We start from the raw sequence: 57,671 nt of genomic DNA, 5'->3' as shown, positions 1-57,671 counted from the left end.
GGTCTTAGGGACAGTATCATCATCAAGAACTGCTTTCAGTTGAAAGTCAAATGGATTCTTCCGAACACAATCATCTTGTATAGCAATATAGAATGAAGCCTTTAAAGAACGTTTGTAGTTATTGATGGTTTGATAAGCATAACCATTTTCACTCATTCTAATAGCCCATTCTTTAGCGTCTGATGGCTTAATACTGTCAATACTTCTTACACCTAACTTGTCTTTCTTCAAAATATCCATAAGATATTTGCGTCCAGTTTCAGTGTTTTTTCTAACCTTTGGTCTTTGAGCGTTCTGTTTTGCGTAAAGCTGGCAGAGTGTCATTTTCTTTCCTACAACATCAATACCATCATGAATGTCTTTCTGTAACTCTGCGATTTTCTCTCTAAGTGAGATACAATCACGCTTTCCTGCTGGTACTCGGTCTGTAGCCACAAGTTTCCACGAGTAAACAAATTGCGGTTCTCCAAATGAATCTATATATTTGTATAAGTATCTTCCGTCTTTTCGTTGGCTCTCTCCAGTCTTTAAGATTCGACCTTTATTGTCACGTCTTTTTTCTGACATGGCATTTGCTCCTTTCCTTTATGGAAAGAGCCTTGATACGACTTAATACTATTTTATCATATACAAGACCCTTTGGCGACGCTAGATTGCGTCCAATGTATCTATAATTTTTTCAAATTGTTTTCGTTTAATCTGAATACGATTGCCATTCATAATCAGCCAATTTGCATTTTTATTTTCCTCTGCCAAGCGTCGTAGCTTGTTTTCGCCAATACGAAAATATTTTGACGCTTCTTCAATGGTTAGGGTATAACGTTCCCAAATAGGAATGTCAGTCTGCTTCATAAAATCCTCCTTTCCAAATCACTTATTTGGATTTCATAAAAGTTGTTTTACCAGCAATCGAACAGCTTTAGCAAAGCTCACGGGAGTTCCACCCCTGCATGGTTCTCATGTAGCCATACTCATTGCCTGCGACGGTTTTATCACGCTCGGACTATTGACTGTATGGGAGTATCATTATCACGATAAGAATGTCGTTGCAGGCAATCCTGCTAAAGATTGCTTCTCGGATCACTAACATGAATCGCTCGCTATCTTTATAAGATAGGTCATGGCGGTTAGTTCCGTTGGCTCTTTTCTTATCGAAACGTATTCGATTACTTTTATTCAGTTTTCAAAGAACAATGGCTCGTTAGCCTATCAAAACACATTGAAAGCTCAATATGCTTTGGTGGAATAACAAACCTCCCTGTTCGGGAAGCGTGGAATGGTTTAGCACGCTTCCACGAAAGGAGAGAGGATATTACTTAATTTCAAATGACAAAATCTTTGTAATCAGTCTGGTTTCCATTCTTCCACGTAAGACTTCATCAACGACCATACTTTGATTGCCATATTCATCTTTCATAAGTCGTAGGGAACGCTTCGTTATGTACCCTCTGTAATGATGTAGAATCTGGTTAATCGCTTCGGTATCGCCATCTGTTGCCTTTACAATGAGAGGAAAGGGAATCATAGGATATTGTGTTTTCATTCTTCAAATTCCTCCATAAACTTTTTAATTAAGGCTAGTCCACTGGTTCTATGCCGATAGACAGTAGAACGGTTCAATTTCAACAGGTCTGCAATTTCTGAATCGCTCATGTCCATAAAGTAAAACAGCAGTAGAATTTCACGTTTCTTGTCTGGCAACTCACGTAATGCTTCACTCAACAAATCATTTTCAACGCCTACTGATAACCCATTGAGTGTAAAAATCTGAAAGTCAGTTGAATAGTTATCTGTTGTCGCAAACTGGCTAACAAGATAATCGCCAACATCCGAAAAGGACACCTCACGCTTTGCAATCCTTGAAAGATAAAGCATATAATTCTTTCGCTCGTCTTCCATAGCACGTTTACAGATATAGTCAAACTGATTTTCTATTGTGGTCTGAAAAGAAGATGGTTTCATGTTTCTCACCCCCTTTCTGTCTAGGAAAGGAAGTGAGCCTTGCTCGTTTATCTCCTTTCACTCTTAGTCCCAATGTGAAAGGGGGATTTGTTGCATTACTGATAAATAAACTTTGTAAAAAAGTTCTGAATAGCCAAAAAAGCATATAAACAGATTTATTTCTCTGTTTACATGCTTCTGTTATTCTATCTATATGATTTATAAAACCACATTGGTGGACGTACTTATCTATTGCAGATAGACGACTTTTTTTGACAAGAACCCAATGTAAGGAAATTTATTGTATATGATGTACTTCATGGCGACGTTGACCTCCAACAAACCGCCATTTGGAAGTAATATACAATATTTTAACAGCGTAAATAGCACTACCATATAACGGTTTTTTTTATTGGCGTTTAGTAGTGCTTTTTATTAAATATAAACCTATAAACCATATAACACGTTTTTCTATACCTGTTTTTAATTCAGTAGGAACAATAAAATGTATAGAGGTGGTCTACTATGCGTAAAAAAGAAGATAAATATGATTTTAGAGCCTTTGGTTTAGCCATTAAAGAAGCTCGATTGAAACGAGGTTTAACTCGTGAACAAGTGGGAGCATTGATTGAAATTGACCCACGGTACTTAACTAATATTGAAAATAAAGGGCAACACCCCAGCATACAAGTTCTTTATGACCTTGTATCGTTACTTCATGTTTCCGTTGATGAATTTTTCTTACCTGCTAATAACTTGGTAAAAAGCACCCGACGATTACAGATAGAGAAATACATGGATAGCTTTACAGACAAAGAACTATCCTTAATGGAATCTTTAGCCAGCGGTATCAACGAAGCAAGAAACATCGAAGACTAATTAAAAGAATCCATACATAACGGAAAGAGCCGATAAAATGAGATTGTATTAATCTCATTTTATCGGCTCTGCGTCTTTGCGTCTGGCTCTGTAATCACAGTTACTTTGAACTGCTTTATTTCAATTAAATTTTCTTGTCTGCATTTCGGACAATAGAGGGGGAATTTTTTTAATTCAGTATCTTCCCTTATCTTTAATCGTGTTTTATTTCCACATACAGGACACAATATCCACTTGTAGTTTATAATAACTATCTCCTCCTTTACACTTTAATTCAAATCTTTATTAAAAAATATTTCATCTTATTTAACAAGAAACCATATTTATATAACAACATAAAATACACTAAGTTATTTTATTGAACATATATCGTACTTTATCTATCCGACTATTTGGACGACGGGGCTGGCAAACAGGTTCACCGGTAGTAACATGGTACCCTTTTAACTCTGTTAAACAAACACTACGTCCATTTGTAAAGAAAGTTAAATCACTACGATATTCTTGAATACACCGAGCAGGGATTTCTCCACTAAGAATGACCTCATTATTTTTCAATTGAGTGTCTACGATGTTCGCACAATATTTAGGAGCATCGTTGTATGCTCGTGAAAGATATTCCTGTGGCGCATAAATTTTAAAACTAAGATATGGCTCTAACAATTCTGTTCCAGCTTTTTTTAAGACTTGTTCCAATACAATAGGAGCAAGCATCCGAAAATCTGCTGGAGTACTAACAGGGCTATAGTATAAACCGTACTTAAAACAGATTTTACAATCCGTCACATTCCAACCATATAATCCTTGTTCGCAACCATAGCGTATCCCTTCCATAACTGCATTTTGAAATGATTGATTTAAGTATCCAAGAGAAACCGAGCTCTCATACTGCATTCCACTTCCCAACGGAAGCGGTGATACAGATAAACCAATGGAAGCCCAGAAAGGATTTGGCGGCACTTCGATGTGAATGGTATATTCTGCATTTTTTAACGGTCTCTCCATATAAATGACTGTAGGCTCTTTTAGTTCTATCTCCACATGATACTTTTCTTGCAACAGTGCACTAATCACTTCCATTTGTACTTTCCCTAAGAAAGAAAGTATAATTTCATGTGTCGTAGAATCCACGTAATATCGTAGAAGCGGATCACTATCTGAGATTTCCAAAAGGGCATCAAGCAACATTTCTCTCTGTTCAGGTTTACTCGGTTCAACAGTTGTTTGTAGTAGAGGGTGCGGATTTTCAATCTTTTTTCTCTGTGGCAATAGTTTTGTATCTCCAAGAACACTATTTAACTTCAAAAACTCATTTTGCAAAATAACAATTTCTCCAGAATAAGCTCTATCAATCTTACATAATTCACCATTTATTGAAGTATACATTTCTGTAACTTTTATTTTTTCTTTTTCTGATACTCTAACCGAATCTCGTAAATGTAGTACTCCACTATAAAGGCGTATATATGCAAGACGTTGTCTTTTTTTTGTATATTCAATTTTGAAAACATTTCCGCAAAGTTCAGACGGACCTCGATGTGTTGATGAATAAAATTTATTAGTAATAACTTCTATAAGGTTATCAATCCCTATATTACTTTTTGCACTTCCATGATAAAGAGGGAACAGAGAACAATTCTGAAATCTTATGCTTTCCTCTTGTTCGAGTTCCAATGCTTCTAATGATTTACCGGACATATATTTCTCTAAAAGGTCATCGTTTCCCTCTATTACCGTATCCCATTGTTCAGATTCGGTAAAGTTCGTCACACACATATTAGGATACAGTTCTACCTTCTGTTTGATTACAATTTCGGCAGAAAGTTTCTCTTTAATATCCTGATAAACCGTTGATAAATCAATTCCATTTTGGTCAATCTTATTGATAAAAAAGATTGTGGGAATCCCCATTTTCCTAAGTGCATGAAATAATATACGAGTTTGTGCTTGTACGCCATCTTTTGCAGAAATCAGTAGAATTGCCCCATCTAAAACTGATAATGAACGATATACTTCTGCTAAGAAATCCATATGTCCTGGCGTGTCTATGATGTTCACCTTCGTATTTTCCCACTGAAAAGAGGTTATTCCTGTCTGAATTGTAATTCCTCTCTGACGTTCTAAAAGCGTATTATCCGTCCTCGTTGTACCTTTGTCCACGCTTCCTAATTCTGTAATCGCTCCACTGTTATATAATAAGCTTTCTGTTAAGGTAGTTTTTCCTGCATCAACATGAGCTAAAACTCCAATATTAATAATTTTCATGTGATTTTCCTCCATTCAAAAACCCAAAAGGGCATAAAAATCCCAGTGATAAATACTTTTATCACTGGGATTTTTATGCATAACCATAGGTATACAAAGCATACAGATATTCTCTGGATACTTTAGAATCACATGATAAAGGTATTCTTAAACTGGGTACAAAAAACTAAGCCCTCCTAAAAAAGGACATCTAATTATTTGTTCCCGCTATCAAATTGACAGTTTATTTAAGAATACCTTGCCGCATATTTATTAACTCCTTTTAAATAGTCACTTAAATAATAGCACGTAAGAGCATATTTGTAAAGGAATCTCCAATTTTTTATCAAAGAGAGTACGTGATTACAAAATAGCTGTAATAATGTACCAATATTTGTTATTCTATAATCTTCCAATTACTCCCGTTCTTTTCAAGTACCAAATCAAATTGAGATACCTGCGTTGCTTTGGTCTGCTGGTCGATATACTCCACTGTCAGCGATACCGTGACTTGATTATCCTTACGATTGTGAATAGGATTTACCAGTTCTTGAAAGATGTACTCTTTTCCGATTGGTTTTAATATCCCGTCATTCACATAGTAGGAAAGTTCACTGGCTGTCGCTGTAGGATAGAGCTTGAAGAACGTCGTTAAAAACTCATTGATTTCATTGGTTGTAATGGAATCAACCGTCCCCTCACTTTCAATGGCTTTTGGTTTATAACTTGATTTCTTAGGTATGTTGGTAATGGTCGGATTCTTAACCAGTACCATATTTCCAGAACCATCTACATAGACACTCACTATATAAGCAGAGTGGACGGTCTTTGTATTTTCTCCCTCTGTAATGAGCTGGTCTACACTGTAGGTTACATTAAACTCATTGTCGCCAGTTGGCTCTACCGTCCATATCTGAAATCCTCTTACAGAAGACGATACAGGAATATCTTTGCGTACTGTATCAACATTGAGAGCTTGAAGTTCATCTGTCAGATAGCCTTTTAGACTTTCCATTCGATTATCAATGGACTTATCGGATTGCTCCCATGAATAGTAGACTTTCGCAAAGTTCTCTACAAAATTTTCTACATGATGAGTATCAACGTATTCCTTTTCTATGATAGTTGTTTCGTGAATAGTATGAGTATCTATAGCTGTAAAGTGCTTGAATATCGCAAAGCTGAAACTAAGCCCTAAAAGTACCCACAAGGCAATCACAACCTTTTTATGAGGATTGACCTTATAGTAGACACGAGGTTTCTTTTCCTTTGGTATCTGTTTTTCTTTATTCTGATTTTTTCTAAATTTCATCATTAAATCTTCCTTTCTCATTGTTTGATTCGTCCTGCTCCCACTAAATGCTGTTGCCAGTAGGGGCTTGTTAAGTCGGCATAACCGATTGGGTCGCCTGCATGAAACATACGGTTATTGCCAAGGTATATCCCAACATGAGTAATATAAGAGCCAGCGTTATAGGTAGAATGAAAGAAAACCAAATCGCCAGCTTGTGCTTCCGATAGTGGGATATGCTGGGTCACATCATATTGCTGTTGTGCGGTTCGTGGTAAGTTAATTCCAACTTTTCCATACGTCCATTGTGTCAGTCCGCTACAATCAAAAGAAGTAGTCGGGGAAGCTCCACCGTAAACGTATCGCCAGCCCTCATATTTCAGTGCTTCGTCCATGATGGCTTGTACCGTATCATCATCAAACTCTGTTGTGACAAGATACTGCGTTACCAGTTGCACATAAAACATATTGCCATAGTTGTATCGCCAGCCCCCATTGATAGGTATGGCTATGGGATTGGGGTAAGACACTTTTTCGCCACCTGAATACTCTTTTGAGAAACTTTGAGCCAGTTCAAAGGTATATTTATTTCCACGATTAGCCACATACCCTAAGAAACCACCACCATAATTGTAGGACTGGATAACCGATTCTAAATCTACACTGAGCCTTTCGCTACTGGCTAATAATTCACTGAAATACTTCACACCTTGCTTAATGGATTCTTCTGTACTCAATGAATTAGGTGGAAGACCGAGGGATTCCGAGGACTGCATAACATCTTCCGCAGTACCGCCCGATTCCACCTGTATAATCGCAAGAAGTATGTTGACATATTCTTCAACGCCATATTCTTTGGCATATTTTTCTACCATAGGCTTATGAGCCAGCACTTCTGCGGAAACATTCACACCTCCATAATGAATATTGGAAATTCCGCTGTCCTGTTCATCTGAAAATAAAATGGCAACAAACAGAAGCAGTGAGAAGACCATCAAGAATAATCCAGAACCACCAATCACTAAAGTTTTCAACTTCATGGTTTCTTACCGACTTTCTTAATGGTGGCGGTTTTGATTGGTGGTCTACTTCTTGTATTTTGTAGTGGTACTCTTTGAACAGTAGACGGACGTTCTTTTGTGATTGGACGTTGTGAAGTTCTATCTGCTGTAGTGGTTGAAGTTGCTGGCTTTTGAACGGTTTTTTCTTGAACGGTATTGCCTTGGCGTTCCACTTTTGGACTTGAAAAATCGGACTTAACTGCTGGACGCTCTTGTTTGGCTTGTTGAGATCCCTTATATGAAGTCTGAATATTAGACTGTTTTGAGGTCTGTTCATCATGATATTGTTCTTGTCTTGTAGTCGGTCTTTCATGAACAGAAGAAGCAGGCTGTTTTTTCTGTTTGACCTGTTCCATTTCAGAGCGACGCTTCGCAATGGTTTTTCGCCTTTGTTCCTGCTGTTCCTTGCGTCCACTGGCTCTGTCCGCTTTGGTTTGAGAAATACTACTGGTTAAATCACGGACATTCTCTTTTACTTTGGATTTTCCTTGATATACTGCATATCTTGCATTGGTCGGCAAATCTTTAACCTGTTCTTTCAAACCACTAGCAGTGTCTACCATTCTGTCTTTGGTATCAGCTACTGTACCGATGGTTTGACCGATACGTTTTCCAAGTGTTGATTTTTCCTTTCCGTCTGGTCGGGAGTGATCTGCTTGTGTCCTTGCAGAACTCCCCGAACCCGACTGTCCTTTTTTACCTGTAACAATGGCAGACCCAGCCCCTAGAGTAGTCATGGAACGTCCAAGTTTCCGCTGTAGACGGTGCATGTGAGCGTGCATAAGCATACGAGGTTTTCTCATCACACGACTTCCCACACTTTGAGAATCGTTACTCTGTAGAGAAAACATACTCATTAAATCGCCCAGCTTGAAGTAGATTCCTGCAAAGGTCACAATCTGTAGAAAAGCAATCAAAAAGAACGGATAACCAGCCGATAAGGTATAGAGCATGGTTGAAATACTAAATGCTGTCGTAATAATCAATGTGATTCCAGCTCGTGTCAAAATGGTATTAAAGAGCTTTGTTATGGCTCGTTTTGACATACCATCAAATGATGGAATCATGCTTAAAATAAAGCTCACAGGCAGAAACATAGCATAGATGATAAAAAGTACCTGCGAGAAAATCATGATTCCTGTTAATAGGAATACAAATATGGAAATCCCAATATTGAAGACAAATAGGAAGAAGACTGTACCTAAACGGTTAATGGTCTTTGTAATGGTTAGATTGGTATTGCTTCTGTCTTCAATTTCTTCCGCAACAATTTTTTCTCTGTCTTCGCCATTGTTGGAATCTGGGCTGGTGGAGAGCAGGCTTTCCACACGGTCAATACCGATACTTTCAATGTCTGAACTGTTGTATTGAAGCAGTAGCCACGGTTGCTGAACCTGTATGGAAAACAGGCTATCTCTGATTAAGTCCACGCTGTCCTTGCCTTGACTATCGGAATGGGGCATGACAATCTTCGTGCCAAGTGATAAACTGGCATTACTGATGTCTGATGAAAAGTCATTGATTTTTTTAATGTAGTCGGGAGCGTAGGCAATAAAGGAAGCCGATAGGATAAACACCAGCACAAAATTCATAATGGCATGAATTGCCTTTGTGGTTTCTCTCTTTATCAGTCCCGTATAGGCAACATAAACCCCAAGAACCAAAATCAAGAGTAAGAGGAATCCAACATAGAAACCCTCTGTTGAAAATCCGTTTGCACTCACACCAGCTAAGGTCTGCATATTCTTACCAATGGAATCTGCTGTAGCGGAAATGAAGTCTAAGGAATAGGCTTCCTGTACTAAGTAACCTGTCGCATTGGAAACATACAAACTGATTGTCCAAATAAAATTGGTAATGGCATATAGTCCATACATGACCTGTTTTCCAATCCCGTCCGACCAGTTCCACGGAAGCCAGCCCCAGCTATTATCCACATAAAAATCCAGTTGATAGTTTTCAAGTGGGTATCGGCTGTATTCATTTGCCACATTGACCGTATCATCTACCAAGCCCGCAGCTTGAACCACCGTTCCCAGCATGGCTAAAAGAAAAATGGCAATCACAAGTGTGAAAGCCACTGTCATTGCCACTTTACCTAGACGTTTCAGCGTCCAGTTTGATTTTATTCTGTTTACTATTGATGGTTTCACATTTACACCTCTTTTCGCACAGGTGGTCTGGTATCAAAGGCATGGAGCAGTTCTTCAAATACAGGGTGGAACTGTATCACACCGACACGACCATATAAATCACTGATAAGGCATTGCCCGTTTTCCAAATCACGCAATCGCTTCTGATTGTTTTCGTCCTCTGGGTCTACACCAAAAAAGGCTAAGGTCTTTTTAATCTCGTTAAGGTCAGTGGAACGAAATGCAAATTTTAAGCCGAGGTTATTTTTCAGTTTTTCATCTAAGAGGTCGTCTGTATTTTGGGTCACGAAATATACCCCAGCGTTCATAGCACGACCAGCCCGAACCAGCTTCATAGATAGTGTTTTTCCTTGTGCTACCTGTAAAAAGCTCCATGCTTCGTCTAAATCTACAATCTTGAAAATGCTTCGGTCTGTATGGATAAAGTCTAAAGCAAAGGTACTAATGACAATCAGCATAGCAACGGATAAAAGCTCCATAGTGGTATATTCCTCAAAGGAAGTTTCCTTGTCGGGAAGTACCAAGTCCGCAACCTGTATAATGTTCAGTTGTTTTTCTAAGCTGATAGACTGCTCCACATAACCATTACTGAATAATAAATGTGCAAAGTCATAGTCTGTAAAACTTTCGATATGGTCGGCTATACTGGTACTTAGTGGCGTATTCTCAACCCGTAATTCCTCAATCACTTTCATCAACCCTCGTACTTCACTATTGGTTACTGCACGAATGGCTTTTCTAAGGATTGGGAAGCGTTCCCCATCACGAGAGGAAATCCCCGTAAGGAATGTCAGAATATCAATAGCCAGTGATTCAGAATCTTTGGGATTTTTCATAATCACATAAGGGTCAAGTAAGCCTTTGTTTTTCTCATCAGAAGTCAGAGTGACGATATTGATTTCATGGGAAATCTCTGGCAAGGTTTCTTTCCATCTGCCACGTTCTGCTTTTGGGTCTACAATCACTGCTTGTGCCCCATAAAGCACCGCATAATAGACGATAAGGTTATTCGCAAAGGATTTACCACCACCCAGCGAACCAACAAAAGCCGACGCTAACGCATTGGTTACTGAACCCTTAACCCCTTGACTGGCAAGAGCAGGTTTCAGATAGACATTGCGTCCAGTATCTAAGCTGTAGCCAACATAAATCCCCTCATTTTCCCCCAGCATTTGAGTAGCACCAAAACCTAAACCAGCGAGGAAATCAGAGGTCACGTATTGAATATAATCATTCATATAACGCTTGCTGGCAGGTAAAAATTCTTCATGTAAGCCGAGCATATCCCCAAATGGTCGTACCAGTTTTACGCTTAAATCGTCATAAAAATCTTTCACTTCATTACAACGACGTTTGAGTTCGTCAAGATCATTTGCTGATACCCTTACCACATAAGACAGCTTGTACATAGATTCCTTGCTTTGGTCTAAATTGGTTTCCAGCTCATTCACACTTTCCAGAGCTTCCGCCACATTGGAGCTGGTTTCATTATCACTTTGCCAAGCGTGGTTATCCAAGTCTTTCAGTTCTTTCTTTTTATTGCGGACAGTAGATAGGGCTTTACGATTCGCTACAATTTCCACATTCATTGACGTATCAATCGGGAATGTAAATTGCTGTTGCTGGTAGTAGAAGATTTCAGAGGACGGGAAGTCCAGTTCTCCGACAATGCTGTTAATGGTAAAGTAAGCTACATAGACGGTTTCATCTTCCTGCTGGATTTTCAAATATCGCTGTTTTTCTTCCACCAAACAGCGAGTAGGCTTAATCAAGTCATAGTATTTAATCAGCGTTTCATTATCCAGCTTTTTCTTTGATAGATGGTACTCATACTCTTCATAGGCAGTGCCTGTCTGTCCGTAAAGGTGTTCAATCAGATAGCCGAAGTCGTCCTTATCTAACCTGCGGATTTTGAAACGACGAGAGATTTTATTTTCTAAGAGCTTTTCCATCTTCTGAAAACGCAGGATTTCATCATTACTCATACTAACAAAATCGCCCATCAGCTTATGGTTCACATCATAGACAAAATCAGACAAAGCATTTTTTGCTTCAACGGTAAGACTTTTCATAGAAAACTCCTGATCGTTGAGAAGCAACTTAAAGCCGATAAAGAAACGGTAGTTCACTTGATTTTCGCCAATCATGGATATTAAAGCGTCTGTCTGTTGGTCGATTTTGTCATAGGCAACCGCTTTGAGCTTGCCAGTGACTTCATTTTTGGAACGCTCTTGTGCAGAACGTATGCTGGATTCTGTACTGATTTGTAAAGCATGAATTTTGCCATCACGATTTTGTGCGATAAGCTGTCTGAAAGAATCATGCACTTGTATTTTCTGTTCTGGACTTAGAAATGAGTAATTGTAAGGAACAAGCTCATAGTAAGCATAACATTCCCCGTCTTTATTCCAGACGAGATTGTTTTCAATGTATTTAATTGGATATGCCATAAAATTCACTCCTAACTGCTGTAATGGCTTCTTGTGGCTGGTTTCTACCAAGCGTTACTTTTTTTCCTGCATAGGTCAGCTTTGGTCGCAGTGCATAAGCAATGACAGACTTCAAAAATCCATAAGGCTTTTTACCATCAAAAGTTTTTGTAGACATAAACCATGTGAAAGCCACAGGAATCCCAAAGTATTTGAGAAATGCTCCCTCTATCATGGAAAGAGGGGGCAAGTTGCCAAGTATCATCACTGCAAAGAGTGACACGACAAACCATGTCATTTGCGTAAAGGTTATGGGAAACGGAAGTCTAAAATCATTGATAGAATACAGTACCTTTTCCACAGACCAGATACTGGTATAGCTTCGTATTTTCTTCATGTAATCAATCCTTTCATAAAAAATAGGGGTAGCTGATTGAGCCACCCCGTAAAATAGAAAATCTGCCAGTAGTAATGTACCGACAGATTTAATAGACGATTTCAAAAATCCCATGATTGGTTGAGATAAACGTTCCTGAAAGGTCTAAATCCCGACCATAGGCTTGATAATCAATATAGTTTTGAAGACTAGCTGGTACTTCGCCTAAAGCACCCGTTTCTTCAATGTAGTAGCGTGCCACGTCATACATATCATCACAATCGGAATGAATGATAATATCCTCTTGATGTTCGCTTAGTTCTTCAATGCTTGAAAAATGAGTGAGCAGAGCAGATAGCTCCGATTGTAATTCTTCGGGTAATTCCGATACCATTTCCCATAGTCGATTGAGTTCGCCAATGGAAGTGTATTCGTCAACCGTAAAGGGTAACTCGTAGTCATGAATGGCGTATTCCTCATATTCATCATTCAAGCCGATTTTCTCTTTGACTTCCTCAAAGTCAATGGGAAAGGTAAACCACGCACCGACCAATTCGCCCTCATTGTATTTGCCTAAATTCGCAATATAGACTTGCATATCGTCCATATATTCACGTCCTTTCTTTGTAGAGATTCAAAAATCCCTACCGCACTTCGTTTGGTGTACCATTCCTTTGCGGAACATAAGAAAACCACTTATATTCCACAAAAGAACGGTTTTATTTAAGCACCAATAATGCGATTGAATAGCTCTAGTAAAATGTCTTTTACTCCAGCAGCGTTGAAGACTAAGCCAACCGCAATAATCGCAATAATTAAAAAGCCAATCAGTTTGCTAAACTCACGCTTGAAGCCAAGATACAAGCCAATCACAACGATTGCTAAAAGCACCAGTGATTGAGCGTTTGATAGAAACCAGTTATAAAGGTTTTGTCCAAAATTCATAAAAATGTTCTCCTCTCTATATTCAATGAATTTGTATTTGAGTTATTTTTTTGTTGTTATCACGTCCTGTTCTTTTACTGACTGTTGCTTCAAAATCTGCTTGTGTCGGTCTGTCAGTTTCGCATGGTCGAGAATGTCTTTTACAACCTGCGTCTGGTTGATTTCATCAAGTTTAATCGCAACCTTTAAGGTCGGGGCAACTTGATGAGATAGCCAGTTCAGCGTCCTTTGGAAGGAGTAAGGCTCTGGTTTTGTGGTTAGTTTTAATCGTTCACGATTGTTCCCAATAAACCAAGCCCATTCTTCATTCAGTTTCCAATCAGAACGAGGTTTGGAATCGTCTTTATCTACAAAACGGATATACCGATTGATAATTTTAAAGGCGGTATGCTCTGGATTGTCATAGACGAGTAAATCACGGACTGCATAATAGGCACGCTCATTTTTCAATCGAATCTCAAAACGGTTTTTTACTTCTGCGTCTTCAATGGGAATATCATTTTTCTTGTACTGCTCGTAGTCCTTTTCATAGATACAGAAATAAACTTCACTTTGTAATGAACCGATATAGAGGGTGTTTCCCATACATTCCTTTTCCTCTTTGCGTACCAGTTCGCCACTGCGATAGCTTTTAAAACTGCGGAAGACGGAGATACATTCTTCCTGTTGGCACTTTTCAGTGAGTACAGGGATATTCAAAATCCCTGTCTTATCGTTAATGGCAAGGTCAAGGCGTTTCATCACACCGCCAGCCACCAAAACGTCCATAAAGAACTCATACCAGCTTCTTTGTTGTGCCAGAAGATAGCTTTCAAATTGTCTGCACCCACGACCTTTCAATTCCACCAGAACTCCTTTGTCCAGTTCATGGGAGCAAAGGACGAATATGTCGCCTAAAGCATAATGCTCTGAATAAGAATAGAAACCATAGTCCTCATGAAGAAAATAGGACAGTTTCAGTTGTAAGATGTTTTCGACCACCTGCTGTACGTCTGTTGTCGGAAAGCGAATCCTTACATAATCAAACAGCATTTCAAGGGGAGCGTCGGGATTGAAGCGTTCCAGAGCTTCCCAAAGGGACTGCTGTAAATCCTCTGATGGCTTGACTTTTCCTGTTTCAATATCGCTTAGATACTGCCTTGTAATACCAGTCGCAACAGCTAAACGGTTTTGAGATAGTCCATAAGCCAAGCGTTTTTCTTTTAAATGCTGTAACCAAGTTTGTTCATTCAGTAAAAATCCCTCCAATCAAAAAGGCGTATGTCAACTTTTAAAGCCCATTTGACATACGCTGAAATTTTGTAAATCCCTTGTAACCAAAGGATTTTCTAATGTTTTTTTGACTGTTTCCTGTCGATTTGTACCCCCCTGTTAGATACGGGGGGTTAAGTGCTGGCGTGGCTATTGCCACACCAGCCAGCAAGATCAGTCCACACCTGCGACTTCCGCTTCGCACGTCGCCTGCGTGGACTGTCTGCTGTTGGATAACTTTTTAATTTCCTCCAAGAAATCATATCCTTTTGGTACAAGGGGAGTATAAAACTCTGATATGACACTTGTTCCTACATCAACATAGCCACGACCTTTGATTCGCTTTAAGAAGAAATCCTTTTGTACGTCACTGCCAAACATCATGCCATAGCCCATTTCAGACATACGACCTAAAGCCACTCTGAAATTAAACTGATCACGGATTCCGTCGCCTAAATATTTTGCGTCTGGACGTTGACAAGCCAGTATTAGAAAGAAGCCAGCTTGACGACCTAACATGACAATCTGTTTCAGCTTATTCATAACTGCGGTGTTTTCTTTTGTTCCCAGCATTTCCATGAAAGCGACGTATTCATCAAAGATTAAGAAGTGTGCCGGGAGACCTAAGTAAGCATAATTTTTGCCAGTCTTATAGTTCTTCATCTGCTTCATTTCCTCACTACGTTTCATCATTTCTTCATAGAATGTTTCAATGCAAGAAAGCAAGTCTTCTTTTCTATAGTAGACATTTGCCATCACAGAACCTAAGTCCGCAAGGTCAGCATTTTTCGGGTCAAGAATATACAGTTTTGAATCTGTATGAAGCAAGGCTTCAATCAGTGTCAGTATAAAGTAAGTTTTACCGCCACCTGTACCACCAGCAATCAACATATGAGGGAGCTTATCATATTCCCACCATACGTTTTTCATTAAGCGAAGTTTACCATCTTTAGCTTCTACTTCATCAATAGAAATACGACTGGCTATGGTGTCATAGAGCAAAGTATATTCCACATAGGAATCCTTTAACTCTTTATCCGTCAGCTCACAGTACAAGCCACTCTCTAATTTCTTTTCCAAGTGTAAGAGTTGGTCTTGATATTTTCCCAGCGTGATTTCCACCCGTATCTGTATCAAGCCATTTTTAAGTCGATAATACATTTTAGGGAAGTAGGTTATCTTTTCCTTTGTACGACCAGCACTATCTTTAAAGAAACCCTCTGTTTTGACCTGTTCAGATTCATACCACTTGTTTTCAAGTATCATCTTTGCCAGTTTTTGACGGTGGTAAAGTTGTTTAACCGTATCATAGCGAACCCGTTTGAATACAAACGCTACCAGCAAGCAGATAAGAATTGCGACACTGAAACTGATAATTAAATAGGGAATGTCAATCTTATCTGCTTGTGATAGGTTAAAATCCTGCCAGTTGATCTGCTGGATTGTCTTCACATGAAACAGTCCGACAACCAGCAGGAAAACAGGCAGGAGTGACGCTATCGTAAAATGAAAGACTAAATCTTTACCAGATGGGCGAATCCTTTTACCACGCTGTTTCATGCGAAAAAGTCTCCTTTCTACCTAGCGACTATTTGTCTTGTGTCGGTTCTTTCTTTGCTTGTGGTTGAGCTTTGAATGAACTAGAATCCTTTGTCAGCACAATATCGTCTGCCTTGATATACCAGTCAACATCTGCTCCTTGATAGGTGGCAGTAGCAACGGTGTCCGCAATGGGATTGATAAGTTCCACCCGTGCGTTATAATCAAACTCTTTCAAAGGCACGCTGGCAGGAATACTTACTTGAATCATGCGTCCTTGTCCTTTGGATTTTAAGTCATAGGTACGTTCCTTGATTTCATCTGAAACCGACCCGTCTTCATTTTGGATTCTCACTTCACGACGTAGAGCAGAGAATTTCAATTCTCCAAAAGTCGTGTCTTTATCTAATACAATGCCATTTGCTAATCTCATCATTTTTCCTCTCTTTCTTTATTCTTTTATCATGTCGTCAGCATGTAAAAGGTAATTTGTAAAACCACGAGTGCCGATTTTGTAGCCCTCTGCGGTAATACGTGGATTGACTAACTTCACACGTTCCTCAAAGCCGAAATGTTTTTCGCCAGCTTCAGCAGGAAGCACCACCACAATATCATCTGCTCTTTGAACATCAGAATAGAGATTATAGCTTCTTGATAAGACAGTTAGCCGTCCGTTGATTCTTCGCTGAACGACTTTATCCTCGCCAGCAAATTCTAAATTGCCGAATGTTTTTTCCATGTTGGGAATCACAAATTTAAGTTCCATATTTTTACCTATCCTTTCTTTTTTATTGGCTGAATGAATGTTTGATGGTCTTAAAGAGTGGGGAACGACCTTTTGATTCTTGATTTTTTGTTTTCATAAGTTCACTTCCTTTCAAAATCGGGTAAAAAAATAGACACCTCATTTTTTGAAGTGTCTACCTATTAAATATTCAAATTTTATTGGAAGTATCTTTATATCTTCACTTTTCAAGGATAAATCGTCGTATCAAAGCTCATTCATAAGTAGTAAATTAGTAGTAAATTGAGTGGTTTTGACCTTGATAAAGTGTGATAAGTCCAGTTTTTATGCGGATAACTAGATTTTTATGCTATTTTTAAAAGAAAATTTATTGCTTTAGTTATTCTTTCAATTTTTTCTTTAGTGCAGAGGTTTTTATCAATAAAATCAAATGCCTCCGTTTGATACCTAAATGTTAAAGGCATAAACTCTGAATGACTTGAAATAAACACAATTGTAGCTAAGGGATCAATTTCTTTTATTTTTTTGCAGTTAGTAGCCCCAACTTTTCATTTTGTCCTAATTCAATATCTAGAAAAAATAATTGATGACTTCCTCTTTCTTTAATATTGTCCAATAATTCTTCTGATTGATCAAAAGTTTGTATGTTATCGTTTTCCCGATTTTTTTGTGAAAGTATTTGTTTTATTAATTTTTCAAGATAAAATTGCTGACTTAAATTATCTTCCAAAATATATATTTTCACCTTACTCTCCAATATTTCTATTATTTTCAATGATAGCAGATGACAATTATGAGTTATTTTTAAAATTATTACTATATATTATACATCTTGCCTTAATTATTATCAATTGCTTGCCGTTTGCTTTTAATTGATTAGAATATCACTATTTATTCTATTTGGGGGAGCTAATCAAATGCTGCTCTCTCACTTAATATTAAATCGGACATAAAAAACACAACCTACTGGCACTGCACCCAATAAATGAGACACAAGAAAAACACTCCTGTAGAATTCTAGTAAAATAGAATCAGGAGTGTTTTATTATGGTCAAAAAAGCTTACTCGTTAGAAACTAAATTAGCCTGTATTGAAATGAAGAAATCAGGTAAAACAGAAAAAGTTATTATGGATACACTTGGTATTAAAAATAAAAGCCAGATTTATACCTGGTGGCGTTGGTACCAAAAAGGTGAGAGTTATCGCTTTTATCAACCTGTAGGTAAGCAATATACTTACGGTCAAGGCATGGAACAATTATCTGAAGTTGAACAATTAAAACTTCAAGTTGAACTCCTAAAAAAGTATCAAAGCTTGATGAGAAAATCGACAAAGTAACACTCATCAAGCTGGTTGATTACTACAAACATCAGTATCCAATAGGTTGTATTCTGGACTGCTTTAAAATCCCACGCTCAACCTATTATCGCTGGAAATCTAATATCAAGTCTCCTACTCATGATAGTCTTATTGAAAAAGTTGAAAAGCTCTGCTTAAAATATAAGTTTATCTATGGGTATAGAACCATTACAAGTCTTCTAAAGAAAGAGTTTGGGGTTATTGCAAATGTAAAGAAAGTCTATCGGATTATGAAGAGCAGAGGATGGCTATGCCGCACTAGAATAAAGAAGTCCCCTAAATTAGGCAAGCCATACTACGTCACAAAAAATAAGTTAGACCGTGACTTTAAGGCAAGCAGACCATTACAAAAACTTGTTACAGATATTACTTATCTTAACTTTGGAAAATCTACCTTATACTTATCATCTATTATGGACCTCTATAATCGTGAAATTGTGGCCTATACTATTTCAGATACACAGGATAATAATCTTGTACTTGATACCCTTAATCAACTGGATGTAGAACCTGGAGTCCTATTACACAGTGATCAAGGATCTGTCTACACCTCTTATGCTTACTATCTTGTTTGTAAAGAAAAAGGCATTACCCGCTCAATGTCTCGAAAAGGGACACCTGCAGATAACGCCTGTATTGAATGGTTTCACTCCGCTCTAAAGACTGAAACTTTTTATCTCCAAAATAGGAGAAAATACAACAAAGATAGTATAACAAATATTGTTAAAAATTACATTACATTTTATAATGAAACTAGAATTCAACGTCATTTTAAAAACCAATCTCCTGTTCAATTCAGGAAATTGGTTTCATAAGAGTGTTTTTCTTCTGTCCCACTTTTGGGGTGCAGTGCCACTAGCCGTGTTTTTTATTTCTTCCTACCATCCTAATTTAAAGCTGTTGTCAAAATATTCCTTTAACACGAGTCTGTGTTTATTAGATAGTTTATCTAAAACATGGATATTGTCTTTTGAAAAGAAATTTAATGTTAGAGTCTCTTCGTTGCTGAAATCGGTAATAGCTATGCTTGAACTTGCCCTAACTGCATAGTTCGTTTTCTAAAATGCCACCTGCAAAGAGCCTAATTACTTTGTCATGACCAACTTTCGACCGGAGATAAGAGATCTAATCTTCTTTTTTTGCTCCTTAACATAAAAATACCTCCAACACTACAGTTTAGAGGTATCTCAGCATCTTTTTAATTTTTAAGTCAACTCTAGCGAAACCTTTTTGGTGCTCACTTGCCACAAAGTACCGAGCCCCTTTTTTATGATGAGTATATACAATTTTGAAGGGCTCGTTCACCAGGGCCTGCGTTAGCTAAGGTATTGTACAACTGACTAGCTTTCCCTGCCTTTCTTGGCTTGCCAATGAGGTGCTAAGCAAACAAAAAGTAGTTAGACTTGATTCATAAATCGGGTGCTAATACTCTTTCTGATTATAGCCAAAGTCGGCTAAATCTAATTTTTTATCTCGCCAGTTCTTTTTGACTTTGACCCAGGTTTCGAGGTAAACCTTATCTCCTAGCATGATTTCGATGTCACGTCTGGCCATCTTGCCGATTTTTTTCAGCATGGCGCCTTGTTTTCCGATGATAATGCCTTTTTGGCTATCACGTTCAACCATGATTGTAGCGCGGATGTGGATTTTATCCGTCTCTTCATCGCGTTTCATTGATTCAATAACCACAGCAACCGAGTGGGGAACCTCTTGTTGGGTCAGATGAAGTACCTTTTCACGGATCATTTCAGAGACTAAGAAACGTTCTGGATGGTCTGTAATTTGGTCTTCAGGGAAGTATTGAAAGCCCTCTTCTAGATTATCGGTTAGAATCTTAATCAATGTTTGCACGTTATTGCCTTGTAGGGCAGAAATAGGTACTACTTCTTTAAACGCCATTTGACTGCGGAAATCATCAATCTGCTCTAAAAGCTTGTCAGGATGGACTTTATCGATTTTATTAATGACCAAGACAACCGGGATTTTGGCAGCCTTTAGGCGTTCAATGATCATATCGTCGCCCTTGCCACGTTTTTCATCTGCTGGCACCATAAAAAGCACAGTCTCCACTTCACGCAAGGTACTGTAGGCCGACTCAACCATAAAATCGCCAAGGGCGGTCTTTGGCTTATGAATCCCTGGCGTATCAATAAAGACAATCTGTTCTGTCTTGGTGGTGTAAATGCCCATAATTTTATTGCGCGTGGTTTGGGCTTTATCACTCATGATGGCAATTTTTTGGCCCATAACATGGTTGAGGAAGGTTGATTTTCCAACATTTGGACGACCCAAAATCGCCACAAAACCTGATTTGAATGTCATTTTGTCTCCGTTAATTCTTTAAAATAATATGGTCTGGCCAGAATAAGCCTCCTAGGCAGCGTAAGCTTGGTTGGGACTCACTTGTCTAATGCTTTAACTTTCTTGTCACTAGTCAGCCAAGCTAAACGCTCTGCTATTTTCCAAAAATCAAAAGCCAAATCTTGGGTAAAAAGATAATTAGACCAGTAATCACTGCATAGCCTGAAATCACTAAGACGGCACCCGCGGCCATATCCTTGGCCTTTTTGGCGAGCATGGAAAAGTGATAGTCGCTGGCCAAATCAACTACATTTTCGATGGCAGAATTGACGATCTCCATGGTAATGACCAAAAAAATGGCCAAGAACAAAAATAACCACTCAATCGCTGATAATTTAAAGATAAGTCCAGCTATTATCACTAATAGAGCTGATACGAGGTGACTTTTTAAATTACGTTCTTCATCAATGGCAGTTAAAATGCCCGTAAAGGCAAATTCTAAACTAGAAGCAACTGTTCGGTTCTTCCACTTTCGTGGTGAATTATTGTCGTGTGAGGCCATAGGCAGTCAAAATCTCTTCCTGTAATGTGAACATTTCTTTCTCCTCTTCAGGCGTATAATGGTCATAGCCATTGATATGTAAAAAGCCATGGACTGCTAAAAAGCCCATTTCACGTTCAAAAGAATGCCCGTACTCAGCAGCTTGTTCCTTAGCTTTATCAATAGAAATGAACAGCTCACCAATATAGGCGTCAAACTCAGATAACATTTCCTGAAGTTCTGGATCGTTAGCTAGCTCTTTTGGATCAAATACAAGTGGTGTTTCTGGCTTGTATTCTAACGAAATAACATCCGTTGGCCGATCAGTCTGACGAAATTCCAAATTTAAGGCATGGCTGCGCTCGTTGGTGACAAAGGTTACAGCCATTTCTTTATCTTCTTTACCCGTTTTTTGAGCGGCAAAATTGAGCAAATCAAGCGTTTGCTCCATAATCGCTTGAGAAACTTGTCCTGTTTCATCAATCATCTCTATGTGCATAGTCATCTTCTTTCCAGTACTTTTATCTTTTTATTATACCATAAGAGCGGCCAAATGGAAAAAAGAGGACGTTTTCATCTAAGTCTGCAAAAGAGCAGCAACTCTTTTTTGCAAGTCTGGCACAACACCTGCTTCAAACCAGGGATTTTTAACATGCCAGCGAAAATTGCGAGGCGATGGATGAACGAGCGGGAAATAGGTGGGTAGATACTCCTGATAGTGGCTCACTGTTTCGGTTAAGGTTTTATAGGCTCTATCTTTAAGGTAAAAAGCTTGCGCATAACTACCAACGAGAATCGTTAAGCTTACCTGGGACATAGTCGCTGTTATGAGAGGATGCCAGCGCTGGGCAAAGCCCTTACGAGGCGGGAGGTCACCTGAGTTTCCTTTACCAGGATAGTAAAAATCCATTGGCAAAACCCCAAATAACCCCGACTGATAAAACAGCTCTCTATCAACACCTAACCACGCCCGCAAGCGGTCGCCACTGCGGTCATTCCAATATATCTGGCTTTCTTGGGCGATGATGCCTGGCGCCTGTCCCACAATAATGATACGTGCAGTTGAAGGATTAGCATAGAGCGGCTCAATACCTCTTTGGGTATAGGTCTGATTTTGCGCATCCTTCATGATTTGTTCTTTAATAGTATCCATACTCTTATCCCTTGCTTGAAACGTTTGCTCACCTTCTGATCACAAATCACTTTGCTACTCTGAGTATTTGGCTAATGAACTCCAAGTGCCCGGCTTACTGATAATGTTTTTATAGCTCATTTGATCTTGTTTAGCCACATCCACAGGTGAAAACCTTGTTTTCGCCATTGGCTATGGCCCGTCTACCAGGACAGTTCAAAACACTCGCTTAAGACAACTAAAGCATAATGGAAACCGCCAATAAAACAAAGAAGAGAGAAAAACTGATTAGAGACACTCTCATACGTTTTCTCTCTTGTATCTGCTTAGCTATTTTCCCCAATCACAGGATAGTGGTTAAAATCGGGTGCCGTGGTTGGCGTTGGAGGATTTTCAGCTTGGACATCTTGTGGGCTTTCATAAGCCTTAATAATATCTGCCACAACTGGATGACGTACGACATCACTAGCTTTAAAATAGACAAAGTCAATGGCCTTAATTGTTTTAAGCTTTTGGCTGGCGTCAATTAAGCCTGACTTGACATGATGTGGTAGATCTATTTGGCTATGATCACCATTGACAATCATCTTTGAGTTAAAGCCAAGCCTGGTTAGAAACATTTTCATTTGCATCTTGGTTGTATTTTGGGCTTCATCGAGGATGACAAAGGCATCATCTAAGGTGCGCCCACGCATATAAGCTAGTGGCGCAATCTCAATAATATCACGCTCCATCATCCGGCTTGTCTGCTCTTTTCCAAGAATTTGGTACAAGGCATCATAGACGGGACGAAGATAAGGATCTACCTTTTCTTTCAAATCACCTGGTAAAAAGCCTAGGCTTTCGCCCGCCTCAACGGCCGGACGGGTCAAGATAATTCTTTTGACTTGGCCTTTTTTAAGAGCTGAGACAGCTAAGGTCACTGCTAAAAAGGTCTTTCCTGTCCCTGCCGGGCCAATGCCAAAGACCACATCGTGGTGTTTAATGCTCTCAGCATAGACTTTTTGGCCAAGTGTCTTCACCCGAATGGGCTTACCACTGTTATCCTTGATGATTTCTTCTTCATATAGGGCGACAAATTTGTCAATTGTTCCATTATTAACCATTGACAAGGCCGTGACAACATCAGAAGTATTAATCATCATCCCACGTTCTACCAGAACCAAAAGAGCTTGGATGGTTAAGCGAGCTGCTTCGATTGCCTCGGCAGTTTGACCAATAACCTGGACACGTTCTGTTCTAGCATGAATGATGACTCCCAAATGGTCTTCAATCAATTTTAAATGCCGTTCATTGCTACCAAATAGGGCAAGGAGATCGTCAGGGTGGTGGAGAATGATATCAATAGAATACTCTTGCAAATGGAATGTCCTTTTCTATATTTTCTAGCTTCATTATAACAAAAAACCGATGACTTTTACCAGTAAATTCCTTGAACCAGCCAAATTCTAAAACGTATTTTCCAATCCTTAACAGCAAAAAACCGCATGCAAACCATGCTTAAGCGCATCACATGCATCCGGTTTAAAACACTAACTGTCATAGACAATTTTAGGGAACCAATAATCGCTCAGCTTGGTGCTAAATAGCTTAAATCAAGTGAGCTTCTTTAAGCAGCTCTTCAACATAGGTGCCTTTAATCTTGTTCATGCCGACTTTACGCATGAGAGCTGGGATAGGAATATCCATATCTTCAATTGGTTTTTTATCGTTAAGGTAATAAAGGGCTTTAAGCAATTCACGAATATCATAAACCGAATTAAAGACTTCAGGTACCCCACGTTCAACCTCTAAGAACATGTAAACGGCTTCCATTGCTGTACGGATAGAGTATTCTGTCGTAAAGACAGTATCACGTGAAGGGGACTCAGCAAAATTGCCGATAAAGGCAAGATTGATTGAACCTTGCGGAATCACATCAGGACGATCTCCTTTAACCCGAGGCATAAAGTAGCTCGTAATATATGGCATGTAAACAGGAACAGTATTAACATAATCTTGACCTGCTAAGGTTTTTATTTTAGCTTCGGGTACACCTAAATGATACAGCCATTCTTCAGTAATCTCGCGACCTGTACATGCTTCAATCGGTTTTTTCACAAAATTGCCGTCAACATTAGAATACAAACCATAAATCCAGACAACCGTTTCATTTTCTGCTTGTTCTTTAAAGTGTGGTTGGCGATGAATCGCAAAGCTCATCATCCAGTTAGAGTCAGTGACTGTAACAATCCCTCCGGTATTGACTTTTCCATCGTGCAAATCACGATGGGTAAGCCGTTCAATATAAGGCTCAATCGCAGGATCTTTAATGGTAGCTGTGGCAGAGACAAACCAAGATTCTTTTGGTAAATCTTTATAGAAAACTTTCGGTTGACCAAAATCATCTGATTGGGCAGCAAGATTTTCCCAAAGATTCCAAGAACCGCCTAGTTGTGTATTAGGTTTAGCAATGGTATCATGACTGCCATAAGTGGTACTTTCTGTAATGGAACCATTCGTCACAAAAACCAAATCATTTTCAGTTAAAGGAATTGTTTCAGCTTGTCCACCGGTCGTTAAATGAATAGCCTTTGCTACTTTTTTAGTTTGGCTGACAGCCACATCAATATTTGTCACCTTTGCATCAAATTGAAACTGCACATGATGGGATTCCAAATAGCTTATAATAGGCTTGACCATTGAATCATACTGATTATATTTATTGAATTTGAGAGCAGTGAAGTCAGGCAGTCCACCAATGTGATGGATAAAACGCATTGCATAGCGACGCATTTCTACTGCTGAATGCCATTTTTCAAAAGCAAACATCGTTGCCCAATACGTCCAGAAATTACTGTCAAAGAACGCTTTTGAAAAGACATCCTCAATCGTTTTATCCCCTAATGACTCCTCAGTTGCCAAAATGAGTTTAATCAATTCTTTAGAATGGCTTTCTAATGTAAAATCGCCATCACTATCCAAGCGATTCCCTTGTTGATGAATTAAGCGGCAGTTAGAAGAGTTAGGATCGTCTTTATCTAGCCAATAAAACTCATCCAAATAAGATGCCCCTGGTACTTCAAGCGATGGAATCGAACGATACATGTCCCACATACATTCAAAATGATTTTCCATTTCACGGCCACCCCGTGTGACAAAACCAATTCCTGGTTTATTTATCCCATCAAGGGAACCTCCTGATAAGGGTAATTCTTCAAAAATATGAATGCGTTCACCATCCATATGGCCATCACGAATGAGAAAAACGGCAGCTGCCAAGCCAGCAAGACCTGATCCCACAATATAGGCTGATTTGTCATCAACACCTTTGGGTTTACGGGTTGAAACAAAGGCTTCATAATTTCCGCTAGTGTAACGCATAATAAGACCTCCTCCTTTGAGAACGTATTCTTCTCTTGTTGCTTACATTTTACCGCTTCTAATAGGCAAAGGCTACTAAAAAACTTACAGGAGAAGCGTTTTTAGACAGTTCAAAAAAGGGTGTCTAAAAAGGATAAGCTGATATGTACCCCTTTCACTGAATTAGTCCAGTAAAAGAGATACATATCAAGCCCGTTCTTGTTAGCATGCTTTTAATTGGGGCTTCTTAAGGGTCCTTTCTTTCCAACCAACACCAACGTCTCAATCCTCTTTGGCCTTTTTTTCTTAGGTCATTACCTGTAAAAGCAAAAAGCACCCGCGGGCGCTTAGAACGTAGACAAATTCCTATAGCATGTCATCATTTGACTTAGCCTAGGTGAAATGATAAATTGTTAAGCTCTTCGAAAGCTTAATATGTCAATGTTTCTGAGCGTTTTTAATTAGCATCACAGAAAAAAATTGAAGAAAATTATCCAAAAGGGATTTTTTCTTCAATCTGAGCACCCTCACGGGCGTTCCTTAGATGGAGTGACTCTTTTTTGTAACAGTGCTTGCTCTTAGCACCAGAAAGAAGAAAAGACTCCAATGGATTTTCTCTTAATCACAGTTTTTGCTTGGTTTAAACCACTTGGGCATGCTTATTTTTTTATTCTACCAGCCAGTAAAGACCTGTCATCATTGCTAGGGAACTAAGGCAATATCACGGACTGGGTTGTAGGAACAACTGGCCTGAGCTCTTAATGAACTCACTTTTTGTTAGCACAACTCAATGGGCCAAATAATCTTCCCAAATTTGGTCAAACTGACCTAGATTAAAGGAGAAAGAGGCCTGATCCTCTAAATATCGGCTAATGTCATCAAAGTTATTGGTATGCTTTGGAAATGTACTATCTGCAAAAACTAAGTCGGCCAAAATAGCAACTGGGGCATCCGATTTTGGGTTACGTTGGGTCATCAGCCACGTATAAAAAGACTTTCTCACTGCCAATGCTCCTTCAAAAAATCATGGCGAATTTTGCTACTCATCGCATAGCGGACTGGATTTGTCCGATAAAAGGCCTGATGGTAGTCTTCTGCGGGATAAAAGGTCTGAGCCGGTTCGATAGTGGTCACAATCGGTTGAGAAAAACGGCCCGACGCCTGAAGAGCCGCCTTAGAGGCCTCAGCAATCTGCCGTTGCTGCTCACTTGTGTAGTAGATAACCGGGCGATAATTCTCCCCGCGATCTTGAAATTGACCAAAGGCATCCGTTGGATCAGTCTGAGCCCAGTAAAGTTCAACCAAATCAGCATAAGAAATCTTTTGCGGGTCAAAAATAATCTCAACAGCTTCTGTATGTCCAGTTGTGTTACTGCAAACTTGCTCATAGGTTGGGTTTGCTACATGTCCACCCGTATAGCCTGACAAGACTGATTCAATTCCTTCTTGTTCTTCAAAAGGTTGCACCATACACCAGAAGCAACCACCAGCAAAAATTGCACGTTCCATATTTTTGTCCTCACTCTTTTTTTAATGACATCATTGTAGCAAAAAACTAATGACTTGTCTGTTTTTATACCTTGCATCTGCCGCTTCCTTTTCTGCTATTTTGCATCAGCCGTCTTGAGTAAGGTGGTGCCAAATTGATCTTGTTTGATTTTCTTAGCTTTCATTAAACCACCCAGAGCTTTTTTGAATTGTCCTTTAGAAATACCAAAGGTGGCTTTGATTTCAGCAGGGGAAGACTTATCATTTAAGGTCATAAAGCCGCCGTTTGTTTCCAAATAAGTCACAATCATCTGGGCATCATTTTCCAGCATTTCAAATGCGCGTGGTTTGATGGACAGATTCAAGGAGCGATCAACTGCACGAAAACCAATGACCCGAGCCTTCAAGACTTGGCCTAAGCGTGGCTCTTGATAACGCTCACTAGGATGAATAAAACCAAGCATATTATTTTCAGGCAAGTAAACAAAAGTCCCTGATAATTTCAAACGATAGACAATCGCTGGCCACTCCTGATTTTGCATATTATCGTAGGCTGGCCCCGCCATTTTTTGAAAAACGTCTGGTGTCGCCGGGATGCCCCAGATGCGATCTTTGTGGTCCACCTCCAGCCGAATGTACAATCGATCACCCTTTTTAGGCCACAATTCTTTCAATTCTGGTAAAATATCCAGCGAAACCACTATCTGCTTCTGCGGAATACCCGTGTCAACAAAGACCCCTAAATCCTTACGCACATCAGTAACCGTGCCCCACCCATAACTATCTTGCCTTGACTGGATTGGCTTAGTGGTCATCCGTAATTTTTGCTTCATGTCCGTGTAAACAAAGCCTTGGACCATCTCACCCAAGGCATGCTCTCCTTCGACTTTATCTAAAGTAAAGGTTAAACCTTCTTTTTGGACAAAATAATCTTTTGTGTTTTCATCGGTAACCATTGCCGTAATGGTGGTTGCAAGTATACTATTCATATCTCTTATATTTATATTAGCGGGTAGCTCTCGCCAGTATAAACCCTTTCTTTCATTATTTTTTAGATTTGTTCTCTTCACTTTTTATATAGAATGTCTCCTTTTACAAAAACAAGGTAAACAACCTTGCAAACACAGCTAGTTTGGCTTGTTGTCTACCTTTTTGTGTCATTAATGAGTGCTGCATGTGATCCTAATATAGGTGTTCGAATCAAACCTCAGCAAACGCCGCCTAATGACTGCTACACTTCTAGCAATTCGTTTTCTTTGTTTGCAGTCATTGTATCAATGTGCTTAATAGCCTCATCTGTTGCAGCTTGAATATCCTTTTCCAATGCTTTTAACTCATCTTCAGTAATTTCTTTATCTTTTTCTTGCTTTTTAGCTTCGTCCATCGCATCACGGCGAATATTACGAATAGCAATTTTAGCATTTTCACCAACTTTTTTGACATCTTTAGCCAGTTCTTTGCGGGTTTCTTCTGTTAAGGCTGGAATAACCAAGCGAACAACGGTACCATCATTGGCCGGGGTAATGCCAAGGTCCGATTCGTAGATTGCCCGCTCAATATCCTTAATCGATGACTTATCAAAGGGAGAAATCATCAGTACACGCGCTTCTGGCACTGTAATGGAGGCCAACTGGTTTAAAGGAGTTGGTGCGCCATAGTAGTCGACTTGAATCCGATCTAACAAGCTGGCATTGGCCCGACCGGCACGAATACTAGCATATTCTCGTGATAAAGCTTGATGTGATTGTTCGAAGCGTTCCTTTGCTTTAGTGATAATTGCATTAGTCATTATAAAATATCTCTCTTTCTTATTCTACTGGTCTTGGTCAAGTTTGTTAGATACCGTTGTTCCGATATGTTCACCAAAAACAACACGTTTAATATTGCCAGCTTCGTTCATGTTAAACACAACCAAGTCAATATCATTGTCCATCGAAAGGGTTGAAGCTGTTGCATCCATAATCTTCAAACCACGTTTAATCACCTCACCGTGTGTTAACTCGTCAAACTTAACTGCATTAGCATCTTTGCGCGGATCAGTATTATAGACACCATCCACCCCATTTTTAGCCATTAAAATCGCATCTGCTTCAATTTCCGCAGCACGCAAAGCAGCGGTTGTGTCAGTGGAGAAGTAGGGGGAGCCAATTCCCGCACCAAAAATAACAATACGGCCTTTTTCAAGATGACGAAGAGCCCGGCCACGGATATATGGTTCTGCAACATTTTGCATTGGAATAGCTGTTTGTACGCGTGTATCCACCCCATAATGTTGCAAGCTATCAGCCATAACCAAAGCATTCATAACAGTGCCTAACATCCCGGTATAGTCAGCTTGTACCCGATCCATGCCAGCTTCTGCTGCGGGTTCGCCACGCCAAAGGTTACCACCACCGATAACTAAAGCAATTTCAACACCCGAGGCCTGGACTTCAGCGATTTCTTTAGCTATTGCTTGAACAGTTGAAATATCAATCCCAACACCCTTAGAACCTGCCAAAGCCTCACCTGATAATTTGATTAAAATACGATTATATTTGGGTTCCACTACGAAATTCTCCTTGTTTTATCCCTACTATCATACCATAAAACAGTCATTTTTGATAGACGAATCGTACCCCAAAGGCAAGAAAACTTTTTACTTATAAGTAAAGGTCAGCCACTGTCAGCCAGCAGCAAGTCTATAACAGCTGAGCTTGCTTTTTTTGTAAACAAAAAAACTAGAAAAAGGCATGCAATAGCATTCTTTCTCCAGTCTTTTAGTCAAGCTAGCTAACTCTTAAGTTAGCTTAAAATGAATTGGCATCCACTTTGATACCCACACCTTGGGTTGAAGTAAGTGAGATGTTTGTCATGTAAGTACCTTTTGCTGTTGATGGTTTAGCTTTTACCATCACATCATGGAAAGCCTTAAAGTTTTCAACTAGCTTATCAGTATCAAAGGATACTTTACCAATGATAGCTTGTACGTTACCAGCCTTGTCAGCACGGTAAGTGATTTTGCCGCCTTTAGACTCTTCAACTGCTTTAGCAACATCCATTGTTACTGTGCCAGTTTTAGGGTTTGGCATCAAGTTACGAGGGCCAAGGACACGTCCAAGACGACCGACAATCGCCATCATATCTGGTGTTGCGATAACAACATCAAAATCAAGCCATCCGCCATTGATCTTTGCAACAAGGTCATCTTCACCAACAAAGTCTGCACCAGCAGCTTTGGCTTCTTCAGCTTTGGCACCACGTGCAAAAACAAGTACACGTTGGGTTTTACCAGTTCCGTTTGGCAAGACCATTGCGCCACGGATTTGTTGGTCTGCTTTACGAACGTCAATGTTTAATTTGTAAGCAACTTCTACAGATGCATCAAATTTTGCAAAGTTAGTTTCTTTAATTAATGCTACAGCCTCTTCGACACTGTACGCTTTTGTGCTATCAACTTTTTCAAGTGCTGCACGCATTTGTTTGCTTTTTTTAGCCATTTTAAAATTCTCCTTGTAATGTGGTCATATCGATTTGCTTTAAAATCTCCCACGTCACTCATCAAATCACGATGAAGTCTTGCGGGTTATCTGGGCGTTGCTGATTAATCAGTAACAGTGAATCCCATAGAACGAGCAGTACCTTCAATCATACGCATTGCAGACTCAAGGTTTGCAGCGTTTAAATCTGGCATTTTAGTTTCAGCAATTTCTTGTACTTGTGCACGAGTAACTGTTGCTACTTTAGTTTTGTTAGGTGTTCCTGAGCCCTTTTCAACACCGGCAGCTTTTTTCAAAAGAACAGCAGCTGGTGGTGTTTTAGTGATGAAATCAAATGATTTGTCTTCATATACTGAGATAACAACTGGGATGATCATTCCAGCTTGATCCGCTGTACGAGCGTTAAACTCTTTAGTGAATCCCATAATGTTGATACCTGCTTGACCAAGAGCTGGTCCAACTGGTGGAGCTGGTGTCGCTTTACCAGCAGGGATTTGAAGTTTTACAAGTTTTTCGACTTTTTTAGCCATTTTAAAAATCCTCCTGTTGTGGTTTTGGCGGTAATTAAGATTTTTACCTCCCACAGATATGCCTAACAGCATACTTTATCATTCTATCTTATTTTAGAAAAGATAGCAAGTGCTTTTCCAAAAAAGGAAATAATTGCTTTTTTTTGCGCAGCTGTACTTACCTTTAGCATCAGCTTATAGCCATTTGCAGATAAAAAGCAGCTAACTAATGGCAAGCTTCTAAGTTCTTAGCTATAATAAGCTGTCTTTACTTATTTTTGATGCTAGCAGTTACCTTTGTAAGAAGCGTTTTTTCTTTGCGCTTGCTATGCTATTTAACACCTGGCAGCATTAGTCATAGTTTACAAGTTGGCTATTTGAGTATAAAATAGTCTTATGACAATATACAAATTAATTGCTGCTGCTTTTATCTTTTTAACGCCCATCTTTGCCGCTGTCATCGTGTCCTTTTTTAGATTGGACAAAAAAGGACTGAAATTTCCTGATTTAGCACTTCCCCTTTTTGTGGTGGAAATGCTCCTTATAGCCGAAAAATTCTCTATTCACCCTTTGCTGCCTTACTATACGATTATCATGTCCTTGTTAGCATTAGTCATTGCCCTGTTGCTAATTGTGCGCAGCGAGTCCTTTACCTATGCCCGCTTTTTTAAGTTATTTTGGCGACTTGGTTTTTTTATCACTTTTTTATTTTATGTTGTATTAGTGGTATTTATTTTTACGATATAAAGAACTCTTAAAAATAATAGGAGTTTGTTTAGGCGAAAAGGTCTAAACAAACTCCTATTTTTTATTTACCATCACTTTGGCGAAAGCTCGTTTTAGCTCAGCTGACTGCTTTGCTTTTTTCAAAAGCCTCACTGCTGCCTAAAACAAGTTTAGTTAGACATGTCCTGTGTCTGTAAGACTTTACGGGGCTTGGTCCCTTCGGCAGGGCCGATGACACCCGCTTCTTCTAATTCTTCCATCAAACGAGTGGCCCGATTAAAACCAACAGACAAACGACGTTGCAACATGGACGCTGATGCTTTTTGTGTTTCTAGGACCAAGGACTTCGCTTCTGCAAAAAGCGGGTCCCCCTCGCTTTGCCCGGCACTTTCTCCTGGGCTATCTGTTTCTGAAATCTCACCTGGATCAAAACTCGTATCATAATCAGCCTCGGACTGGTTTTTAATGAACTGCACAATGCCTTCAACATCATCATCAGAGATATAAGAACCTTGTAAGCGCACGGGGTGATTTTCATCAATTGGTTTAAATAACATATCACCACGTCCTAACAGTTTCTCAGCCCCGTTTTCATCCAGAATGGTTCGACTATCAGTACCCGATGAGACTGCAAATGCAATGCGTGAAGGCACATTTGCCTTGATTAAACCGCTGATGACATCCACAGAAGGACGTTGAGTAGCCAAAATCATATGAATGCCAGCTGCGCGAGCTTTTTGTCCAAGACGAATAATCGCATCTTCTACTTCTTTGCTGGCAACCATCATCAGATCTGCTAATTCATCAACAATCACGACTATTAGAGGAAGTGGAATTTCTTTTTCCTCACTTTGTTTATTGAACTCTTCAACTTTGGCATTGTAACCAGCTATGTTACGCACGCCAATCTTGCTAAAGCGCTCATAGCGATTCTCCATTTCATCTACTACCTTTTGCAAAGCTTTGGCTGCCTTACGCGGATTGGTAACAACGGGAATCAGCAGATGGGGAATATCGTTGTAGACAGATAGCTCAACCATCTTAGGATCAATCATCATAAATTTAACCTGATCAGGACGTGCTTTCATTAAAATACTCGAGATAATCCCATTAACTGCCACGGATTTTCCAGAACCAGTAGAGCCAGCTACCAGTAAATGTGGCATTCTCGCCAAATTAAAGCTTCTAGCGCTGCCATTGACTGCCTTTCCTAAAGGCACTTCGAGTAAATTATTGGGATCAGCAGCTGATTGTTCCCAAAGCTCACGGAAAGACACTGTTGCTATTTCTGAATTTGGCACCTCAATGCCCACCAAAGATTTGCCAGGGATGGGGGCTTCAATCCGGACATCCTTAGCAGCAAGGGCTAAAGCCAAATCATCAGCCAGATTTGATATACGATTAACACGGACACCAACTGCTGGTTTGATTTCATATTTAGTGACAGAAGGGCCAATCTCCGCGCGTTCGACCTTGACATCAATGCCAAAACTGTGAAAGGTATCTTCTAAGATCTGGATATTTTTTCGAACCAAATGTTTTTCCTTGGATTGATTTTTCGGCTTATCTGGAGCAAACAAATCAATGGTTGGCAAATGGTATAAAAGATTGGTTTTGGGTGTAAAGTCAACCTCGACTGGTTCATTATCATCCCCAGCTTTTAATTCTGAACTTGGCGCTGGTACAGAATCTGCCGGTACTTCGAGTTCTTCTATATCTACGGCTTGGTCTTTTGGAAATGCCACAGGGTCATAGCCGATTATCTCTGGCTCATCAAGTGGTAGATGTAGCTCTTCTTGCTCCAAAGCTCCGTCTAAAATCTCGCCTGTTTCCGGATTTACTCTGCCGTCCCAAGTTTCCTGGGTCAGAGCTTGTTCCTTAGCTAGTGCTGCTTGCTTTTGCTTTTTCGTCTGCGCTAGCTCTTTTTTTGCTTGCTGACGGAGCTTACGCCGCGCAAGCAATTGCTGATAGGCAGTCTGTAAGCCATAATAGAGTCGTCTAAACATGTCAAAGACATCATAAACATCCCAAGAGCTGATTAAAAAAATACCGAGTAGAATCAGTAAACCACCAATGAAAAAGGAACCAATATTGGAAAAGAGAAAGGCAATGGGCTTATAGAGCACAGCACCCAGCATCCCACCACCAACAAAAGACTGAACCTTGACATGGAACAAATCTCTAGTCAATAATTGGATTGTCCGGCTAAGAACCTCTTGATCGTGGTTTAGGGGCTTAGCAAATAAATAAGCGTGGTATTCAATCAACAGCCCAATAAAAAGTGTGATAAAGCCAGCAATCAAGCCTTCTTTTTTGCGCAGCGATTTAAAGAAAAAGAGATAAATCAAGACCGCAATAATAAAGAGGTAGGCCAAGCTACCTACCACAAAGCGAATGATATTATAGGTGGTAATCCCAAAAACGCCCAATCGCACCGCCCCAATCACCAAAAGAAGAGCCAAAAAGAGCGAACTAATCATTCGGCGGATCGCTTTTTGCTTGTCTATTTCTGCTTTTGTTAGGCGCTTTTTCCGCGCACCTTTTTGTCGTTGATTTCGTTTTGCCATAAGCTTATTATACCTTTTTTTCAGCCATCTGACTATAGGCGACCTTCGTTAGCACAAGGAAAATCGCTGCGCAGAGAGCTATTCTGAGAAAGGCCGACATTTCTTTGATTGTGGGCATCACACTAAGAACAACGGCTTAAGCATTCAGTGTCCTAGCGACAGCTTATTAGCAAGTGCAAATTATCTAAGCCTGAACCAGGTCAGATGAAGACCTCTGTCCTAGAAAGAATGACAGGTGAACTGCTCTTAAGTTCAAGCTTTTTAAGAAATGGCATTGGGGCTGATTAGTTAATTCTTGCCATTTTGCGAACTTTAGATTATTATTAAACTGACTTGATTAGACCATCTATTATGATTAGGAGCAGACATGAAAAAAATTATTTCCCTTACTCTTGTTTTAGTTAGTTTAACGGGCTTATTTGGTTGTGAGTCACTTAATCGTGCCATTAAAGGTGATAAATATGTTGATGATAAAATCACGAAAGCATCAAGCGATAAGGCGAGCAGCCAATACGAAAAAGAAATTAAAAAGGCATTAAAAGCAGACCAAAGTGCTTTCCCACAGCTCAATACAACTGTTGATAAAGATGAAGCAAAAGTTATATTGAAAACTAGCCAAGGTGATATGACACTCAAGCTTTTTCCTAAACAAGCACCACTTGCAGTGGAAAACTTTTTAACCCATGCCAAAGAGGGCTATTACAATGGACTGACTTTTCATCGTGTGATTGCTGATTTCATGATTCAATCAGGTGACCCAAATGGAGATGGGACAGGTGGTGAATCCATCTGGAAAGATAAGAAAGAAGCAATTGATTCTGGGCGCGGCTTTGCCAATGAAATCTCCCCATTCTTGTATAATCTCCGTGGCGCACTAGCCATGGCCAATGCTGGGGCAGATACCAATGGTAGCCAATTCTATATCAATCAAAATAAAAAGGACCAAAGTAAGGAATTAGCCGCTAAGAACTACCCTAAACCCATTATTAAAGCTTATCAAAGTGGCGGAAATCCTAGCCTTGATGGTGGCTATACCGTTTTTGGTCAAGTCATTGAGGGTATGGATGTGGTCGACAAAATCGCCACTAGCCCCGTTGATAAAAATGATAAACCCAAAAATAAGATTACCATTACAAGCATTGATATTATCAAAGATTACCAATTTAAAAACTAGTACCACTGAGCTGAAGATGAACTGACAGCCCCTATCTTGCACAGCCTAACTTGGCCCTCTCGCTCGCCGCCACCTCATACAGCATTAAGTCGGCAGAAAGGCACTAGCTAGGGGAGGCTCAACAAAGCCTTAACTTGTGCTCGTTTCGGATATGGCGAAAACCTAATCAAGATAGCAAGTATTTGGCTGTCGACCAGTTAAAAAGCGACATGTAGAAATAACCACTCGCCAAACCATCAAGGCCTGATGAGAGAAGCTTTTCCCATCAGGCCTTGATTTTTTTCTACTTTAACGACTTTTTAAAGCAAAGAGTTGTTTAACTACCGCAGGCATTGTTACTTTTGGTAGCAACTGTTATTCTTGTTGGCTCCTGCTTTAATGGCAAAGTACTCAAACTAAGCTAAGACCCAACAACTCTAAGCAGGTTTTAAGTCCGCAAAAGCAAAATAAGTCTAGTTGACTGCTTTTTAGAGCTGTGCTAAACTTCTATAGCTCCAGCAGACTTTCTTTTCATTCCTATTCACAGTAAGCAGGCTAGAAACAGTGCCAAATGCAAGCCTTATTGTCACACACGCTTGGTCTTTTTAGGTGATATGAAGAAGCAAATTAAAAAGATCAAAGCAGCTGTCAAGACAATGCTTGAGCCGGCAGCAATATTAAAGGTATAGCCAATATAGAGTCCCAGCACTGAAGTCAGAGCACCTAGACATGCAGAAAGCAACACCATGGTTTTTAAGCTATTGACAAATAAATAAGCGGTCGCAGCTGGCGTAATTAACATGGCAACAATCAGAATCGTTCCAACACTTTGCATCGCAGTAACTGCTACCAAAGTCAGCAAAATCATCAAGAGATAGTGGAAAAAGCGAACATTGATACCCATTGAAGTCGCCAAAATCGGATCAAAAGAGGTCAACAACAGTTCCTTGAAAAAGAGAACCACCAAAGCAATGACAATAATGGAAACAATGATGGTAATCCACTTATCACTATCTTGAACAGCTAAAATATTCCCAAAGAGGATATGAAAGAGGTCTGTCGAACTATTGGCCACACCAATCAATATGACCCCTAAGGCTAAAAAGGAGCTAAAGGTGATACCAATAGCGGTATCTCCTTTGATGACACTATTTTCTCGAATATAGGTAATCATCACCGAAGCTAAAATCCCAAAGATAATGGCACCGATAAAAAAGTTTATCCCCAAGATAAAAGAAACAGCGACACCAGGTAGAACCGCGTGTGAGATAGCATCCCCCATTAAAGACATCGAACGCAGGATAATAAAACAACCGACAACACCAGAGACAATACCGATGACAATAGCTGTCACTAAGGCATTCTGTAAAAAATGATAGGTCATCAGTCCTTCAAAAAACTTTCCAAATATCATTTATCTTCCCCTTTTCTGAACAATCAGGTCATTACCATAGGCTTTATTTAAGACATCACGTGTGAAAACATCTGCAACTGTTCCTTGGGCTATTAAACGTTTATTTAAGACAATTAATTGATCAAAATAGGCCTCGACTTTGCTAAGATCGTGATGAACGATTACAATCGTTTTACCTTCACTCTTTAATTGCCGCAAGCAATCCATTATAATCGTCTCACTTAAGGAATCAATCCCCACAAAAGGTTCATCTAAGAACAGATAGTTTGTCTGTTGAATCAAACAACGCGCAAGAAGCATTCTTTGAAATTGGCCGCCAGACAAGGATTTGATGGGGCGTTCGGCATAGTTTTCAAGACCGACTTGTTTCAAATAATAGGCAACTTCTTTATCCATCTTATGCCCTAAGGGACGCATTAAGCCCAACCGGGCAAAGGTTCCTAAGGCTACACATTCTTTTACGGTAATTGGAAAATTTAAATCAATCTGACTACGTTGCTCCACATAAGCCAAGTCAGATTGGGGTTTAGTGCGCAATTCGCCATCTATCTTCACTTCGCCAGTGTAAGCCAGTAGATTTAGCAAAGCTTTCATTAAGGTTGATTTCCCAGCGCCATTTGGACCAATAATTCCAATAATGCCTGGTTGGTCAATGGTGAAAGAAACATCATTTAAGGCTGCTTCTCTCCCATCATACGAAACGGTCAAGTTAATACTTTCTAGCATTTTCCCTCCTAAAAAACAAAGCACAAGCCCTCAATTGAGTTATTGTGCTTCCATTATTTATTTTGCAAGTCCTTCAGAAATTTTATCAAGGTTCCATTTCATCATAGCATAGTAACTATCACCTTTTTCACCTTTTTTAGCGATAGAATCTGTGAAAATTTCCGCATATATTGGAATACCGCTATCTTTTGAGACAGTTTTCATTGGTCGCTTGTCAACACTTGATTCTACAAACAAGGCTGATGGTTTACGATTTTTTAGCTTGGTCACAAGGCTAGAAATTTGATCAGGAGTTCCTTCTTCTTCTGTGTTAATTTCCCAGATATATGCTGACGGCACACCGTAAGCTTTTGAGAAATACTTGAAGCATCCTTCACTTGTAACAATGAGTTTTTTGTTATCTGGAATAGCCTTAAATTTAGTTTTGGCTTCCTTATCTAGTGTTTCAAGTTTGGCTACATAAGCATCACGATTTTTTTCGTAGGTTGCTTTATTTTTGGGATCTTTAGCAATTAACTGTTTGGCAATATTTTTAGAATAGATTATTCCGTTTTCAAGATTTAACCAAGCATGAGGGTCTTCTTTGCCTTTTTCGCTTTGGCCTTCAAGGTAGATCACTTCAATGCCTTTGCTAACAGGGAAGTAGTCTTTATTTTTGGTTTTCTTAGCATTTTTTACTAACTTGGTAAACCAGGCTTGGCCACCATCTTCTAAATTAATCCCATTGTAGAAAATCAAATCAGCAGAGCTGGTTTTTTCAACATCTTCTGGAAGAGGTTCATACTCATGTGGATCTTGTCCCACAGGGACGATACTGTGTAAGTTAATTTTATCACCCGCAATTTGCTTGGTCATATCAGCAATAATAGAATTTGTGACGACCACGTTTAATTTGTCATTTTGCGCAGCTTTTTTTTGACCTGAACAAGCCGTTAATAGGGTGACTGACAAAATAGCGAGTACAAGGGAGGCTACTTTCTTCACTACTTTTCTCCTTAATATTATTTATTTATTTAATTAAGTATAGTTAATTATAATATTAGGATAACTAACCATAAGCTCTTTGTCAAGATTTTTTTAGAATTTTTTGATATAATAATCATTATAAATAAGAGAAAGGCATGACCCATGACGCCTAATAAAGAAGACTATTTAAAATGCATTTATGAGCTTGGGGAGCAGCACCCCAAAATTTCTAATAAAATGATTGCAGGGCACATGCATGTCTCTGCTCCGGCAGTTTCAGAAATGATTAAAAAAATGATTGCCCAAGAATGGATTACTAAAGATAAGAGCTATGGCTATAAATTGCGAGAAAATGGCCTGCAGGTCGTTTCTGATCTTTACCGTAAGCATCGCCTGATTGAGGTTTTTTTAATCAATCAACTTGGTTATACTGCTGAAGAGGTTCATGACGAAGCCGAAGTTTTAGAACACACTGTTTCTGAAACCTTTATTAACCGCTTAGATAAGCTTTTGGGCTTTCCCAAATTTTGTCCCCATGGAGGTACTATCCCAAGAAATGGACAAACCTTAGTTGAAGAAAACAAGCTGATGTTATCACAAATTTCTGAACCGGGTGAGTTTGTATTAAGCCGTGTTCATGATCAATATGATCTCATTAAATACCTGCAAAGTCACCATTTAACCTTAAACACCCACTTTACACTGAAACAGATTGATCATTTTGCCAAAACATATACCATTACTTACGCCAATCATGAACTGGTTTTGCCTGAAAATATTGCTAATCAACTCTATGTTAGCTATCAAAACAAAGAGTCACGGTCACAGGTGGCCAGCCTGTAAAAAATGGCTGGTTTAGAGGTATATCTCCCTAAAACCAACTGCTTTTGACCCTAAAAGCGGTCAGCAAGAGCAAAAATACCAACCCAACTAAGATAAGAAGCAAACACTGTAACTTTAGCAGATAACCTTAAAAAAGAGTGGACAATAAGCCCAAAGACAATGGCTAACCGTCCACTCTTTTTATAAAGCTTTTAAAAACGCCAAAACGGTCTGGGCGGATTGCTGACCTGCTTGCGCTATAAATTGATCAAAAGTAAGATTGGCATCATGGGCAGCCGTATCACTCATTGCTCGAACAACGATAAAAGGTTTACCACAAGCCTGCGCGGCTTGTGCAATCGCTGCGCCTTCCATCTCAACGGCCAATACTTGGGGAAAGTGTGCCTTGATGGCAGCGATTTTTTCTTGCCCAGCGATGAAACTATCCCCAGTTGCAATCAAACCGACCTGACTATGTTGTTTAGTCCTTGCAAGTGCTCGCACAAAAGCAGCAACCAGCTGCTGGTCACATTCAAAATAGAGAGGCTGCATGGACATTTGCCCATAATCATAGCCAAAGGCAGTCAAATCCACATCATGATAGACCAGGCGGTCAGCTACAACAACATCGCCAACAGCTAAACCTGAGGCAACTGCTCCGGCAGATCCGGTATTGAGCACCGCATCAACATGAAAATGCTCAACAAGAATAGCAACGGTCATTGCTGACATTACCTTGCCAACACCAGACATGACTAAGACAACCTCGTGCTGCGCCAAGCGGCCTTCATAATAAGTATGATTAAGCATTGTGGTTTCTTTTTTATCTGCTAGTTTTTCCACAAGCAGGCTAAGTTCTTGCTCCATAGCAGCAATAATCCCTAATTTCATCGGATGATGGTTTCCTTTCTGGTCTGGCGATTATAAATTAAAGATGGCATAGACTAAAATAGCGATGAGAATGACTAACGCAATCAATAACAGATTTAATTTTGATTGAAATTGATGACGTTTTTCATTTTCAATCCGCCGACTTTTATAGATACGTTCGCTATCATCCTCATAGGGCTCATAGTCGTAACTATAAACATCATCGGTGACAACTACTTTAGTATCAAAATCATCAACATCATACTCACTTGAGAAGTGTTCCCCGCGGTTTGCCCGTTCAATGACATCATCTGACAATAACGGTTTGCCCATTAGCAATCACCTCCTTGATGCAGGCCATAATACTGCAAGGCAATCAGTGTCTTTGCATCAACAATCACACCCTTTGCCACTAGGTCCATACATTCCTGATAGCTCAATTCCATTAGTTCAAGCACTTCATCCTCATCTTGGGGGCGGGGATTAGGCACTTTTTGCAGGTCTTTTGCTAAAAAAAGCGTGATTTTTTCATTGCAAAAGCCAATGGCTGTATAAAATTGATACAGAAATTCTAATGAACCTTGATAGCCGGTCTCTTCTTCCAATTCACGCGCAGCTGCTTCTTGCTCCTGTCCTTGTTCGCCAGCTTCTAATTTTCCTGCCGGAATTTCATAAGAAACAGCTTCAATAGCTTTGCGGTATTGTTTGACAAGGAGAATTTTAGAATGATTAGTAATGGCTAAAACAGCGACAGCTCCAGCATGAAATACAAGTTCACGTTCTGCTGTACCAAGACCGTTAGGCAATTGCACCTCATCACGCGCAACCGTGACTATTTTCCCCTTGTAGATCTCCTTGCGATGTAATGTCTTTTCGATAAAGTCCATCTTGCCTTCTCCTTATGACTCTGATTCATTTGCTCTAAGCCTGCTGATTAGGATGGTGAGGCAGGCGTTTGGCATAGCCTTCTTTGACTACTTGGCGGCTGCGGCCAATAGCTAAGCCATCAGCTGCAACATTCTTTGAAATGGTAGAACCAGCTGCTGTTAAGGCATTATCGCCAATGCTCAGTGGCGCAATCAAAGTCGAATTACTACCAATAAAGACATTATCGCCAATTTGTGTTTTAAATTTGTTTTTACCATCATAGTTAACTGTAATGGTACCCGCACCAATATTTACTTCTGAACCAATCTCAGCATTACCAATATAGGTCAAATGCCCAGCCTTGGACTTAGCCCCAATAGCAGAACCTTTTACTTCAACAAAATTACCAATGTGCACCTCATCTGCCAACTGCGAGCCCGGTCGAATGTGGGCGTAAGGTCCTACAGTGACACCCGAGGCAAGGCTTGAAGCTTCGATGGTAGAATTTGTAATCACAGACCATGGACCAATCTGACTGTCAACCACGTAGGTGCCATTAGTAAGGACACAACCATAACCAATAGCTGTTTCACCTTTTAAAGTAACATTGGCTTCAAGAGTGACATTAGCTGCAATGACTACCTGGCTATCAATATAGGTAGTGTCAGGATTTTGGAAGGTGACGCCATTTAGCATGTGTTTTTGATTGATCCTGTGGCGCATGACTTGTTCAGCCTTGGCCAAAGCTAAGCGGTCATTCACGCCCAGGCTTTCTTCAAAATCATGTAGAGCATAAGCCCCCACTTTTTCATGGTTCTCTCGAAAAATGCTAATGAGATCCGTGAGATAGTATTCACCTTGAGCATTATTTGTTGTAATGCTCTTTAAAGCCTCAAATAAGCGACGATTATCAAAGACATAAGTGCCTGTATTGATTTCGTTGACAGCTTGTTCTAGAGTTGTTGCATCTTTTTGCTCAACAATCTTCACGACTTCTCCAGCCGGATTTCGGATGATGCGTCCATAGCCAAATGGGTCTTTGGCGCGAGCTGTTAAAATCGTTGCCACATTTTGCTGCTCAAGATGGCAATCCATCAATGCTTTTAGGCTCTCTCCTGTGATTAAAGGGGTATCACCAGCAATAACCAAGGTGTGGCCTTCAAGATTAGCGAGCTCTTCTTTGGCCATCATAACCGCATGCCCAGTACCTAATTGCTCCGCTTGCAAGGCAAAAGCTGATCCTTCTTTGAGGACCTCACGCACCAGATCAGCTTGATGCCCAATAACTGTAACGGTCTTAGCTGGCTCAATAGTGGTTACGCTATGAAAAACATGTTCAAGCATACTTAAGCCTGCTACCTGATGTAGCACTTTTGGAAGGTTGGATTTCATGCGCGTGCCTTTGCCCGCTGCTAAGATAATTGCATAATTTGTCATAAATGTTCCCTTTATTCATCAGTATCATGTTCATTATATCATATTTAGCCGCAAGCACTGAAAAAAGAAGGTGCCGGCAGACCTTCTCTTCGTTTTTAAAGTGCTTGACTTGCAGCGTCTAAAACAGCCATTACCTGTTTACTATGCTCTAATAAGGCTTGTGCTCCTGCTGTATCTTTTTTAGCAATCAGCTGCGCAAAATAACGAAATTCAGCAGCCATTCTATGCTCATCAAGATTCTGATTGATTGTTTGCTGCGCTTGCTTATTAGGGTAAAAATTAATAGCAGGCAGGGTATTGGTTGCACCATCAACCACAATGGCCCCCTTATCCCCCTGAATAGTAGAGCGTATCGGAGCTGAGCAATCCTTAGCCCCGATGCAGACAACTTTAAAATCAGGATACGTCAGCAGCAAAATTCCCGAGGTGTCAACTCCTTTTTCCATATTTGGCAGATAACTAACTGTAGTTGGTGCGCCAAATAACCCCACTACAAAATGAATATTATAACTATTAAGATCACGCAGGGCTCCGCCGCCCTTGCTGGCATCAAAAGCCGGGGCAATCTGACCAGCTTTAAAGGCATCATAGCGAGAAGAATATTGGGAATAATTGCATTCAACAATTTTTACTGTGCCAATTTCTGCCAGATGTTCTTTTATCCAGTGATAATTGGCTAAGTGTTGATTTGTAATAGCCTCCACCAAAATACAAGATGTTTGCTTGGCCAAGGCTGCTAATTCTTCTAGCTCAGCCAAGGTCATGGTAAAGGGTTTTTCACAAATGACGTGTTTATGGGCTAAGAGGGCTTTTTTAGCCATCTCAAAATGTAAATGATTAGGGAGGGCAATATAGACAGTATCGACTTGCGAATCAGTCAAAATGTCATGATAGTCACTGGTTGCTTTTGCTATCGCATATTGCTTGGCTAGTTTATTTGCTTTAGCTAAGCTGCGCGGTGTTGACAAGATAGCCTCCAATGATACGTCAGCCATTTCCTGTAGTACTGGCAAAGCCTCTTGGACAATCATTCCCGTACCTAATACAGCTAATTTCATTTTACTCTCCTAACTGTGGGTAAACCACTTGAAATTCCTCTAAAACAATAGGACTCTGTTCAGAAAAAACAAGACCTGCCTCTTCAAAATAAGGTTGAAAGAAGTCCAGATGGGTCTGGCGCCACCCAGCTAAACTCCGATCTCCCTCTCCTTCCTTATAAGCATGTTCTGCTGACACCTGATTAAAAGGAAGCACCTCAACCTTAGTAATGTGAATAATGCAGACTGCTTGGCCTTTGCCATCTAGCACAACATCATAAGTTCCGACTTGTGGCAGCGGTTCTTGATCCACTGCATATAATTCATAGGCAGAAGCCGTTGCTGTTTTAGTGCCTTCTAAGACGAGCTGAGCTAATAGATCTGGTTGAACGCCAAAGGCCCAGGCATCGATCTCATCTCCAATACTGGGATTAATCTTTTGATAGGCTTGCCATAATTCTTCTGCTGTCATTTCTTTTCCTTTCAAATCAAACGAGGGAACTGATACAATGCCCAAATCATTCTCAATATACTTGGTCATTTCAGACTCCAACCACCATCCATTTTAAGGATTTCGCCTTGCATGGCGCCTGCTTTGCCTGAAGCCAAATACAAGGTAAGCTCAGCAATTTCTGCTGGCTCTAGCCAACGCCCAATCGGGGTTTCATCAGCGACCCATTGGGCTAAGCCACCCGGTGCAAAGTCGGCTTTGGTCATGGCCGTTTTAACGGCGCCTGGTGCGATGCCAAAAACCTGAACACCTGATTTGGCATAATCCAGAGCAAGTTGGCGGGTAAAGCCTGCCAAGGCATGCTTGCTAGTGGTGTAAGCCGCCCCGCCGCCGCCAGCTAGAAAACTGGCGATAGAACACATGTTAATGATAATACCAGATCCGTTAGCTAGCATTTGCGCTAAGTAATGGCGAGTGATACGAATCGTAGCAAAGAGATTGACCTGAAAAACCTGGTCGATGTCAGTATCACTAATATCAAGCAAGGGTTTGTAGTCGTCAAGAATTCCAGCGGTATTGCACAAAATGTCCACATTCTGTGCAAAGTCGTAAAGCGTAGCTAAATCTCCGCTAATATCCAGTTGCAAAAACTGAAAGTCACCGGGCAAGTCGGGCTTGCCTGACTTGTCAACGCCATAGACAGCGTAGCCATTCTCCAAAAAAAGACGGGCCTGAGCTAGGCCGATGCCTGAGGATACCCCTGTGATGAGGACGCGTTTAGTCATGGACTTCCACCCAATCGGTGGCTAGCACATCACATGGGGTTGGTGCCCACATGGAAAAGCCTTCGCCAGCTCCAGAGACATTAATCAAAAAGTAGGGCGTCACCTCAAGAGCTTGGCCGTTTTGCTCAATGCTATCAAAAAGCTGCACATAGTTTTCAGCGCCGCCCCAGCCTGTCCGAACGTATTTTTTCTTTGCTTTTAAGCCTGGTAAAATCTCTTCAAATGTCATGGTTTTCTCCTTTAGTGTCTGTAATCGTTGATTTAATAGCTTTTGTGACTCACGTGAAATATAAATTTTGAAATTTGTACGGCTTTTAGTTCCGAAACACACATGTGTGGACTTTCTTGTGGGTCCACAAGTTATTCCTGGTTTTTCATAAAATGAAATCGCTTTTTTGTTCTTTGATAAGTGACTATATCTGTTCATTGTCATATTATTAGCGGAGCAATCCCTTTTACAGGATTTGTCTTATCTCTTTCATCATAACCTAAGATTACAACTCCTCCGTTAGTATTTGCAAAAGCAGAATAGGTTTCCCAGAATGATTTGGGCAATCCTTTTTCAGCAGCTTTATATTCAATAGTAATCCCTTCAGGAAGCTTAATGTCCATATTTATTATTCCTTGCAAAAGATAATCTCAAGATAGTCTCAAGATATTTCACGCGCTCCAAAATTAAGTTGCTAATTTTGTTGACAGCAGCAAAGCTAGTAACCACACGCAAAATGCTGCTATATATCAATTCCCTTTGCTCTGAGGTTTTCCAAACACTCTTTTAAATATTTTTGGGTATGCTCTGGGTAAATGGGTACCGTGCGTTCTTCATTTTGTAATACAGAATACGCTGATTCAGTCAAACCACGATAAAGAGGATCTTTCCATTTAGCATCAGGATTATATCCTCTTTCCTCCATTTCATCCATGATTAAGCAATGGTATTGGTAAAGCTTATATGGTGAATAGTTAAAGATATAGTTAATAGTTGCATGAGGACCCCCCAGCCACCACCTCTTAGTGCCGCGCATTCTCTATGCTGGCCTAATAATTGCTGGCGTGGTAACTTACTGATAATTTCTTCATGCCATAATCTCATGGATTGATTTTCTCCTATTGGTTTTTTGTTAAAAATACTTAGGTTTTAAAAAAGCTAAAGTGTCGGTAGATGTCGGTTATCTAACCTGCCCTAGACTCTCATGTAAGTTACTTCCGAATAAGAAAGTATAGTGAGTAACAAACTAAAATAACCACAAAGATAAGTGACACAATAGCTAGCATAGTTATATCAATCATTTCAATTCCTTTTTCCCAAACAGCTGTATCTGTCAATAATCCTAGAACCTTATTTTTTAACCCTAAATTTAATCAAACGCAGGGTGGCATTTCAATACCAAACACAGTAGGTAAACTTGTCTTATTCTTTGATCTCAATCAACTTGTTATATATTTTCCCAGTTAAGGATATTTGCTGACTGGCCGTGAGGTATCTTGAAGTCCTAATGACTAAAGTACCATAAACATAATGAGAACCCGGATTTAACATTCCTTGACCGTCAAACGCACTTAAGTAGGTGTTACGAACTTTTGCCTCATCAGAGGTTTTATAAACTTCAATGTTTCCGCCAGCGTCTGCCCCCTTAGCCACAATATCAGCGCCATCCACAGTCTCAGTTACCTGATTATCAGTAAAGTAGATTGAGGCTTTATATCCACCTTGTTTGTTCAAATTACCGTTTGGATCGTTTGTTTCAGTTACTGATTGAAGACCTGTAACTGTATCAATCTCTTTCACACGCTCTTCAATAAATGCCTGACTTGGGTTAGTGATTTGGGTTAACTGTCTAACGCTAGTAGTGTATGCTGAGGAGCTGTCTGCTAAAGACTGAGTAACTTTTGAATAATCTATTGGTTGGTTAAGCATCTTAGTTTGTTTGTTGATAGCTTCTGTTTTGTCCGCTACCTTTGGGATTTTCCTTAACTCACTTTTAGCAGTTGCTACTGCTACTTTTAAATTATCTAAAGTCTTTTCATCTAGCGGTTTCTGGTTAGTTTTGATGAGCTTTTCAGCTTTGGCAATATCATTTTTTAAACTATCATTTTTCGTTCTAACCATTTGAACAGCCTTGTTAAAGTCTGTGACAGCTTTTCGGTGAGGAACATAACTCAACAAATAGTAGCCCAATCCTCCGCCGACAACCAGCAGAATGATTAGTGCTGTAATGATAGTATTTTTCTTTTTCATGGTGATTCCTTTCTGAAATCATGGTCAGACAATTTTTGTATAGTATGAGCATATCTGACAGGAGGCATTTTCTAATAGTGTTGTGACGAATTTTAATTAAAGTTAAGAATTGTTGAGATTTTTAGATGTATGCGCGTGGGTAGTCTTCATCGTCTGAATCAGTAAATTTAGTCATATCAAGATAATATAAAAACGTAATTATTTAATTAACTAGAAAGCTCTATCTGATCTAATAACAGAAAGTACCTTGATGTGTGACGTTTCAGAGGAAAACCATTTCGTTTCTCTTTTTTTCATTTCTTCTCTAGATGCCTTATCACGCGTTCTATATTGGTAATCAATAGCTTCTATCATACCTGTTTTCTTTGTCAATTCAATAATTTGCTTTTCATTTAGCATCTTTAAAGAGTTAACTAATAGCAAAGCTTGATTTCTTGAGTCAAGATCCTAATGTATTTGACTCTGGCCTCTATAGCGTTGTCTAAATCAACTAAAGTAGGGTAAGCAATGGTAAAAAAGTTTGAAGGTTTTGTTGCATGTTCAGAGACTGAGATTTATAGAGCTTTATCTGTTTTAAAACCGCTTTTTTTGGTTTCTTCATCTTGTCTATTATCTATACCAATTTGTCCGACTAAAACTTGCACGACAAATTCAAGCAGATTGCAGGTAGCCTCATCCCCCAACAGATACCCGACCAGCACACCAAAGAAGTCAGGATCGTTTGGGATTTATCGGGCTGGATTTGCCTCTCTCCTTTCTCCCAATAAATGTAAGTTCTCTTTATGACGCCAATTTTATTTGCTAATTTTTGCTGAGTTAGCTTTTTTCTTGCCTTAACTTTTTTAATCCAGTCATTGTCTTAATACCTTTCAAAAATTATTATAACACTAAACATTTTCAAGGTGAACAAAATCAATAGAAACAAAAAGTGTTGACCGTGTTGAGGTTGAGTAAAAAGCCTCGACAAGACGTCATAGAAGAGCTGGAACCAAAAAGTTCAAGCTGGTATTATGAGACTAAGAAAAGAGCTTTACTTGAATTTGCGGAATTTTACAGGGACGGGGCGCTAAAAAAAATCTAATCAGAATGTTATTATTTCTTGAATACGTGTTATACGTATCATATAATAAGCTTGTCAGGAAGTAAAAGCGCTATACCTATGACACAAAAAAATGGTTAAACTTCTTACCGCCAATGGTTGGACAAAGACCAAAGAAGGTAACGGGTCACACGTTAAGCTTGAAAAAGCAGGCGAGTGGCCTATAACCATTCCCCACGGTGACATTAACAAATACACTGAACGGGGTATCAAAAAGCAAGCAGGCCTGTTATAAAGACAAGTCCCCCGCTTGTCTTTGATTTTGGAGGGAAAACTATGCTTGTCACTTATCCAGCTTTATTTTACTATGACGATACAGACGGAGCTAACGCCCCTTACTTTGTGACTTTCCCAGATTTTGAGCATTCAGCAACTCAAGGTGAGGATATGGTAGACGCTATGGCAATGGCTAGCGATTGGCTAGGCATTAACTTAGCTGATTATATCGAGAACGGTCGCAATATTCCTAAACCATCAGACATTAATTCCCTTTCTTTGATTGATAACAACCCTTTTGGCGAGGATGCGGATTTTCAATTAACCTATGACCCCAATAAATCTTTCGTCTCGTTGGTTATGGTTGACGTTGCCAAATATCTTGGTAGTCAAGAACCTATCAAGAAAACCCTAACTATTCCACGTTGGGCAGATACTTTAGGGCGTGAATTAGGTTTGAATTTCTCCCAGACACTAACAGACGCTATTGCGGACAAGAAAATCCACGCTTAATCCGATTTATGATTAGTAATAGAACCCTTCTAACCTCCTTGAAACAGATATTTTCTGCGGTAGGAGGTGGGATGGTTCTGTTTTTTTGCTCACTTAAACCCAATTTTTGCGACTTCTGAGACGATTTTTCATTTTTAGAGAGCAACTCATAACTCCTTGTCGCTCTAAGGATAGATAGTATTTTTACCCTATTTTGGCATTTGGCACCTAAAAAAAGGGGGGGCAGTACATTCATAGTAGCCCAGTTTTTAATTAGTATACTTTGTGAAAATTTCATAAAAACATATTGATTTTACAACATAAAAGTTTTATATTTTTTATATTAATGTCATTTATAAAAAGCATTTTTATGAAATTTGTTGGAGAACCCAAAATGAAGAAAAAATTATCTAAGTTTTTTGTATTATCATTACTTCTAGGGGCAACATTAGTAGGTCATCAAGCACATGCTAGTACTAAAGCAGTGAGAATTGGTACTGCAATTTGTGTCAATAAAAATGGCCGTGCCCAATATAGACCAGATTTAGACGCAATTAGATCTCAAACAGCTAGAGTTGTCGTTAACAGCTGGATTAACCATGGACCATGGGCTCCATGTCTAGGATTTGGAGTTATTATCCCACAATGAAAAGCAATGAAAGAACAGAATGGTTGAGACACATTGAATTACTAATAAACTCTGATTCAATTAAAGATAATCCTGAATTAAAAAATATTTTCCTAACAACTTATAAAGCACTAGAAAACAACGAAAGAGATGCTTTAGCAAGATTAAGCAATCATATTTCTTGGTACTTAATTACTCATAATTATGAAGCGCCAAAACCTATCATTGACTTTGCTCAACAAATAGCTAAAGAGCCTCATAAAGAAAGAGGAAAGCTGGCATTTTTACAAATATTAGCATTATCCTTAACACAAATAAAATAAAAAGACTCTATCATTTCTGTAGCTGGTAACGCCACTCTGGAGATGATAGAGCCCTTTTTTAGTGTCAAAATGTGGAATTTTTTGTGGACTTTGAAGGAATATCTAAGGATTGTTAAAATGCTAGCAAAACTCTAGAAACGTTGTTATATCACTAGTTAGGGCAATGCAAAGACAACAAAACTACATGAAAGTCTCCTTTGAAAAGTCGAGCCTTCATGCAGTTTGAGTTCTTTTTGTTTGGAAAATGATCGCTTAAAAGCGACTTTGGAGCGGCAGCTGGTCTGATATTAATAAGCTGAATCTTTTAAGACTTCTTCTTTATAGCCGCCTGCTTGTGGCAATGGAAGATTGGTTGAATTTGGTGCGCGCAAAATTCTAATAGGTCTTGCGCCAGCTTCTCTTGCAGCATGCACATCATCATCACTGTCACCATAGTGAATTTGCGAATGATTTTTATGAATGTAATAGCTCTTATCATATTTGTAAGGCTTAATGGCTTTATCACCCGTATAGTTGACTGGGATTGGCTTTTTCAAGTCAAAGACTTTCGCTAGAGACTTGGCAGTTTTATCAATTTGGCCTTTTTTATACATTGATCCTCTAGTACGACCAGTAATAAAAACAATCTTATCGCCACGTTTTTGGTGCATCGCAATTAGGGATTTAGCATAAGTCTTAGGGATTGAGTCTTGGTCACCACGTTTGGCCACAAAATCCCAGAATTTTTGCTGGTGTAAGAAATCAAAGCTTCCAGGGGTCATATAGGTTTTCCCATATTGGAAGTATTGACTGCTAAATAAAAGCGTATCATCAATATCAAAGCTGACTGTAATTTTTCCTTTACCTTCTAAGCTTTTTTCAATGCTTTCAATGGTGACATAATCAACCGGAGCTTCTTTTGATAGCTCGGTCACACCTTTTTGCTGATAAGCCACTTTAGGCCCACTTGCTTGGACACTACCACTGGCTGTGGCCAATAAAGAAGCCATTAAAAAACTGGCTAAAACATATTTTTTCATTATGAAGTCCTCCTCTTTTATTTTACAATGCCAGGCGTCATTTGTAAATTGTTTTCAAATAACTTTTATGTCTTTCTTTTTTTATTTTAATCATTCAGAGGGCCAAAGGCTTTGCGCAAAAACCAGACAACGGGCACTGTCACACCGACTTTTTTTACCTCCTCTAACAAACTCCCACGAACATCGGTATAACGGCAGCACCCTTATCGCTACTTGTTATGTCAATGGCAGAGCTCTAATTCTTTTTAGAGCAACTGGGCAAGCTAGCCTCTTCTAAGATGTGAGCTTGCCAGCCCCTTGCTCTTCCTGTACAAGATGGCCACCATTTTGGCGGATTGGTTCTTGGTTTTTCTTGCTTGGTTTAGAAAATGCAAAAATGCCTAGAAAGTTCTGTTGTAACAAGCTTTCTAAGCATTTATTTCATTTGGAATTTCAAAGCCAACTGTATGGTTTTACAGGCTGAGGCTACATTTTGAGATTTTATGCCTTTTCGAGCAGCAGCCCTAATGAAGGACCACGAAAGTAAGGCTTTTTTGTGCACAACATCTCCCTTTAGAATAGTTATACTGTAGTTGGATACAATAGACTATGCGGGAGATGACTCGAGCAGCTCTTGCTAATTTTTTTGCCTTTGGCTATTTGCTAGCTCCTTGCCAAGGTTGGCTAGGGCTAATAAGGTTAGCCACAAGGATTGTCCTACTTGCGTGAGCGATTTTCCATAAGGTCATAGGAAGCCTTCATCAGAGCTAGGACAACGACAAAAAAGTTAGAATGCTTGGAATAGGCAATATAGTAGGGTTCCCAGGTCTTGGCAAATTTGGCCTTATAGTGGCGCAACCCCTCAAATGAATATATTTGCGAACCAAGCTGATAAAGGAGGTAGCCCATCCGCTCTGTTACAAAACTAAATCGATAGTTGCCGACATTGGCTAAGGGGCTCATTCCCATATTAAACCACTCTAAGCCCTGTTCTTTGGCATACTGGATGATCTTAATGAACAGCACATCCATGATTCCCTTGGGCGCATCATGAGCATATCGCATCAAGTCTACCAATAAGGATTGTTCGCTCTGAGATGTTTCTAGGCTAGCAAAGGCTACTAATTTACCCTGATGCGAACGAATGAGGGCTAAGTCAGCATGGGCTAGGTAGTTGGCGCTAAAATAGCCCAAGGAAAAGCCCATCTCTCTGCGGCCATTGAGCCAGTCAGTCGACACTTCTTCTAGTTCAGCTAGCAAGTCAGCTGAATGAGGTGGTGCAGTGATCGTAAATTGGTGGCCGGACTTGTCAACTTGATTGACGACGGAACGTAAATTTTGCCGTTTTTTACCTGAAATACTGAATTCTTCTGGTTTGACCAAACCTTCTTCACCCAATTTCATAAAATCAAAACCAAAATCATGCACAGCAAGCACTGTCTTTTCTGGAATTTCATAAAAAACTGGGCGAAAATGATACAGATCAGCCTCAGTCATAAAAGCCATCAGGCCTTCTTCTAGGTATGCTTTATCGCCAATAAAGTCCCCCATAACTAGAAGAAATTCCTTGTAAGGTTTAAATTGTAAGCCAAGCTTATCTTGACCATTGACTTGGTAATACCAGATACGCTTATCTCCAAGATAGGCTAAGCCAGTGTAATGATGGTCACCCAAGGCACAGAGGGCTTGATAACGCTCGGCGTCAAAAACTGAACCAATCTGGTGGCGCTGGCGCTTAAGGATCGTCAAAAACACCACAACTACCACAACAATCAAAAATAAGGTGAGAAAACCCGTCAACCACCAATGAAACGAAGGTACAGAAAAATGCTTTTCCAAGGAAACCCTGGGCACACGACGCGGATCAACTAAATTGGTATAACCTAAAATAACATAGGACGCTAGTAAAAAAAGCCAAATTGCTCCATCAAGAAAACCCTCTTCATGACTAATAATCAATTGTTGACGATAAAGATGATGACGGCTAATCCACAAAGCAACCATTAAAAAACCTAGAAGATAAGAGGGAAAACTGGATCGATAGAAAAAAATCGTATAAAGCAGCGCGAGGGCTAAAAACACCAAAGTCGGATAAAAAGCCTGCCTGACCCGGTTAGCAATCGCACGCCCACAGACCAGTAAGGAAAAACCAAGCATTAAGCTGGGAACCTGGCGGATGAGAGCCATACTGGCTAAACCATACAATTTGTCTTTGATGAGTGGCAAATTAATAATCGAATCATGACTAGTAATCATCAGGACCAAAAGGATACCCGAGACATAAAAAAGTCCAATCATCAGGTAAAAACTCAAGGTGGTGAGCATATCCTTTAAGATTACCTTCTTAGTAGTGATAAAATTCCCAAGATGCTGTAAAAAAGGCATAGGCCTCCTTTCAAAATATGTCTTTTTTTCATGAAATAGCCTAACTGTAGAACCTTAAATACCAAAAGGGAACAGGCGCTCTAAGCTTAATACTTTAAGGGCTTAGCCTACTCCTGCTCCCAACAAGGTTAAAATAAGTCAGAATGGGGAGTAAAAAACACTTCTCCTCCACATCAGATTTAGGTTCACAAAAGCTAATACCTAGCCAATAATAGCACCATTTGGTACCGAAGGATCAACTGTTAACACTGTCAATTTGCCCTCATGCTCAGCAGAGAGAATCATTCCTTGACTAATGTATTTTTTCATCATTTTACGTGGTTTGAGATTGGCTACAATCTGCACTTTTTGGCCAACCAATTCTTGTTCATTGGGATAGAACTTAGCAATTCCTGATAGGATTTGACGATGGTCTGCATCACCTGCATCCAACCGAAAGCGCAGCAATTTATTAGACCCTTCTACTTTCGCCACTTCAATAACTTCAGCTACTCGAATTTCCACGGCATCAAAGGTCTCAAACGAGATTTCCTCCTTACTAGACGTCAATTCCACTTCCTCAGGAAGCCATGCTTTAGCCTCAGGTGCCGTGCCTGCATGCATTTGTTCCTTGATATAGGTAATTTCTTGTTCCATGTCCAGACGTGGGAAAATGGGCCTTCCCTTAGCAACAACCTGAATGCCACTAGGCAGACCTGCTAGCTCAAGGTGTTCCATGGAAAATTGGTCGCCCAGACCCAATTGCGTCATGATAGCGTTAGAAGTTTCCATCATGAATGGTTGAATCAGATGCGCTACGACTCGCAGACTCGCTGCTAAGTGAGCCATAACTGCCGCTAATTTGTCGCGATCAGCTGCGTCCTTGGCAAGAACCCAAGGTGCTGTTTCATCAATGTATTTGTTGGTACGTGCAATAATATGCCATACCGCTTCAAGCGCACGCGGGTAATCAACAGCCTGCATTTGTTTATGGTAAGTGGTGATACTATCAGCCACCACAGCTGCTAAATCAGCATCAAACTCAGTCGCACTGGCAAAATCAGGCACTTGACCATCAAAGTATTTATTAATCATGGCGATGGTTCGATTTAAGAGATTACCAAGGTCGTTTGCTAATTCGTAATTAATCCGGCCGACATAGTCTTCTGGTGTGAACGTTCCATCTGAACCAACTGGTAGTGAACGCATCAGGTAATAACGTAGTGCATCAAGACCAAAACGCTCAACCAGCATTTCTGGGTAAACGACATTGCCTTTTGATTTTGACATTTTCCCATCTTGCATCACAAACCAACCGTGGGCAACTAGTCGGGTTGGCAGCGGTAAATCTAGCGCCATCAGCATGATGGGCCAATAGATTGAGTGAAAACGTAAAATATCCTTTCCAAGCATTTGCACCACTTCGTGTTGCTCATCATTGCCCCAGAAGCGGCCCATCTTATTTTCCAGCTGATTGCCATAGCCTAGAGCTGTGATATAGTTAGAGAGGGCATCAATCCAGACATAGACCACGTGTTTGGGGTCACTTGGCACCTTGACTCCCCAACTAAAGGTAGTACGAGACACTGCCAAATCTTCCAAACCAGGTTCAATAAAGTTCTTGAGCATTTCAGTCATGCGCCCATCAGGCTGAATAAACTCTGGGTGTTCGGCATAATAGGCTTTAAGACGGTCAGCATATTTGCTCATACGAAAGAAGTAAGATGCTTCAGAGACCTGTTCTACCTCATGACCAGACGGAGCGATACCACCGATCATCTTGCCATTTTCATCGCGATAGACCTCAGCCAATTGGCTCTCTGTAAAGAATTCTTCGTCAGGTACTGAGTACCAACCGGTGTACTCACCTAAATAAATATCGCCTTGCGCTAGCAATTGATCAAAAATCTTGGCAACTGCCGTCTCATGGTAAGCATCTGTTGTACGGATAAACTGGTCATAAGAAATGTCCAAAAGCTGCCACAGTTCCTTGACACCCTTGGCCATATCATCAACATAGGCTTGTGGGGTAATCCCAGCTGCTTTAGCCTTTTGCTGGATTTTTTGCCCGTGCTCATCAAGCCCCGTTAAATAGTGAACATCAAAGCCCATCATCCGCTTGTAACGAGCCAAAACGTCACAGGCTATTGTGGTATAAGCAGAGCCAATGTGTAACTTACCTGAAGGATAATAAATCGGTGTGGTAATGTAGAAATGTTTGTCTGTCATGCTTTCTCCTATAAGCCACCCTAATGAAAGGTGTTTTTTCGTTACTTTTCATTATAACACAAATTAAACAGGCACCAAGCAGAAATAAACCTGTCACTACTTTTGACGACAGTGTCAGATGAGCGTAAGTGGGTTTAAGGAGAACGGTAGGCTCCAATCAACTTTTAGCCACGACTTAGCTTGTTGACTCTATTTAAATAATCGATGCGGTTGTTTTTTGCTCCTTAGCTCATTTAACCTTCCGTCTTATCATCTAAATCCTTCTCATCACTCTTTCACCTAATCAAATACCAGCTCAACGTATTATTCGAAAAAAACAAAGGAAGTCTTAAGAAACATACAAACTGGGGAAGTTAAAGCTTTACAAACTAGACTTATGCAGACTCAATACACAAACGTCAATAACTTCTTTAAATAAAAAAGCCCCACGCTCAAATCTGGCGACTCTGAGCGTGAGGCAAATCATGTATGAGAAACAAGCATTAAATGGCTCGTTTTTTGGGCCCATTTTAATAGAAAAATAAGGTAAAAAACGGGTGAACACCTTTAAAACCTTGATGCACCAATAGGATAAACGGAGGACATGGGATTTGAACCCACGCGCGCTGTTACACGCCTGACGGTTTTCGAGGCCGTTCCCTTAAGCCGGACTTGGGTAATCCTCCAATGGTTAAGCATACTATACCATCAATTAGGCAAAATAGCAAAGCTTTTCCAGCTTAGACGATACTAAAGAGTAATCTAAAAGAAGAAAAACAGCCGTTACCCACGCGCAAAAGCGTGAACGGTCGCTTGTTTAGGTAATTTTTGTTAAAATGAATAAAACAAATGAAAAGAAAGAGACGCAATTTATGAAACTCATCTCCTGGAATATTGATTCCCTAAATGCCGCCTTAACTAGTGATTCGCCACGCGCTATGCTCTCACGCGCTGTCATTGAAACCTTGGTCGCTGAAGATGCTGACATTATCGCTATTCAAGAAACCAAGTTATCTGCCAAAGGACCAACCAAAAAACACCTTGAGATTATCTTGTCTTACTTCCCCAACTACCATCACGTCTTTCGCTCATCGGTGGAACCAGCTCGCAAAGGCTATGCCGGAACCATGTTTCTTTACAAAAAAGAGCTTAATCCCATCGTTAGCTTTCCAGAAATCGGTGCCCCTAGCACCATGGACGCCGAAGGGCGCATTATCACTTTAGAATTTGCCAATTGCTATGTCACTCAAGTCTATACGCCAAATGCCGGTGATGGCTTACGGCGTCTAGCAGAACGGCAAGTTTGGGATGAAAAGTATGCTACTTACCTAGCTGAGCTGGACCAGAAAAAGCCCGTTTTGGCCACTGGCGACTACAATGTTGCCCACAAAGAAATTGACCTGGCCCACCCAGCCAGCAACCGCCGCTCACCTGGTTTTACAGACGAAGAGCGCGCAGGCTTTACTAGCCTTTTAGATCGCGGCTTCACTGATACCTTTCGGCTGATTCACGGTGATGTCCCAGATGTCTACTCTTGGTGGGCACAGCGAAGTAAAACAAGCAAAATCAATAATGCAGGCTGGCGGATTGATTATTGGTTGGTCTCCAATCGCCTTGCTGATCTCGTAACCAAATCAGAAATGATTCATTCAGGCACACGCCAAGATCATACTCCCATTGTCCTAGAAATTGAGTTATCTTGCTGATGCAAAACGATTGTAAAAGCTGGGCTAAGTTTTTGCAGTAGGGCTTGAGCAGTCATCTCCAAGGGGGTAAAGGATAGGCAAGCAAAGCAATTGAAAAAGAATGACCAGCAAGCTATAATAAGGTCTCATACTAAAGTGTATCGGAGAAACATATGATTCAAAAATCAACAACCATGCTTTATATGAAAGATCCAAAAGCTGCAGCCGACTTTTGGTGCCAAAAAGTTGGCTTCCTATTGATTGAGGAAACTCCAATGGGAGAGACGCGTTCCTACCAAATCGCACCAAGCTTGGATGCTAGCTTTAGTTTTGGGATTCACGATCAACAGCTAGTTGCTGCTCAAAACCCTGAGCTAAACTTAGGTTTTCCTTCGGTTTTGTTAGAAACCGATGATTTACAAAGTACGCACGCTAAGCTAACTAAAGCTGGCGTTAAAACTAATCCAATCATGGACTTCCAAGGCATGGTTCACTTCACCTTTGTCGATACTGAAAATCACTATATTGCTGTTCGCCAAGCGCCAACAAAGAAGGAAAACTAAAAATGATCAAAGCACTAAACGTATATCTTA

Annotated in this window: 60 protein-coding genes, 1 tRNA gene and 7 pseudogenes (2 of these 68 only partly in view); 13 read left to right on the top strand and 55 right to left on the bottom strand. The window is 39.9% G+C overall.

Going from position 1 to position 57,671, the window contains the following annotated elements; all coding sequences use genetic code 11:
* From K5J94_RS05050 to K5J94_RS05035, 4 genes are all read right to left on the bottom strand, one after another.
* A protein-coding gene (locus tag K5J94_RS05050; protein WP_001291561.1) for a tyrosine-type recombinase/integrase crosses the window boundary here: on the bottom strand, positions 1-567 show its 5' end (the start). Its footprint begins 651 nt before the window's first position; the window shows 567 of its 1,218 coding nt (coding positions 1-567); the start codon lies at positions 565-567; the stop codon falls past the left edge of the window.
* An 81-nt stretch (positions 568-648) separates the two neighbouring features.
* A complete protein-coding gene (locus tag K5J94_RS05045) occupies positions 649-852 on the bottom strand; it encodes an excisionase (protein ID WP_000814511.1) in 204 nt (67 codons plus the stop codon).
* A gap of 460 nt (positions 853-1,312) precedes the next feature.
* The gene (locus K5J94_RS05040; RefSeq protein WP_000857133.1) at positions 1,313-1,543 is read right to left on the bottom strand and encodes a helix-turn-helix domain-containing protein; all 231 of its coding nucleotides are present in this window, start codon (positions 1,541-1,543) and stop codon (positions 1,313-1,315) included.
* A complete protein-coding gene (locus tag K5J94_RS05035) occupies positions 1,540-1,962 on the bottom strand; it encodes a sigma-70 family RNA polymerase sigma factor (protein WP_000804885.1) in 423 nt (140 codons plus the stop codon). Before K5J94_RS05035 ends, K5J94_RS05040 begins: the two co-directional genes overlap by 4 nt.
* A gap of 504 nt (positions 1,963-2,466) precedes the next feature.
* On the opposite strand from K5J94_RS05035, the gene K5J94_RS05030 reads away from it, so the two are divergent.
* Positions 2,467-2,820, top strand: coding sequence for a helix-turn-helix transcriptional regulator (locus K5J94_RS05030; protein WP_001227347.1), 354 nt, complete (start codon positions 2,467-2,469; stop codon positions 2,818-2,820).
* Positions 2,821-2,879: 59 nt separating this feature from the next.
* Here K5J94_RS05030 and K5J94_RS05025 read toward each other — a convergent pair whose 3' ends face one another.
* The 15 genes and pseudogenes from K5J94_RS05025 to K5J94_RS04950 all read right to left on the bottom strand — a co-directional run bounded on the left by K5J94_RS05025 (position 2,880) and on the right by K5J94_RS04950 (position 17,599).
* Positions 2,880-3,065, bottom strand: coding sequence for a cysteine-rich KTR domain-containing protein (locus K5J94_RS05025; RefSeq protein WP_011058338.1), 186 nt, complete (start codon positions 3,063-3,065; stop codon positions 2,880-2,882).
* Between the two features lie 100 nt (positions 3,066-3,165).
* Positions 3,166-5,085 carry a tetracycline resistance ribosomal protection protein Tet(M) gene (gene tet(M), locus K5J94_RS05020; protein WP_000691736.1) on the bottom strand — a complete coding sequence of 640 codons (1,920 nt, stop codon included), beginning with the start codon at positions 5,083-5,085 and terminating at the stop codon, positions 3,166-3,168.
* Between the two features lie 15 nt (positions 5,086-5,100).
* A pseudogene (locus K5J94_RS09690) lies at positions 5,101-5,148 on the bottom strand (hypothetical protein); the annotation flags it as partial.
* 313 nt (positions 5,149-5,461) lie between these two features.
* The gene (locus tag K5J94_RS05010; RefSeq protein ID WP_001224320.1) at positions 5,462-6,397 is read right to left on the bottom strand and encodes a conjugal transfer protein; all 936 of its coding nucleotides are present in this window, start codon (positions 6,395-6,397) and stop codon (positions 5,462-5,464) included.
* Positions 6,394-7,395, bottom strand: a complete 1,002-nt coding sequence (locus tag K5J94_RS05005) for a bifunctional lytic transglycosylase/C40 family peptidase (protein ID WP_221912562.1) — start codon at positions 7,393-7,395, stop codon at positions 6,394-6,396. Before K5J94_RS05005 ends, K5J94_RS05010 begins: the two co-directional genes overlap by 4 nt.
* Positions 7,392-9,569: a CD3337/EF1877 family mobilome membrane protein gene (locus K5J94_RS05000; protein WP_221912561.1), complete on the bottom strand. Its 2,178-nt coding sequence runs from the start codon at positions 9,567-9,569 to the stop codon at positions 7,392-7,394. The genes K5J94_RS05005 and K5J94_RS05000 overlap by 4 nt, the downstream gene beginning before the upstream one ends.
* A 2-nt stretch (positions 9,570-9,571) precedes the next feature.
* Positions 9,572-12,019 carry a conjugal transfer ATPase TcpF gene (gene tcpF / locus K5J94_RS04995; protein ID WP_000331160.1) on the bottom strand — a complete coding sequence of 816 codons (2,448 nt, stop codon included), beginning with the start codon at positions 12,017-12,019 and terminating at the stop codon, positions 9,572-9,574.
* The gene (locus K5J94_RS04990; protein ID WP_000723888.1) at positions 12,003-12,395 is read right to left on the bottom strand and encodes a conjugal transfer protein; all 393 of its coding nucleotides are present in this window, start codon (positions 12,393-12,395) and stop codon (positions 12,003-12,005) included. Before K5J94_RS04990 ends, tcpF begins: the two co-directional genes overlap by 17 nt.
* Positions 12,396-12,483: 88 nt before the next feature.
* Positions 12,484-12,981 carry an antirestriction protein ArdA gene (locus tag K5J94_RS04985; protein WP_000342539.1) on the bottom strand — a complete coding sequence of 166 codons (498 nt, stop codon included), beginning with the start codon at positions 12,979-12,981 and terminating at the stop codon, positions 12,484-12,486.
* A gap of 116 nt (positions 12,982-13,097) precedes the next feature.
* Complete coding sequence (locus tag K5J94_RS04980; RefSeq protein ID WP_001009056.1) at positions 13,098-13,319, bottom strand: hypothetical protein; 222 nt, start codon at positions 13,317-13,319, stop codon at positions 13,098-13,100.
* A gap of 42 nt (positions 13,320-13,361) precedes the next feature.
* Entirely contained in the window at positions 13,362-14,567 is a 1,206-nt protein-coding gene (gene mobT, locus K5J94_RS04975; RefSeq protein WP_000398284.1) for a MobT family relaxase, read from the bottom strand.
* Positions 14,568-14,744: 177 nt separating this feature from the next.
* Entirely contained in the window at positions 14,745-16,130 is a 1,386-nt protein-coding gene (locus K5J94_RS04965; protein ID WP_000813488.1) for an FtsK/SpoIIIE domain-containing protein, read from the bottom strand.
* Between the two features lie 28 nt (positions 16,131-16,158).
* Positions 16,159-16,545, bottom strand: a complete 387-nt coding sequence (locus K5J94_RS04960) for a YdcP family protein (RefSeq protein WP_000985015.1) — start codon at positions 16,543-16,545, stop codon at positions 16,159-16,161.
* A gap of 15 nt (positions 16,546-16,560) precedes the next feature.
* A complete protein-coding gene (locus K5J94_RS04955) occupies positions 16,561-16,875 on the bottom strand; it encodes a YdcP family protein (RefSeq protein ID WP_000420682.1) in 315 nt (104 codons plus the stop codon).
* Positions 16,876-17,371: 496 nt separating this feature from the next.
* Entirely contained in the window at positions 17,372-17,599 is a 228-nt protein-coding gene (locus tag K5J94_RS04950) for a response regulator (RefSeq protein ID WP_221912560.1), read from the bottom strand.
* A gap of 302 nt (positions 17,600-17,901) precedes the next feature.
* Between K5J94_RS04950 and K5J94_RS04945 the strand changes: the two genes are divergently transcribed.
* Positions 17,902-19,028 (top strand): IS3 family transposase gene (locus K5J94_RS04945; protein ID WP_231700340.1). Its coding sequence is split into 2 segments (ribosomal slippage): positions 17,902-18,172 and positions 18,172-19,028, totalling 1,128 coding nucleotides; the frame shifts between segments, so codons are not numbered across the junction.
* A gap of 63 nt (positions 19,029-19,091) precedes the next feature.
* Here K5J94_RS04945 and K5J94_RS09685 read toward each other — a convergent pair.
* The 14 genes and pseudogenes from K5J94_RS09685 to rplK form a co-directional block, all read right to left on the bottom strand.
* A pseudogene (locus K5J94_RS09685) lies at positions 19,092-19,232 on the bottom strand (DNA mismatch repair protein MutT); the annotation flags it as partial.
* Positions 19,233-19,635: 403 nt separating this feature from the next.
* Positions 19,636-20,535: a GTPase Era gene (era, locus tag K5J94_RS04935; protein ID WP_159565151.1), complete on the bottom strand. Its 900-nt coding sequence runs from the start codon at positions 20,533-20,535 to the stop codon at positions 19,636-19,638.
* A gap of 133 nt (positions 20,536-20,668) precedes the next feature.
* Positions 20,669-21,076: a diacylglycerol kinase family protein gene (locus tag K5J94_RS04930; protein WP_159546180.1), complete on the bottom strand. Its 408-nt coding sequence runs from the start codon at positions 21,074-21,076 to the stop codon at positions 20,669-20,671.
* Positions 21,057-21,554: an rRNA maturation RNase YbeY gene (gene ybeY / locus K5J94_RS04925; RefSeq protein ID WP_159546186.1), complete on the bottom strand. Its 498-nt coding sequence runs from the start codon at positions 21,552-21,554 to the stop codon at positions 21,057-21,059. Before ybeY ends, K5J94_RS04930 begins: the two co-directional genes overlap by 20 nt.
* 78 nt (positions 21,555-21,632) lie before the next feature.
* The gene (locus K5J94_RS04920) at positions 21,633-22,208 is read right to left on the bottom strand and encodes a uracil-DNA glycosylase family protein (RefSeq protein WP_221912559.1); all 576 of its coding nucleotides are present in this window, start codon (positions 22,206-22,208) and stop codon (positions 21,633-21,635) included.
* A gap of 305 nt (positions 22,209-22,513) precedes the next feature.
* Positions 22,514-23,548, bottom strand: coding sequence for a PhoH family protein (locus K5J94_RS04915; RefSeq protein ID WP_221912558.1), 1,035 nt, complete (start codon positions 23,546-23,548; stop codon positions 22,514-22,516).
* Between the two features lie 229 nt (positions 23,549-23,777).
* The gene (locus K5J94_RS04910) at positions 23,778-25,550 is read right to left on the bottom strand and encodes an oleate hydratase (RefSeq protein WP_159582866.1); all 1,773 of its coding nucleotides are present in this window, start codon (positions 25,548-25,550) and stop codon (positions 23,778-23,780) included.
* 766 nt (positions 25,551-26,316) lie between these two features.
* Positions 26,317-26,532 carry a YozE family protein gene (locus K5J94_RS04905; RefSeq protein ID WP_159545061.1) on the bottom strand — a complete coding sequence of 72 codons (216 nt, stop codon included), beginning with the start codon at positions 26,530-26,532 and terminating at the stop codon, positions 26,317-26,319.
* Positions 26,529-27,038, bottom strand: coding sequence for a peptide-methionine (S)-S-oxide reductase MsrA (msrA, locus tag K5J94_RS04900; protein WP_159560796.1), 510 nt, complete (start codon positions 27,036-27,038; stop codon positions 26,529-26,531). Before msrA ends, K5J94_RS04905 begins: the two co-directional genes overlap by 4 nt.
* Positions 27,039-27,133: 95 nt before the next feature.
* Complete coding sequence (locus tag K5J94_RS04895; RefSeq protein ID WP_159565161.1) at positions 27,134-28,006, bottom strand: CvfB family protein; 873 nt, start codon at positions 28,004-28,006, stop codon at positions 27,134-27,136.
* 242 nt (positions 28,007-28,248) lie between these two features.
* On the bottom strand, positions 28,249-28,806 hold the full coding sequence (gene frr / locus K5J94_RS04890; protein ID WP_159545055.1) for a ribosome recycling factor: 558 nt from the start codon (positions 28,804-28,806) through the stop codon (positions 28,249-28,251).
* Between the two features lie 24 nt (positions 28,807-28,830).
* Complete coding sequence (pyrH, locus tag K5J94_RS04885) at positions 28,831-29,565, bottom strand: UMP kinase (protein ID WP_159545053.1); 735 nt, start codon at positions 29,563-29,565, stop codon at positions 28,831-28,833.
* A 241-nt stretch (positions 29,566-29,806) separates the two neighbouring features.
* Positions 29,807-30,496, bottom strand: coding sequence for a 50S ribosomal protein L1 (gene rplA / locus K5J94_RS04880; RefSeq protein ID WP_159545051.1), 690 nt, complete (start codon positions 30,494-30,496; stop codon positions 29,807-29,809).
* A 104-nt stretch (positions 30,497-30,600) separates the two neighbouring features.
* Positions 30,601-31,026, bottom strand: coding sequence for a 50S ribosomal protein L11 (gene rplK / locus K5J94_RS04875; protein WP_159545049.1), 426 nt, complete (start codon positions 31,024-31,026; stop codon positions 30,601-30,603).
* 375 nt (positions 31,027-31,401) lie between these two features.
* Between rplK and K5J94_RS04870 the strand changes: the two genes are divergently transcribed.
* Entirely contained in the window at positions 31,402-31,752 is a 351-nt protein-coding gene (locus tag K5J94_RS04870) for a DUF3397 domain-containing protein (protein WP_159550324.1), read from the top strand.
* 149 nt (positions 31,753-31,901) lie between these two features.
* Here the strand turns inward: K5J94_RS04870 and K5J94_RS09680 are convergent.
* Positions 31,902-33,383: pseudogene (locus K5J94_RS09680) on the bottom strand (DNA translocase FtsK); the annotation flags it as partial.
* 356 nt (positions 33,384-33,739) lie between these two features.
* Positions 33,740-34,298, bottom strand: a pseudogene (locus K5J94_RS09675) (cell division protein FtsK); the annotation flags it as partial.
* 367 nt (positions 34,299-34,665) lie between these two features.
* Between K5J94_RS09675 and K5J94_RS04860 the strand changes: the two are divergent.
* The gene (locus tag K5J94_RS04860; protein WP_221913707.1) at positions 34,666-35,472 is read left to right on the top strand and encodes a peptidylprolyl isomerase; all 807 of its coding nucleotides are present in this window, start codon (positions 34,666-34,668) and stop codon (positions 35,470-35,472) included.
* A gap of 565 nt (positions 35,473-36,037) precedes the next feature.
* On the opposite strand, the gene K5J94_RS04855 is transcribed toward K5J94_RS04860, so the two are convergent.
* From K5J94_RS04855 to K5J94_RS04845, 3 genes are read right to left on the bottom strand one after another with little or no spacing between them, the layout of a single operon-like run.
* Entirely contained in the window at positions 36,038-36,865 is an 828-nt protein-coding gene (locus K5J94_RS04855; RefSeq protein ID WP_408022835.1) for a metal ABC transporter permease subunit, read from the bottom strand.
* Positions 36,866-37,591 (bottom strand): metal ABC transporter ATP-binding protein, encoded by a 726-nt coding sequence (locus K5J94_RS04850; RefSeq protein WP_159545041.1) that lies wholly within the window; start codon positions 37,589-37,591, stop codon positions 36,866-36,868.
* 57 nt (positions 37,592-37,648) lie between these two features.
* Complete coding sequence (locus K5J94_RS04845) at positions 37,649-38,545, bottom strand: metal ABC transporter substrate-binding lipoprotein (RefSeq protein ID WP_408022842.1); 897 nt, start codon at positions 38,543-38,545, stop codon at positions 37,649-37,651.
* A 174-nt stretch (positions 38,546-38,719) separates the two neighbouring features.
* On the opposite strand from K5J94_RS04845, the gene K5J94_RS04840 reads away from it, so the two are divergent.
* Positions 38,720-39,400: a metal-dependent transcriptional regulator gene (locus K5J94_RS04840; RefSeq protein ID WP_159565097.1), complete on the top strand. Its 681-nt coding sequence runs from the start codon at positions 38,720-38,722 to the stop codon at positions 39,398-39,400.
* A gap of 180 nt (positions 39,401-39,580) precedes the next feature.
* Here the strand turns inward: K5J94_RS04840 and K5J94_RS04835 are convergent, their stop codons facing one another.
* The 13 genes and pseudogenes from K5J94_RS04835 to K5J94_RS09670 form a co-directional block, all read right to left on the bottom strand.
* The gene (locus tag K5J94_RS04835; protein WP_159545035.1) at positions 39,581-40,270 is read right to left on the bottom strand and encodes a 5'-methylthioadenosine/adenosylhomocysteine nucleosidase; all 690 of its coding nucleotides are present in this window, start codon (positions 40,268-40,270) and stop codon (positions 39,581-39,583) included.
* A gap of 30 nt (positions 40,271-40,300) precedes the next feature.
* Positions 40,301-40,582, bottom strand: a complete 282-nt coding sequence (gene macP / locus K5J94_RS04830; RefSeq protein ID WP_221913705.1) for a cell wall synthase accessory phosphoprotein MacP — start codon at positions 40,580-40,582, stop codon at positions 40,301-40,303.
* The gene (locus K5J94_RS04825; RefSeq protein WP_159545031.1) at positions 40,582-41,136 is read right to left on the bottom strand and encodes an NUDIX domain-containing protein; all 555 of its coding nucleotides are present in this window, start codon (positions 41,134-41,136) and stop codon (positions 40,582-40,584) included. The genes macP and K5J94_RS04825 overlap by 1 nt, the downstream gene beginning before the upstream one ends.
* 34 nt (positions 41,137-41,170) lie before the next feature.
* Positions 41,171-42,553 (bottom strand): bifunctional UDP-N-acetylglucosamine diphosphorylase/glucosamine-1-phosphate N-acetyltransferase GlmU, encoded by a 1,383-nt coding sequence (glmU, locus tag K5J94_RS04820; protein ID WP_221913703.1) that lies wholly within the window; start codon positions 42,551-42,553, stop codon positions 41,171-41,173.
* A gap of 95 nt (positions 42,554-42,648) precedes the next feature.
* Complete coding sequence (locus K5J94_RS04815; protein ID WP_221913701.1) at positions 42,649-43,611, bottom strand: Gfo/Idh/MocA family protein; 963 nt, start codon at positions 43,609-43,611, stop codon at positions 42,649-42,651.
* Position 43,612: 1 nt separating this feature from the next.
* The gene (locus tag K5J94_RS04810; protein ID WP_221913777.1) at positions 43,613-44,062 is read right to left on the bottom strand and encodes an ASCH domain-containing protein; all 450 of its coding nucleotides are present in this window, start codon (positions 44,060-44,062) and stop codon (positions 43,613-43,615) included.
* 65 nt (positions 44,063-44,127) lie between these two features.
* Complete coding sequence (locus K5J94_RS04805; RefSeq protein WP_221913699.1) at positions 44,128-44,826, bottom strand: 3-oxoacyl-ACP reductase; 699 nt, start codon at positions 44,824-44,826, stop codon at positions 44,128-44,130.
* Complete coding sequence (locus tag K5J94_RS04800; protein WP_159550488.1) at positions 44,819-45,055, bottom strand: DUF2829 domain-containing protein; 237 nt, start codon at positions 45,053-45,055, stop codon at positions 44,819-44,821. The genes K5J94_RS04805 and K5J94_RS04800 overlap by 8 nt, the downstream gene beginning before the upstream one ends.
* A 200-nt stretch (positions 45,056-45,255) precedes the next feature.
* Positions 45,256-45,438: an AlbA family DNA-binding domain-containing protein gene (locus K5J94_RS04795; RefSeq protein WP_159565109.1), complete on the bottom strand. Its 183-nt coding sequence runs from the start codon at positions 45,436-45,438 to the stop codon at positions 45,256-45,258.
* Between the two features lie 119 nt (positions 45,439-45,557).
* Positions 45,558-45,919 (bottom strand): annotated as a pseudogene (locus K5J94_RS04790) (TIGR02328 family protein).
* Positions 45,920-46,237: 318 nt separating this feature from the next.
* The gene (locus tag K5J94_RS04785; protein WP_221913696.1) at positions 46,238-47,065 is read right to left on the bottom strand and encodes an EbhA; all 828 of its coding nucleotides are present in this window, start codon (positions 47,063-47,065) and stop codon (positions 46,238-46,240) included.
* Between the two features lie 210 nt (positions 47,066-47,275).
* Positions 47,276-47,488, bottom strand: a complete 213-nt coding sequence (locus tag K5J94_RS04780; protein ID WP_221913694.1) for a hypothetical protein — start codon at positions 47,486-47,488, stop codon at positions 47,276-47,278.
* A gap of 208 nt (positions 47,489-47,696) precedes the next feature.
* On the bottom strand, positions 47,697-47,858 hold the full coding sequence (locus K5J94_RS09670; protein ID WP_408022841.1) for a hypothetical protein: 162 nt from the start codon (positions 47,856-47,858) through the stop codon (positions 47,697-47,699).
* A gap of 159 nt (positions 47,859-48,017) precedes the next feature.
* On the opposite strand from K5J94_RS09670, the pseudogene K5J94_RS09525 reads away from it, so the two are divergent.
* The 5 genes and pseudogenes from K5J94_RS09525 to K5J94_RS04755 all read left to right on the top strand — a co-directional run.
* A pseudogene (locus K5J94_RS09525) lies at positions 48,018-48,146 on the top strand (ArpU family phage packaging/lysis transcriptional regulator); the annotation flags it as partial.
* A 72-nt stretch (positions 48,147-48,218) separates the two neighbouring features.
* Positions 48,219-48,399, top strand: a pseudogene (locus K5J94_RS04770) (type II toxin-antitoxin system HicA family toxin).
* 41 nt (positions 48,400-48,440) lie between these two features.
* Positions 48,441-48,893: a type II toxin-antitoxin system HicB family antitoxin gene (locus K5J94_RS04765; protein ID WP_159564956.1), complete on the top strand. Its 453-nt coding sequence runs from the start codon at positions 48,441-48,443 to the stop codon at positions 48,891-48,893.
* Between the two features lie 373 nt (positions 48,894-49,266).
* Positions 49,267-49,521 carry a hypothetical protein gene (locus K5J94_RS04760; protein ID WP_159795301.1) on the top strand — a complete coding sequence of 85 codons (255 nt, stop codon included), beginning with the start codon at positions 49,267-49,269 and terminating at the stop codon, positions 49,519-49,521.
* Positions 49,518-49,823: a bacteriocin immunity protein gene (locus K5J94_RS04755; RefSeq protein WP_221913692.1), complete on the top strand. Its 306-nt coding sequence runs from the start codon at positions 49,518-49,520 to the stop codon at positions 49,821-49,823. Before K5J94_RS04760 ends, K5J94_RS04755 begins: the two co-directional genes overlap by 4 nt.
* A gap of 287 nt (positions 49,824-50,110) precedes the next feature.
* Here the strand turns inward: K5J94_RS04755 and aphA are convergent, their stop codons facing one another.
* The 4 genes from aphA to K5J94_RS04735 form a co-directional block, all read right to left on the bottom strand.
* The gene (gene aphA, locus K5J94_RS04750) at positions 50,111-50,842 is read right to left on the bottom strand and encodes an acid phosphatase AphA (protein ID WP_159547841.1); all 732 of its coding nucleotides are present in this window, start codon (positions 50,840-50,842) and stop codon (positions 50,111-50,113) included.
* A 696-nt stretch (positions 50,843-51,538) separates the two neighbouring features.
* The gene (locus K5J94_RS04745) at positions 51,539-53,206 is read right to left on the bottom strand and encodes a phosphatidylglycerol lysyltransferase domain-containing protein (protein ID WP_221913690.1); all 1,668 of its coding nucleotides are present in this window, start codon (positions 53,204-53,206) and stop codon (positions 51,539-51,541) included.
* 201 nt (positions 53,207-53,407) lie between these two features.
* Positions 53,408-55,414, bottom strand: a complete 2,007-nt coding sequence (metG, locus tag K5J94_RS04740) for a methionine--tRNA ligase (protein WP_159564946.1) — start codon at positions 55,412-55,414, stop codon at positions 53,408-53,410.
* A gap of 575 nt (positions 55,415-55,989) precedes the next feature.
* Positions 55,990-56,079, bottom strand: a tRNA-Ser gene (locus tag K5J94_RS04735).
* Positions 56,080-56,265: 186 nt separating this feature from the next.
* Here K5J94_RS04735 and K5J94_RS04730 point away from each other — a divergent pair.
* The 3 genes from K5J94_RS04730 to K5J94_RS04720 all read left to right on the top strand — a co-directional run.
* On the top strand, positions 56,266-57,099 hold the full coding sequence (locus K5J94_RS04730) for an exodeoxyribonuclease III (RefSeq protein ID WP_221913775.1): 834 nt from the start codon (positions 56,266-56,268) through the stop codon (positions 57,097-57,099).
* Between the two features lie 152 nt (positions 57,100-57,251).
* Positions 57,252-57,641 carry a VOC family protein gene (locus tag K5J94_RS04725; protein ID WP_221913688.1) on the top strand — a complete coding sequence of 130 codons (390 nt, stop codon included), beginning with the start codon at positions 57,252-57,254 and terminating at the stop codon, positions 57,639-57,641.
* Between the two features lie 2 nt (positions 57,642-57,643).
* Positions 57,644-57,671 carry the start of a VOC family protein gene (locus K5J94_RS04720; protein ID WP_221913686.1) on the top strand. 383 nt of this gene lie beyond the right edge of the window, so only the first 28 of its 411 coding nucleotides appear in the window; it begins with the start codon at positions 57,644-57,646; its stop codon lies beyond the right edge, outside the window.

It is taken from the genome of Streptococcus halichoeri, assembly GCF_019774635.1.
GTDB classification, from domain to species: Bacteria; Bacillota; Bacilli; order Lactobacillales; family Streptococcaceae; genus Streptococcus; species Streptococcus halichoeri.
Note: the sequence above shows the minus strand (reverse complement) of the source record. Positions and strands in the feature narration are given on the sequence as shown.

Coding starts and splice junctions, on each gene's coding strand:
- metG (WP_159564946.1), bottom strand. CDS start 55,414: ATGACAGACAAACATTTCTACATTACCACACCGATTTATTATCCTTCA.
- K5J94_RS04860 (WP_221913707.1), top strand. CDS start 34,666: ATGAAAAAAATTATTTCCCTTACTCTTGTTTTAGTTAGTTTAACGGGC.
- K5J94_RS04760 (WP_159795301.1), top strand. CDS start 49,267: ATGAAGAAAAAATTATCTAAGTTTTTTGTATTATCATTACTTCTAGGG.
- K5J94_RS04840 (WP_159565097.1), top strand. CDS start 38,720: ATGACGCCTAATAAAGAAGACTATTTAAAATGCATTTATGAGCTTGGG.
- K5J94_RS05045 (WP_000814511.1), bottom strand. CDS start 852: ATGAAGCAGACTGACATTCCTATTTGGGAACGTTATACCCTAACCATT.
- K5J94_RS04930 (WP_159546180.1), bottom strand. CDS start 21,076: ATGGCCTCACACGACAATAATTCACCACGAAAGTGGAAGAACCGAACA.
- K5J94_RS04825 (WP_159545031.1), bottom strand. CDS start 41,136: ATGGACTTTATCGAAAAGACATTACATCGCAAGGAGATCTACAAGGGG.
- K5J94_RS04895 (WP_159565161.1), bottom strand. CDS start 28,006: ATGAATAGTATACTTGCAACCACCATTACGGCAATGGTTACCGATGAA.
- K5J94_RS04990 (WP_000723888.1), bottom strand. CDS start 12,395: ATGAAGAAAATACGAAGCTATACCAGTATCTGGTCTGTGGAAAAGGTA.
- K5J94_RS04730 (WP_221913775.1), top strand. CDS start 56,266: ATGAAACTCATCTCCTGGAATATTGATTCCCTAAATGCCGCCTTAACT.
- K5J94_RS04870 (WP_159550324.1), top strand. CDS start 31,402: ATGACAATATACAAATTAATTGCTGCTGCTTTTATCTTTTTAACGCCC.
- K5J94_RS04850 (WP_159545041.1), bottom strand. CDS start 37,591: ATGCTAGAAAGTATTAACTTGACCGTTTCGTATGATGGGAGAGAAGCA.
- K5J94_RS04855 (WP_408022835.1), bottom strand. CDS start 36,865: ATGATATTTGGAAAGTTTTTTGAAGGACTGATGACCTATCATTTTTTA.
- K5J94_RS04810 (WP_221913777.1), bottom strand. CDS start 44,062: ATGACAGCAGAAGAATTATGGCAAGCCTATCAAAAGATTAATCCCAGT.
- K5J94_RS04765 (WP_159564956.1), top strand. CDS start 48,441: ATGCTTGTCACTTATCCAGCTTTATTTTACTATGACGATACAGACGGA.
- glmU (WP_221913703.1), bottom strand. CDS start 42,553: ATGACAAATTATGCAATTATCTTAGCAGCGGGCAAAGGCACGCGCATG.
- K5J94_RS04955 (WP_000420682.1), bottom strand. CDS start 16,875: ATGGAACTTAAATTTGTGATTCCCAACATGGAAAAAACATTCGGCAAT.
- K5J94_RS04755 (WP_221913692.1), top strand. CDS start 49,518: ATGAAAAGCAATGAAAGAACAGAATGGTTGAGACACATTGAATTACTA.
- rplA (WP_159545051.1), bottom strand. CDS start 30,496: ATGGCTAAAAAAAGCAAACAAATGCGTGCAGCACTTGAAAAAGTTGAT.
- macP (WP_221913705.1), bottom strand. CDS start 40,582: ATGGGCAAACCGTTATTGTCAGATGATGTCATTGAACGGGCAAACCGC.
- K5J94_RS05035 (WP_000804885.1), bottom strand. CDS start 1,962: ATGAAACCATCTTCTTTTCAGACCACAATAGAAAATCAGTTTGACTAT.
- K5J94_RS04985 (WP_000342539.1), bottom strand. CDS start 12,981: ATGGACGATATGCAAGTCTATATTGCGAATTTAGGCAAATACAATGAG.
- K5J94_RS04980 (WP_001009056.1), bottom strand. CDS start 13,319: ATGAATTTTGGACAAAACCTTTATAACTGGTTTCTATCAAACGCTCAA.
- K5J94_RS04800 (WP_159550488.1), bottom strand. CDS start 45,055: ATGACATTTGAAGAGATTTTACCAGGCTTAAAAGCAAAGAAAAAATAC.
- K5J94_RS04835 (WP_159545035.1), bottom strand. CDS start 40,270: ATGAAATTAGGGATTATTGCTGCTATGGAGCAAGAACTTAGCCTGCTT.
- K5J94_RS05030 (WP_001227347.1), top strand. CDS start 2,467: ATGCGTAAAAAAGAAGATAAATATGATTTTAGAGCCTTTGGTTTAGCC.
- K5J94_RS04965 (WP_000813488.1), bottom strand. CDS start 16,130: ATGAAACAGCGTGGTAAAAGGATTCGCCCATCTGGTAAAGATTTAGTC.
- tcpF (WP_000331160.1), bottom strand. CDS start 12,019: ATGGCATATCCAATTAAATACATTGAAAACAATCTCGTCTGGAATAAA.
- K5J94_RS05040 (WP_000857133.1), bottom strand. CDS start 1,543: ATGAAAACACAATATCCTATGATTCCCTTTCCTCTCATTGTAAAGGCA.
- K5J94_RS04785 (WP_221913696.1), bottom strand. CDS start 47,065: ATGAAAAAGAAAAATACTATCATTACAGCACTAATCATTCTGCTGGTT.
- rplK (WP_159545049.1), bottom strand. CDS start 31,026: ATGGCTAAAAAAGTCGAAAAACTTGTAAAACTTCAAATCCCTGCTGGT.
- K5J94_RS04960 (WP_000985015.1), bottom strand. CDS start 16,545: ATGATGAGATTAGCAAATGGCATTGTATTAGATAAAGACACGACTTTT.
- K5J94_RS04920 (WP_221912559.1), bottom strand. CDS start 22,208: ATGGATACTATTAAAGAACAAATCATGAAGGATGCGCAAAATCAGACC.
- K5J94_RS04795 (WP_159565109.1), bottom strand. CDS start 45,438: ATGGACATTAAGCTTCCTGAAGGGATTACTATTGAATATAAAGCTGCT.
- K5J94_RS05005 (WP_221912562.1), bottom strand. CDS start 7,395: ATGAAGTTGAAAACTTTAGTGATTGGTGGTTCTGGATTATTCTTGATG.
- frr (WP_159545055.1), bottom strand. CDS start 28,806: ATGACTAATGCAATTATCACTAAAGCAAAGGAACGCTTCGAACAATCA.
- aphA (WP_159547841.1), bottom strand. CDS start 50,842: ATGAAAAAATATGTTTTAGCCAGTTTTTTAATGGCTTCTTTATTGGCC.
- K5J94_RS04745 (WP_221913690.1), bottom strand. CDS start 53,206: ATGCCTTTTTTACAGCATCTTGGGAATTTTATCACTACTAAGAAGGTA.
- K5J94_RS04725 (WP_221913688.1), top strand. CDS start 57,252: ATGATTCAAAAATCAACAACCATGCTTTATATGAAAGATCCAAAAGCT.
- era (WP_159565151.1), bottom strand. CDS start 20,535: ATGACATTCAAATCAGGTTTTGTGGCGATTTTGGGTCGTCCAAATGTT.
- K5J94_RS05010 (WP_001224320.1), bottom strand. CDS start 6,397: ATGAGAAAGGAAGATTTAATGATGAAATTTAGAAAAAATCAGAATAAA.
- K5J94_RS04815 (WP_221913701.1), bottom strand. CDS start 43,611: ATGAAATTAGCTGTATTAGGTACGGGAATGATTGTCCAAGAGGCTTTG.
- K5J94_RS04805 (WP_221913699.1), bottom strand. CDS start 44,826: ATGACTAAACGCGTCCTCATCACAGGGGTATCCTCAGGCATCGGCCTA.
- ybeY (WP_159546186.1), bottom strand. CDS start 21,554: ATGCACATAGAGATGATTGATGAAACAGGACAAGTTTCTCAAGCGATT.
- K5J94_RS04910 (WP_159582866.1), bottom strand. CDS start 25,550: ATGCGTTACACTAGCGGAAATTATGAAGCCTTTGTTTCAACCCGTAAA.
- msrA (WP_159560796.1), bottom strand. CDS start 27,038: ATGGAACGTGCAATTTTTGCTGGTGGTTGCTTCTGGTGTATGGTGCAA.